Here is a 56,719-nt window from a genome sequence, read left to right on the forward strand (position 1 = left end):
CGCATTGGCTGGAAGTGCGACGCGCTGCTGGCCCGGATCCGCCATCATCCCGAGCTGAACCGACGCCTGTTCATGTTCAACGACTTGAGCGACACCAGCCTCGAACATGCCTACGCCCATGCCAGCGCGCTGGTGTTTCCCTCGTTCGTCGAAGGTTTCGGCCTGCCGCTGGTGGAAGCCATGCAGCGCGGGCTGCCGGCGATGGGCAGCGACATCCCGGTGTTTCGCGAGATCGGCGGTGAGTTCATGGCCTATTTCGACCTGCAGTCGCCGCAAAGCCTCGCCGATCTGGTGCAGAGCTTTGAGCGCAGCGGCCGATTCCCCGCCGCCCGCGATGTCAGCGACTGGCATTGGATCGGCTGGCGGGAAGCCAGCGCGCAACTGGCCGAGCGTACCGCGCGCCATGTGCTGGAGGCACCTCAGGTGTCAGCGAGGCAACATGCGCATAGCCCTTAACGCCCGCATCCTCCAGGCACCGCGCACCGGCATCGGCCATTACGTGGCCGAACTGGTGAATGCCTTGCACACTGAAACCGATATCGAGGTGGCGCTGTTCCATGGCTGGGGCTGGAGTGCGCAACTGCCGGAAGCGGCGATGCCCGGTTATTCGCGCCTGACGCCGCTGCTGCGGCAGATCCCCGGGGCCTATCAGGCGCGCCGCTGGCTTGAACAGAAACGCTTCGATCAGGGCCCGGCGCAACCGGTCGATCTGTACCACGAACCGAGTCTGTGGCCGCTGGCCTTCGATGGCCCGACCGTGATTACCCTGCACGATCTCACGCACCTGCATTTCCCCGAGACCCAGCCACCGGCGCGGCTGCGGGAAATCGAGCGCCGGCTCGCCGAAGGCGTACGCCAGGCGCGGATCATTCTGACCGACTCGCAAGCCATCGCTGACGAGGCCCGGGAGTATTTCGGACTGCCTGCCGAGCGCTTCGTGGTCGCGCCGCTGGGTGTCGCCGAGCGTTTCAGGCCGCGCGATCCACAAGCCATCGATGCGGTGCTCAAGGCCCATGCGGTCGAGTACCGGGAGTACTTCCTCTGCGTCGGCACCCTGGAGCCGCGCAAGAACCTGAATCTGGCCCTGCGTGCCCACGCGCTGCTGCCGGATCGGGTGCGCCAGCGCTTCCCGCTGTTAATCGTCGGCATGGCCGGCTGGCAGCGCGACCAGTTCAGTGATGAATTGCGACAGGCACTGGCTAGCGGGCACGTGTGCCTGCTCGGCTACCTGCCCGATGAGCAAGTCGCGCAATTGCTGGCCGGCGCCCGGGCGCTGATTTTTCCGTCGCTGTATGAAGGTTTCGGCCTGCCGGTGCTGGAAGCGATGGCCAGCGGCACGCCAGTGGTAATCACCCGCTCTTCGGCCATGCCGGAAGTGGCGGGCGACGCCGGCAACTATATTGAAGCTGACGATGCAGACGGCTTGCGTGATGCGATGAGCCGACTGATCGATGATCAAGCGCACTGGCAGGCATGCCGGGAAGCCGGATTGCAGCAGGCACGGCTTTTTTCCTGGAAGCGTTGCGCGCAGGCCACGGCCGGCGCCTACCACCAGGCCATGGGAGGTTGAATGCGAGTTCTTCATTTCTTCAAGACGTACCTGCCTGACTCGGTCGGCGGTATCGAGCAAGTGATCTTTCAACTCTGCGAGAGTGGCGCCCAGCACGGCATCGAAGGCCAGGTGCTGACCCTCAGCGCCAATCCAGAACCTGCGGTGGTGCGTCTCGGCCAGCATGAAGTGTATCGGGCCAAACTGGATATCCAGTTCGCCTCCACGGGTTTTTCCTGGAGCGTGTTCAAGCAGTTTCGCGAACTGGCCGCCGAAGCCGACGTAATCAACTACCACTTCCCGTGGCCGTTCATGGATCTGGTGCATTTCGCCAGCGGCGTGAACAAACCGACGGTGGTGACCTATCACTCGGACATCATTCGCCAGAAGCACCTGCTCAAACTCTATCGCCCGCTGATGAACCGCTTCCTCGCCAGCGCCGACCGGATTGTCGCGGCTTCGCCGAACTATCTGCACACCAGCGATGTGTTGCAGCAATTCCAGGACAAGACTCGCGTGATCCCCTACGGCTTGAACAAGGCCGGTTATCCACAGCCCGACATCGAGCGCATGAATCGCTGGCGCCAGCAGCTTGGGGACAAGTTTTTCCTGTTCGTCGGGGTGATGCGCTATTACAAAGGCCTGCACATCCTGCTCGACGCCTTGAAAGACGTGGACTACCCGGTGGTGATCGTCGGCGCCGGCCCGCTGGAGCAGGAACTGCACGCCCAGGCCGCCGCGCTGGGCCTGCGCAACATTCACTTCCTCGGGCGGCTGAGCGATGAAGATAAGGTCGCCCTGCTGCAACTGAGCTACGCCATCGTCTTCCCATCGCACCTGCGCTCGGAAGCGTTCGGCATTTCGCTGCTCGAAGGCGCGATGTACGGCAAACCGATGATCTCCAGCGAGATCGGCACCGGCACCAGTTACATCAACATCCACAACGAAACCGGACTGGTGGTGCCACCGAGTCACCCACAGGCGTTTCGCGAAGCGATGCGCACCCTGTGGGGAAACCCGGCTCTCGCTGCCGAAATGGGCCTCAAGGCTGAGGCCCGCTACCGGCAGTTATTCACAGCCGATGAAATGGGCCGCAAATGGACCGAGCTGTATCAGGAGCTGCTGGAGGAAAAGGCGTTGTCCTACGCCTGATCCGTTACAGATCCAGCACCAGCGGCTGGGCACTCTGCGCCGGCACCGCGCAGCAAATCAGCACCTGCCCCTCCTCCGGCACTTCTGCCGGAGGCTGTGGATAATTCACCGCGCCGCTGATCAGCCGCGTCCTGCAGGTGCCGCACGAACCACCGCGACAACTGAATTCCGGCCGCAGGCCGCGGCTTTCCGCCAGCTCCAGCAGACTGCCGCCGTCGGGCTGCCAGCGCGCTTCCTTGGCTGAACGGTTGAACACCACCGATACTGACGTGGTCGCGGCCGGCGGTTGTTCCATCACGATCGCATCCGGATCGGGTTGACGCTTGAGGGTCGAAGGACCAAAGGTTTCTGCGTGGATCTGCCCGTCCCGCACATCCAGTTCGCGCAAGATGTCATAAATACCTTGGGTAAAACCGCCGGGACCGCAGAGCACGAAGTCGACCTGATCGAAGTCCTCGTCGGTCAGCAGATTGCGCAACAGATCGCCATCGATACGGCCACGCAGGTCGAAGTCTTTTCCTTCGACCAGATCGTCTTCCGGCTGACTTAGCACTCGCAACACCTTCACGGCATCACCGGCATCCTCCAGCAACCGATCCACCTCCGCGCGAAACGGCTGGTCGGCGAGGCTGCGGGAACTCTGAACAAACAGGGTCGGACGAATCCGCCGGGTCCGCAGGCCCTGATACACCACCTCACGCAGCATCGACAGCAGCGGCGTGATGCCGACTCCGGCCGCCAACAACACCAGTGGACGGCGCTCCAGCGCCTCGACCGTGAAATGCCCTTGAGGCAAGCGCGCCTCCAGCACATCGCCTACGCGAATCTGCTCATGCAGGTGCGTCGACACCCGGCCTTCGCGTTTCACGCTGATCCGGAAGAAATCATCCGACGGCGCGCCGGACAGGCTGTAGGTACGGATGTGCACCTCGCCATCGAGGGTGAACCGCAGCGGCAGATGCTGCCCGGCGAGAAACACCGGCAGTCCTGCGCCATCGTCCGGCTCCAGATAAATCGAGCGGATGTGACGGCTTTCCATTTCGACTTTTGCCACGCGCAATGGCCGCCAGCTGTCCCCCAATGCCTTGGCCTGCAACCGTGCATCGGCCTGGGCCCAGTTACCGGTCAGCAGGCTGGTGGGTGACATGCCGTCGAAGCGCCAGCGAAGAGCCAGCGCTGCCGGACGCCGAACCAGTTTCTCCACCTCAAACGTCCACAGGCGTTCGGCGCCCTGGAAGGCCTCGATCTGCGGCGCCTCGAGAATGATCTCGGTGCGACCGCTGAGCTGCAACACATCACCTGTGGAAAAGTCGATGAACAGCAAGCCGGCCAAGGGATTGAGCAGCAGATTGCCCAGCGTGTTGAAGTGCAGGTTGCCGGCAAAATCAGGGATCGTCAGGCGATTACCCTCGATCCGCACAAAACCGGGCTGACCGCCGCGGTGGGAAACATCCACCGAACGCTCGCCGTCGACATCAACGTAACTGGCGACAAAGAAAGTGTCGGCGCTTTCGATCAGCGCAATGGCGGCGTCATCGAGGCTGTCACGGTGTTCGGCTTTGCGGGTCTGCGGATCGGTCAGCGGCACCCGCTGAAACTGACGCAATTGAATGTATTGCGGGCAGTTGCCGAACGATTGATCCACCGTCAGACCGAACCCGTTCGCGTCAAGATTATCGATGTGGCCATTGAGCCGATTGCGCCGGCGGGTGTGCAGTTCGATACCAAGCAGACCAATGGCGGCGCCGGCTTGTAACTGCGCCGGGTCATCGGCAGCCGGCAGACTGGCGAACTGCAGTTGCGTCGGCTCGGGAGAGTGAGCAAAGCCCGGCTCCCCCTCCAGCACACTGGCCCAGGGTCGACCTTCGGCATCCACCGCGCCGTACAGCATGAAAGGCAATTGCTCATAGAACTGGCGGTGTTGATCCGGCATCCAGGTGCGAATCACCTTACGCCCGAATTCCGCCATGCGCTCGGCAACGCCGACATGGGCCTGTAACTGTTGCTCGCCAGCGTGCCACGGTGAACGTTCCATCACGGTCTCTCCCCTGCGCCGTCGGCGCAGATTGAATGTCAGACGGTGGTTTGCAGGCCGGCAATGGTGCGCGGCATGCCGACAAAACCGGGCAGCGCCTCGATGCGCGAAAGCCAGGCGCGAACGTTAGCGTAGTCGTCCAGCGACACATTGCCTTCCGGTGCGTGGGCAATGTAGCTGTAGGCCGCCACGTCAGCGATGGTCGGCTCAGTACCCGCCAAATACGGGGTTTTGCCCAGTTCCAGGTCCATCACCTTGAGAAAGTTGTGCGCACGGGTGATGACTTCCTCGGCGTTGAACTTCGCCCCGAACACCGTGATCAGGCGGGCGGCCGCAGGGCCGAAAGCAATCGGCCCGGCGGCAGCGGACAACCAGCGCTGCACATGCGCGGCGCCGACCGGATCGCTCGGCAGCCAGCGGCCGTTGCCGTATTTCTGTGCCAGGTAGACGAGAATCGCGTTGGAGTCGGCCAGTACCACGCCATTGTCATCAATGGCCGGAACCTGACCAAAGCTGTTGATAGCCAGGTATGGCGCCTGTTTATGTTCGCCCTTGGCCAGATCGACGAAGATCAGTTCGGTCGGCAGTTGCAACAGTGACAACATCAGTTCGACGCGATGGGCGTGGCCGGAACGCGGGAAGTTGTAGAGTTTGATCGCTTGCATGGTCGACTCCGCTGGATGATGGCGCCGTTCAGGGTGGACGGCGGCCGTGGGAGCCATCTTCCACCTATCGTGAAAACAACAGAATCACCAGCAAACGCAATCCATTATTTCTCTGGATGAAATAACGCGGCGTTTTTCAGCGCCGGATGCTCACGCAATGCGTTCACCATGAAATCGACAAAACTGCGCACCCGCGCCGGCGCCTTGCGTCCGCCCTGATACACCACATGGATCGGCAACGCAGGCAGTTCGAACTCGGCGAGGACGATTTCCAGTTCGCCGGAGGCGACCTTGCTGGCCACCTGATAAGACAGCACCCGGGTCAGTCCCAGGCCCAGCGACGCCGCCGTGATTGCAGCCTGATTGGCCGTGACCACCAGACGCGGTTCCGGTTTTACCCCGATGAGTTCACCGTGTTCCATAAATGGCCAGCTACGCTGCTGGCCGATGGCCGAAGTCGCCACCACCGGCGCCCCGGCCAATGCCTGTGGATGGGCAGGCCGACCATGGACCGCGAAGTATTCCGGCGAGCCGCAAATCACCCGTCGTACCTCACCTACACGGATCGCATGCTGATTGCTGTCCGGCAACTCACCGATGCGCACCGCGACGTCGATGCCCTCCTCGACCATGCTTACTACCCGGTCGAGCAACAGGGCGTTGATGGAAACGTCCGGGTATTGCGTCAGATAACGCGCCATCACCGGCGTGACAAACAGCTCGCCGAATAAAACAGGCGCCGTCACCGTCAACTGCCCACGGGGCTGGGTATGACTGCCGGCAGCGGAGTCCTCCGCTTCCTGCATCTCGGCGAGAATCCTCCGACAGTCTTCCAGGAAACGCAGACCGGCTTCGCTCAAATGCACGCTGCGGGTGGTACGGATCAACAACTGCGTGCCGATCCGCTGCTCCAGCGCCGCCACCGCCCGGGTCACGCTCGCCGCCGACAGACCCAGACGCCGCGCCGCAGCGGAAAAACCCTGTTCCTGGGCGACGATGGCGAAAACCTGCATTTCCTGGAAGCGATCCACTTTTCAACTCCTAAACCGCGGCGTTCATCCGCTGATGCAAGTCAGGGAATAACAGTTGAGCAAACCAGATCGGCAAACCCGGATAGAGATCACGTGCCTTGGGTGTCGCACTCTGAACCAGACCCAGTTGTACGAGACTTCTCAATTGATCCGTTGCCACCCGATCGGACAATCCCGTGAAGATTTTGAAATCCGCGCGGCTCAACGTGCCCTGCGTCAGCAGAACATGCAAAGCACGGGCTGTTTCCAGCTTGATTCCCTCTCGCTTGATCCGCTCGTCCCAAGCAAAAATGGTATGCAACCTTTCGCGCATATTGGAGATGTTCAACGCCTGCTCTGTATAACGCATCTGGTCGAGACAGGTTTCCAGCATGAAACCGACAAATTCGAACAAACCGGCCTGCGTCAGTTGACCACGACCATCCAGATCCCCACGACGCGGCTTGTCGGCGTTGGCCAGCCGGGCGTAATAGGACGCCTGCTGTCGAGCAAGCCCGCGGGATAAGGACCAGAGCGGCGAAACCAGCCCAAGTTTCTGCAACTGGAGATGCGTCACCAGCCTGACTGTTCGTCCATTTCCGTCAACGAAAGGATGCACCCAGGCCAATCGATGGTGATAAGCCATGACGGCAAGCAGTCGACTCCGAGCGTCCGGCAAACGACCGTATACCTGCTGCATCCGGTTAAGCATGGGCGATACAGATTGGCAGGAGGGGGCCGCGTGATTGCCGACAAGCACTTCCTGACTCGCCACATCCCGCAGTTGACCAGGCACCAGTTGACTCCCGTCACTCAGGCTCAGTTGCTCGTCGCAAGCACCGAGAAAAAGACGCTTGTGCAGGCGCGTAACGAATGCCGGACTGAACAGGGTTTCCCATGACAGGTCCTTATGCATAGTCAGTGCTCGTTCAAATGCCTGCTGTGTGCCGATGTGCGTCATAGCCAGCTCTGTGAGCTCTTTGCGGTGACGTTTTGGAGCTGTCGGGGCAAGCGTCACTGGCTCCGTGAACTGGCCTTCTATCAGGTTGCTGTAAAAACTGCTGGTGACACGCAGTAGGCCGCCGACGCGTTGCAGCATGGGGGGAGAAACCATGGCGCTGAGTTTTCCCGCCTGAAAGGGCACTTGCTCGGCCAGTTGCAATATTTCGCTGGGAAATACAGGCATGAGCGGCTCGAGCCAATGGTTTCCCAAGACAGATTCAGCACTCATCAAACCTCCAGAATCGCGGATTTTTTTGCGAATTCAAGATTACGCTCAAAGCCTTTAATTACCTAGCCTTGAGTAATGTAGGAGATTTCATTAATGGGTGTAGTTAGCGGATTTTTTTTCCGGATTTTCTGTAGGAATTGCTGCGGTGTATCTGTGTTCTGCACAAGAGCGCGAATAATTCGCGCTCTTGTGCAGCCCATCACTCCACCGTCACCGATTTCGCCAGGTTGCGCGGCTGATCCACGTCCGTGCCCTTGAGCACCGCAACGTAGTACGACAGTAGTTGCAGCGGAATGGTGTAGAGGATCGGCGACAGGATGTCGTGGATGTGCGGCATCTGCACCACGTGTGTGCCTTCGCCATTGGTCATCCCGGCTTTTTCGTCGGCGAACACGATCAGTTCGCCACCGCGGGCGCGGACTTCCTGCAGGTTGGACTTCAGCTTCTCCAGCAGTTCGTTGTTCGGCGCGACGGTCACCACCGGCATGTCGTTATCCACAAGCGCCAGCGGGCCGTGTTTCAGCTCGCCAGCTGGATAGGCTTCGGCGTGGATGTATGAGATTTCCTTGAGCTTCAAGGCCCCTTCCATCGCCACCGGAAATTGCGCGCCACGGCCCAGGAACAGGGTGTGGTTCTTCTCGGCGAACAGCTCTGCGATTTTTTCCACCGTGCTGTCCATCGCCAGCGCTTCGCCCAGACGAGTTGGCAGACGACGCAGTTCTTCGACCAGCGTGGCTTCAACGCCTTTGCCCAATGTACCGCGCACCTGGCCCAGAGACAGGGTCAGCAGCAGCAGACCGACCAGTTGCGTAGTGAAGGCCTTGGTCGAGGCCACGCCGATTTCACGACCAGCCTGGGTCAGCAGGGTCAGGTCGGATTCGCGCACCAGCGAACTGATGCCGACGTTGCAGATCGCCAGACTGGCGAGGAAGCCCAGTTCCTTGGCGTTGCGCAGGGCGGCCAGGGTGTCGGCGGTTTCGCCGGACTGGGAGATGGTGACGAACAGGGTGTCCGGCTGCACCACCACCTTGCGGTAGCGGAATTCACTGGCGACCTCGACCTGGCACGGAATCCCGGCCAGCTCTTCGAGCCAGTAACGGGCAACCATGCCGGCGTGATAGCTGGTACCACACGCCACGATCTGTACGTTGCGCACTTTGGCGAACAGTTCAGCAGCTTGTGGACCGAAAGCCTGCACCAGCACCTGATTCGCACTCAATCGGCCTTCCAGAGTGCGCTGCACCACGGACGGCTGCTCGTGGATTTCCTTGAGCATGTAATGACGGAACTCGCCTTTGTCGGCGGCTTCCGCACCATCCGTGTATTGCACGGTCTGGCGCTCGACGGCTTTGCCGGTCACGTCCCAGATCTGCACCTTGTCCCGCTGGATTTCGGCGATATCGCCCTCTTCCAGGTACATGAAACGGTCGGTGACCTGACGCAGGGCCAGTTGATCGGAAGCGAGGAAGTTTTCGCCCAGGCCCAGACCGATCACCAGCGGGCTGCCGCTGCGAGCAGCAACCAGTCGATCCGGTTGCTTTGCGTGGATAACCGCCAGACCGTAAGCGCCATGCAGCTCCTTGACCGCAGCCTTCAGAGCGTCCGACAGGTCCGGTAAGGTCTTGAGTTTTTCAGTCAGCAGGTGAGCGATGACTTCGGTGTCGGTATCGGAACTGAACACGTAGCCCAGCGCCTTGAGTTGTTCACGCAGCGCCTCATGGTTTTCGATGATGCCGTTGTGCACGACAGCGACGTCACCGGAGAAATGCGGGTGAGCATTGCGCTCGCTCGGCGCACCATGGGTGGCCCAGCGGGTGTGGGCAATACCGAGACGGCCAACCAGCGGATGTTCGGCCAGCGCCGCGTCGAGTTCGCTGACTTTGCCGACACGACGAGTGCGTTCCAGAGCGCCGTCATTGGTGTACACCGCAACACCGGCACTGTCATAGCCCCTGTATTCGAGGCGTTTGAGGCCTTCGACCAGAATGGCGGTGATATTACGTTCAGCTACCGCGCCGACAATTCCACACATGCTTATTTCTCCTGACTGACAGTCGCGCAAATCAAGTTGATACCGCGAGCCTGAATCTGATCGCGCGCATCCAGGGGCAGGCGATCATCGGTAATTAGGGTATGGACGCTGCTCCATGGCAGCTCCAGGTTCGGAATCTTGCGGCCGATCTTGTCGGCCTCGACCATCACGATCACTTCCCGCGCCACTTCCGCCATCACCCGGCTGAGGCCGAGCAATTCATTGAAGGTGGTGGTGCCACGCACCAGGTCGATGCCATCGGCACCGATAAACAACTGGTCGAAGTCGTAAGAGCGTAGTACCTGCTCGGCGACCTGGCCCTGAAAGGATTCCGAGTGCGGATCCCAGGTGCCACCGGTCATCAGCAGCACAGGCTCGTGCTCGAGTTCACTCAGGGCGTTGGCCACGTGCAGGGAGTTGGTCATGACCACCAGGCCTGGCTGCTGGCCGAGTTCGGGAATCATCGCGGCGGTGGTGCTGCCGCTGTCGATGATGATGCGGGCGTGCTCGCGGATGCGTGTGACGGCGGCGCGGGCAATCGCCTGTTTGTATTTGGAAACGTTTTGACTGACGTCCGCCACCAGTTCCTGGGGCATGGTGATCGCGCCACCATAGCGACGCAGCAGCAAGCCATGACTTTCCAGGGCGGCGAGATCCTTGCGAATCGTAACTTCCGAAGTTTCGAAGCGCTTGGCCAGTTCATCCACACTCACTTCGCCCTGCTCATTGAGTAAAGACAGAATGTTGTGACGGCGCTGAGGTGTGTTGCGTTTCGACATGGCTAATTAAGTTTCGATTCGAAAGATAACGGAAGCAATCAAAACCTATCAGCTGCGAATCGTCAAGTCGGTGCCCAAAAAAAGACCGCTGGCAGCGGTCTTTTTTAATTTGAGCATTGTAGATAACTCAGCTCTTCTTGATCTTCTCAGGCCGCTTCCAGCCATCGATGTTCTTCTGCCGCGCCCGGCCAACAGCCAATTGCGCGTTATCCACATTCTGAGTGATGGTCGAGCCGGCTGCAGTAGTTGCACCGGCAGAGATATCCACAGGCGCCACCAGCGAGTTGTTGGAACCGATGAACACATCCTCGCCCAACACGGTTTTCCACTTGTTGGCGCCATCGTAGTTGCAAGTGATGGTGCCGGCGCCGATGTTGGTGCGTGCACCGATCTCGGCATCGCCCAGGTAAGTCAGGTGCCCGGCCTTGGCGCCCTCGCCCATGCGCGCGTTTTTCAGTTCGACGAAGTTACCCACATGGGCGCGGGCCTCCAGCACAGTGCCCGGACGCAGACGGGCAAACGGGCCGGCATCGCTGCCTTCGCCCAGCACCGCGCCTTCGATATGGCTGTTGGCCTTGACCACCACGCCTTTGCGCAGGGTGCTGTCCTTGATCACGCAGTTCGGGCCGATGATCACATCGTCCTCTATGACAACCTTGCCTTCGAGAATCACGTTGATGTCGATCAGCACATCGCGACCGACGGTCACTTCGCCTCGCACATCGAAACGGGCCGGATCGCGCAGGGTGACACCCTGAGCCATCAGGCGACGACCGGCGCGCAGCTGGTAATGACGCTCCAGCTCGGAGAGCTGTTTGCGATCATTGGCGCCCTGCACTTCCATCGGATCGTGAGGTTGTTCGGTGGCGACGGTCAGGCCATCGCTGACCGCCATCTCGATCACGTCGGTCAGGTAGTACTCGCCCTGAGCGTTGTTGTTCGACAGGCGACTCATCCAGTCCGCCAGACGATTGGCCGGCACTGCCAGGATGCCGGTGTTGCCTTCAGTGATCGCCCGTTGCGCTTCGCTGGCGTCCTTGTGTTCGACGATGGCGGCAACCTTGCCGTCGGCATCGCGCACGATGCGGCCATAACCGGTCGGATCGTCCAGCTCGACGGTGAGCAAGCCCATCTGCCCGGGTACAACGTGCTTGAGCAGACGTTGCAGGGTCTCGACTTCGATCAACGGCACATCGCCGTAGAGAATCAGTACGGTATCGGCGGTGATGAAAGGAACAGCCTGGGCCGTGGCGTGGCCGGTGCCCAGCTGCTTGTCCTGCAATACGAAATTCAGATCGTCAGCGGCCAGACGCTCGCGCACTACATCGGCGCCGTGGCCGATGACGACATGAATGCGCTGTGGATCAAGTTGACGGGCGCTGTGGATAACATGGCCAAGCATGGAATCGCCGGCAATCGGATGCAGCACTTTTGGCAGCGCGGAACGCATGCGGGTGCCTTGACCGGCCGCGAGGATAACGATTTCAAGAGACATGACTGGCTACCAATCCTGGGTGGTCAGCAACTGCGACCGGGTTTCGGGAATTCTGAAAAGAAAAAAGGGTAGCCGAGGCTACCCTTTTTTATCAATCGCACAACAAGTGGCTGACGGATTAACCGCCAAACTTCTTGCGGATCTGCTGGACGGTGCGCAGCTGAGCTGCAGCCTCGGCCAGACGTGCGGACGCAGCTCCGTAGTCGAAATCTGCGCTCTTCTCATGCAGAGCAGCTTCGGCAGCCTTGAGAGCTGCTTGAGCCTGAGCTTCATCCAGGTCGGCGGCACGTTGCACGGTATCGGCAAGCACCTTGACCATGTTCGGCTGAACCTCGAGGAAACCACCGGAGATGTAGAACACCTCGGCTTCCCCGCCTTGCTTGATCAGGCGGATCGGACCTGGCTTCAGATTAGTGATCAGCGGCGCGTGGCCCAGAGCGATACCAAGATCACCCAGAGCACCGTGCGCAATCACCATCTCGACCAGGCCGGAAAAGATTTCTCCTTCCGCGCTGACGATGTCGCAATGGACTGTCATAGCCATCTGATTGCCTCAACCTAAATTAGCGCCCGTTGCCGGGCGCCTGGATTACAGTTTCTTGGCTTTCTCGATCGCTTCTTCGATGCCGCCGACCATGTAGAACGCTTGTTCTGGCAGGTGGTCGTAGTCACCGTTGAGGATGCCTTTGAAGCCAGCAATGGTGTCTTTCAGGGAAACGTATTTACCCGAAGCACCGGTGAAGACTTCAGCCACGAAGAACGGCTGCGACAAGAAGCGCTGGATCTTACGAGCACGGTTTACCAACTGCTTGTCGGCTTCCGACAGCTCGTCCATACCCAGGATCGCGATGATGTCCTTCAGCTCTTTGTAACGCTGCAGCACGTACTGAACACCACGAGCGGTCTCGTAGTGATCGTTGCCGATCACGTTCGGGTCCAGCTGACGCGAAGTCGAGTCCAGTGGGTCTACCGCCGGGTAGATACCCAGGGAAGCGATGTCACGGGACAGAACGACGGTGGCGTCCAGGTGAGCAAACGTGGTCGCTGGCGACGGGTCAGTCAAGTCGTCCGCTGGTACGTATACGGCCTGGATCGAAGTAATCGAACCTTGCTTGGTCGAAGTGATGCGCTCTTGCAGCACGCCCATCTCTTCAGCCAGGGTCGGCTGGTAACCTACTGCAGAAGGCATACGGCCCAGCAGTGCGGATACTTCGGTACCGGCCAGGGTGTAACGATAGATGTTGTCGACGAACAGCAGAACGTCGTTACCTTCGTCACGGAACTTCTCGGCCATGGTCAGACCGGTCAGCGCTACGCGCAGACGGTTTCCCGGTGGCTCGTTCATCTGACCGTAGACCAGGGCTACCTTGTCGAGAACGTTGGAGTCCTTCATCTCGTGGTAGAAGTCGTTACCCTCACGAGTACGCTCACCCACACCGGCGAACACGGAATAACCGCTGTGCTCGATGGCGATGTTACGGATCAGTTCCATCATGTTTACGGTCTTGCCTACACCGGCACCACCGAACAGACCGACTTTACCGCCCTTGGCGAACGGGCAAACCAGGTCGATAACCTTGATGCCAGTTTCCAGCAGCTCGTTGCCACCGGCCTGTTCAGCGAAGGAAGGAGCGGCGCGGTGGATACCCCAGCGCTCTTCTTCGCCGATCGGGCCAGCTTCGTCGATCGGGTTGCCCAGTACGTCCATGATCCGGCCCAGAGTCGCTTTACCGACCGGTACGGAGATGGCTGCGCCAGTGTTGTTGACGTCCAGACCGCGCTTCAAGCCTTCGGTGGAGCCCATCGCAATGGTACGAACCACGCCGTCGCCCAGCTGCTGCTGAACTTCCAGAGTGGTTTCGGCGCCTTGAACCTTCAAGGCGTCGTAGATGCTCGGTACGCTGTCGCGTGGAAATTCCACGTCGATAACGGCGCCGATGATTTGAACGATACGTCCGCTACTCATAGCTGGATCCTCTGAATATTTGAACCGTTAAACCGCGGCAGCGCCGCCGACGATTTCCGAGATCTCTTGGGTGATCGCAGCCTGACGCGCCTTGTTGTAGATCAGCTGCAAATCGCTGATCAAATCACCGGCGTTGTCGGTAGCGTTCTTCATCGCGATCATCCGCGCAGCCTGTTCAGCCGCGTTGTTCTCGACCACCGCCTGGTACACCTGCGACTCCACGTAACGCACCATCAAGCCGTCAAGCAGCTCTTTGGCGTCTGGTTCGTAGAGGTAGTCCCAGTGGTGCTTGAGTTCTTGATCCGGGGTCGCCACCAATGGAATCAACTGCTCCACGGTAGGCTGTTGCGTCATGGTGTTGATGAACTTGTTGGATACCACGGACAGGCGGTCGATACGGCCGTCCAGGTAGGCATCCAGCATCACCTTGACGCTGCCGATCAGATCATTGATCGACGGCTCTTCACCCAGGTGGCTGATAGCTGCAACGACGTTACCGCCGAAGTTGCGGAAAAAGGCCGCACCCTTGCTACCAACGACACACAGATCGATCTCGACGCCGTTTTCGCGGTTTACCGCCATGTCCTTGACCAGGGCCTTGAACAGGTTGGTGTTCAAGCCGCCGCACAGACCACGGTCACTGCTCACCACGACATAACCGACGCGCTTTACTTCGCGATCGATCATGAACGGGTGGCGGTATTCCGGGTTGGCGTTGGCCAGATGCCCAATTACCTGGCGGATACGCTCCGCATAAGGACGGCTAGCAGCCATGCGCATTTGTGCCTTGCGCATTTTGCTGACCGCCACTTTTTCCATGGCGCTGGTAATTTTTTGCGTGCTTTTGATGCTCGCAATCTTACTGCGAATCTCTTTTGCGCCTGCCATGTAACACCTATCAGGTTAGCAAGCGGGAGCCTTGCGGCTCCCGCTGCGGCTTACCAGGTTTGGGTGGCCTTGAACTTCTCGATACCAGCCTTCAGGCCAGCGTCGATTTCGTCATTGAAGTCACCTTTAACGTTGATCTTCGCCATCAAATCGGCGTGATCGCGGTTGAAGAAAGCAATCAGCGCTTGTTCGAAGCTGCCAATCTTGGCGATTTCAATGTCAGTCAGGAACCCACGCTCAGCGGCATACAGCGACAGCGACATGTCGGCGATCGACATTGGCGCGTATTGCTTCTGCTTCATCAGCTCGGTAACGCGCTGACCATGCTCAAGTTGCTTGCGGGTCGCTTCGTCCAGGTCAGAAGCGAACTGGGCGAATGCCGCCAGTTCACGGTACTGAGCCAGAGCGGTACGGATACCACCGGACAGCTTCTTGATGATCTTGGTCTGAGCGGCACCACCCACACGGGATACCGAAACACCGGCGTTCACTGCAGGGCGGATGCCCGAGTTGAACATGGCCGATTCCAGGAAGATCTGACCGTCGGTGATGGAAATCACGTTGGTCGGAACGAACGCGGAAACGTCGCCAGCCTGGGTTTCGATGATCGGCAGTGCGGTCAGGGAACCGGTTTTGCCGGTCACTGCGCCGTTGGTGAACTTCTCTACGTACTCTTCCGAAACGCGGGATGCACGCTCCAGCAGACGGGAGTGGAGATAGAACACGTCGCCTGGGTAAGCTTCACGGCCTGGTGGACGGCGCAGCAGCAGGGAAATCTGGCGGTAAGCCACTGCTTGCTTGGACAGATCGTCATAGACGATCAGCGCGTCTTCACCGCGGTCGCGGAAGAATTCACCCATGGTGCAACCGGAGTACGGAGCCAGGAATTGCAGTGCTGCAGATTCCGAGGCGCTCGCTGCAACGATGATGGTGTTAGCCAGTGCACCGTTTTCTTCCAGCTTGCGAACCACGTTGGCGATGGTCGATTGCTTCTGACCGATTGCCACGTAGACGCAGAAAATGCCGCTGTCTTTCTGGTTGATGATCGCGTCGATCGCCAGAGCGGTTTTACCGATCTGACGGTCACCGATGATCAGCTCACGCTGGCCACGGCCGACAGGGATCATGGCATCGACAGCCTTGTAGCCAGTCTGTACAGGCTGGTCTACCGACTTACGCCAGATCACGCCCGGAGCAACTTTCTCGACCGCGTCGGTCTCGGTGTTGCCCAGTGGACCTTTGCCGTCAACAGGGTTACCCAGTGCGTCGACAACGCGACCCAGCAGTTCCTTACCAACCGGAACTTCGAGGATGCGGCCGGTGCACTTGGCGCTCATGCCTTCAGCCAGACTGGTGTACGCGCCCAGTACAACGGCACCTACGGAGTCTTGCTCCAGGTTGAGGGCCATACCGTAGACGCCGCCCGGAAACTCGATCATCTCGCCGTACATGACGTCGGCCAGACCGTGAATCCGCACGATACCGTCAGATACGCTGACGACAGTGCCTTCGTTACGGGCTTGGGAGGTCACATCGAGCTTTTCGATGCGGCCCTTGATAATTTCACTTATTTCGGAAGGATTGAGTTGCTGCATTGCTCTGCTGCCCCTTCAAACTCAAGATTTCAATGCTTCGGCAAGTTTCGCGATTTTGCCGCGAATCGAGCCATCGATAACCAGGTCGCCGGCGCGGATGACCACACCCCCGATAAGGGAGCTGTCTTCCTCGACTTGCAGGCGCACTTCCCGGTTGAGTCGTGCACTGAGAACCTTGGCGAGTTTGTCTTGCTGTTCTTGGTTCAATGCAAAAGCACTGGTCACTTCAACGTCTACCGATTTCTCTTGCTCGGCCTTGTACAGGTCGAAAAGAGCGGCGATCTCCGGCAGAAGCGGGAGACGGTCGTTTTCGGCAACGACATTGATGAAGTTCTGTGCCTTGGCATCAAACTTGTCGCCGCACACGTCAATGAACGTGGCGGCCTTTTCTGCGCTCGTCAGTCGCGGGGCCTTGAGCACGCGCTGCATGGTGTCGTCTTGCGACACCGCTGCTGCCAGGCCGAGCATGGCTGACCAATTGGCCAGTTGCTGGTGGGCCTGAGCGTGCTCGAAGGCCGCCTTAGCGTAAGGTCGGGCCAACGTGGTCAGTTCTGCCATGATCGCCCTCGCTTAGATTTCAGCAGCCAGTTGGTTAACCAGCTCTGCGTGCGCGTTTTGATCGATTGTGGCACCCAGGATCTTCTCGGCGCCGCCGACAGCCAGCAAGCCCACTTGGGCGCGCAGCTTGTCTTTGACACTGTTCAGTTCCTGTTCGATCTCGGCTTGAGCCTGAACCTTCACACGGTCAGCGTCGACGCGGGCCTTTTCAACGGCCTCTTCGACAATCTGGTTACCGCGTTTCTTGGCTTGCTCGATGATTTCAGCTGCCTGAGCTTTCGCTTCGCGCAGTTGCTGACCCGCTTTCTCTTGGGCCAACTCCAGGTCGCGAGCTGCACGGCTGGCAGCGTCCAGACCATCAGCGATCTTCTTTTGACGTTCGTGCAGAGCTGCGATGACCGGAGGCCATACGAACTTCATGCAGAACAGTACAAAAATCAGGAACGCAACGGACTGGCCAATCAGGGTCGCATTAATGTTCACGCCAACACCTCGCAGTTACGTTGTCCATCACACCAAATCACTCGGAGATCCGAATGATTAGCCAGCGATCTGACCAACGAACGGGTTCGCAAAGGTGAAGAACAGAGCGATACCAACACCGATCATGGTTACGGCGTCGAGCAGACCGGCAACGATGAACATTTTAACTTGCAGCATTGGAACCATTTCTGGCTGACGCGCTGCGCCTTCCAGGAACTTGCCGCCCAGCAGGCCGAAACCAATTGCGGTACCCAGTGCGCCCAGGCCGATCAACAGTGCAACAGCGATAGCGGTTAGACCAACTACAGTTTCCATCTTTCCTCCCGACTTTTACGTCGTATGGTTTAGGTTTTTTAGATTAAAGCGGTAAAACAAATCGTTTCATGGTGCCCCGTGAGGAGCCCCTTCCCGTTTGACCGGGAAGGACATCAGACTAGTCGAGACTGGTCTTAATGGTTTTCTTCGTGCGCCATCGACAGGTAGACGATGGTCAGCATCATGAAGATGAACGCCTGCAGGGTGATGATCAGGATGTGGAACACAGCCCACGCCCACTGCAGGACAACGCCCAGGCCGCTGAGCCAGAGCAGGCCGCTGCCGAACATCACAGCGATCAGGATGAACACCAGCTCGCCGGCATACATGTTGCCGAACAGACGCAGAGCCAGAGAGATCGGTTTGGCGATCAGGGTCACGAATTCCAGCAGGAAGTTCACCGGGATCAGCAGGGCCTGAACGAAGATGTTCTTGCTGCCGAACGGGTGCAGGGTCAGTTCGCCGATGAAACCGCCGATGCCCTTGACCTTGATGCTATAGAAAATGATCAGTGCGAAAACCGAGAACGCCATGCCCAGGGTCGCGTTCGGGTCGGTAGTCGACACGGCGCGGAACGGGATGTGGTGGTCGCCGGAGATCAGGATGGCCAGCTGAGGAATCCAGTCGACCGGTACCAGGTCGACGGCGTTCATCAGGAACACCCAGACGAAGATGGTCAGTGCCAGCGGTGCGATCACCGGGCTACGGCCATGGAAGCTGTCTTTCACGCTGCCATCGACGAATTCGACCAGGACTTCAACGAAGTTCTGCAGTGCACCCGGCTGACCGGAAGTCGCCTTCTTGGCCGCCATGCGGAAAAGAATGACGAAGATCAGACCCAGCGCGACCGACCAGCCGAGGGTATCGACGTGGAAAGCCCAGAAGCCCATTTCCTTGGCTTCTGCTGCGGTGTGGGCAAAGCCCCAGCCGCCGTTGGGTAGCTGACCGAAGGTCAGGTTCTGCAAGTGGTGCTGGATATAGCCCGAAGCGGTTGTTTCTGCCATGGTTGCCTCAAACGCCCTAAGGTCTCGAAAGTCTTGTTCTCATCAGCAGGGGAGCGAACCAGCTGACCGACTGAGTCAGCACGAAGGCGCCGAATACAGCGATCGGCGCCAGTGGCTTCACACCTGCAAACACCAGTGCAAACAGCACTGCCGTCAAAATCAGTTTGCCTGCCTCGCCGGCATAGAAAGACCGGACGATGGACTGGGCTGCTCGGGCGCCGGAAAACCGAAATGCCTTGTGAGCGAAATAAACATTGGGCAGCAAGGCTATCAGGCCTCCGCAAAGTCCCGAGTATCCGGCAACGACTCCGTGCCATTGCCAGAGCGCCAAAGCGGCAATGAGCAAAATGACAAATTGAGCCATTAACACCGGAAAAACCGCCAGGCGATGGAACGGCAGGCGGTTTGGCTTGCGGGTTTCCATCACTATTGCTCTCCAATGGTCGGCTGCCGAAATTCAATAACTTGGCATAATTTGTGCCGACAAAATGCGCGCAGAGTATAGGGGCGGTTCTGCCCCTATTCAACTGTCAGGTAGTGATTTCCGACTGCGCGCTACAAGAGGAATTGTTTCAGCGGATGTGTGCGAGCACACCTTGAAGCTCATCGAGGGAGTTGTATCCGATCACCAGCTGACCCTTGCCCTTCTTCCCGTGGCGGATCTGCACCGCAGAGCCCAGGCGCTCGGCCAGACGCTGTTCGAGGCGGGCGATATCCGGGTCAGGTTTGGCAGGCTCTACCGGCTCCGGTTTGCCACTCAACCATTGGCGAACCAGTGCCTCAGTTTGGCGCACGGTAAGACCGCGTGCGACAACATGTCGCGCCCCTTCCACCTGCTGATTGTCCGGCAGACCGAGCAATGCACGGGCATGACCCATCTCCAGGTCGCCATGGGACAACATGGTCTTGATGACTTCCGGCAGCGCAATCAGGCGCAACAGGTTGGCCACGGTGACGCGGGACTTACCCACAGCCTCGGCAACCTGTTGCTGAGTGAGCTGGAATTCCTGCTGCAAGCGCTGCAGGGCTACCGCCTCTTCGATCGGGTTCAGGTCTTCGCGCTGGATGTTCTCGATCAGCGCAATGGCGATTGCCGTTTCATCCGGCACATCGCGCACCATCGCCGGGATGGTTTCCTGCCCGGCTTGTTGACTCGCGCGCCAGCGACGCTCGCCGGCAATGATTTCAAAACGACCACCACCAATCGGGCGAACCACGATCGGCTGCATCACGCCCTGGGCCTTGATCGACTGCGCCAGCTCTTCCAGCGCCTGCGGATCCATGTCCCGGCGTGGCTGATACTTGCCGCGCTGCAGCAGGTCCAGCGGCAGGTGCTGCAACTCGCGGCTGTCAGCCTGCGCCGCTTGTTCTTCCAGCGAGCTGACAGTCGGACCGCTCAACAGCGCATCCAGTCCTCGTCCGAGACCTCGTTTCTTGACGGCCATGGGGATTCCTTAAGTTGGCTGGGCAGCGGCGGTGCGTGAATTTTTGCGCTGACGGCGAACCATCTCGCCCGCCAGGGCCAGATAGGCCAGCGCGCCACGCGATTGCTTGTCGTAGGCCAGCGCCGGCATGCCGTAGCTCGGTGCTTCGGCCAGACGAATGTTGCGCGGGATCACCGTGTCGTACAGTTGATCGCCGAAGTGTTCCTTGAGCTGGGCTGAAACGTCGTTCATCAGGCTCAGACGCGGGTCGTACATGGTCCGCAACAGGCCTTCGACTTTCAGGTTCGGGTTCAGCAGTTCAGCGATGCGCTTGATGTTATCCACAAGGTCGCTCAGACCTTCGAGCGCAAAGTACTCGCACTGCATGGGGATAATGACCCCGTCAGCGGCGACCAGTGCGTTCAGCGTGAGCATCGACAGTGACGGCGGGCAGTCGATCAGAATGTAATCGTAGTTCTCGCGGATCGGCGCCAGCGCGCTGCGCAGACGGCTTTCTTTCATCTGCATTTCCAGCAAGACCACTTCGGCCGCCGTCAGGTCACGGTTGGCCGGCAGCAGTTGATAGCCGCCATGTTCGGAGTAGTGCATTGCCTGGGCCAGATCGCATTCGCCGATCAGCAGGTCATAGACCGAGTTTTCCAGGCCATGCTTATCCACACCGCTACCCATGGTGGCGTTGCCCTGTGGATCGAGATCGATCAACAGCACCCGGCGCTTGGTCGCGACCAGGGATGCTGCGAGGTTGATGCAGGTGGTGGTCTTGCCCACACCACCCTTCTGGTTCGCTATCGCGAATACCTTAGCCATTCTTGCTTGTGTTCCCAATCATGCCGTGCGGCGCAGTATCAGCAGATGGCGTTGGCCTTGGCAACCGGGTACGGCCAGGGCGTGTTCGCTATCGAGTTTGAAGTCTGCCGGCAATGCTACCAGCTCATCCGCCGGATGGACGCCCTTCATTGCCAGCCAGCGCGTATCGGCGTCGCCGAGGTGGCGAGTCCAGTTGGTGAAGTTCTCCATGCTGCTGAACGCCCGGGAAATGATCCCGTTGAACGGCTGTGCAGGCTGGAAGGCTTCGACGCGACTGTGGATAACTTGCAGGTTATCCAGTTTGAGTTCGAGTTTGACCTGGGTCAGGAAGCGGGTTTTCTTGCCGTTGCTGTCCAGACAGGTCACCTGCGAGTCCGGATACAGGATCGCCAGAGGGATCCCCGGCATTCCGCCGCCGCTGCCGACATCCAGCCAGCGCCCATTTTCGATGAACGACATCACGCTCAGGCTATCGAGCAAATGACGGGAAACCATTTCGTCCGGATCGCGAACGGCAGTCAGGTTGTAGGCCTGGTTCCATTTGATCAACAGGGCCAGATAACCAAGCAGCAGTTCGTGCTGGGTTTCAGTGAGATTGACACCGAGCTCGCGGGCTCCTGTGGATAACTCTTCGGCGTGTTGCGAAGTGACCTTAGAACTCAAGCGCTTTGCTCCAACTGACGGCCCGCGCCGCGTTTTTTCAAATGAATCATCAACAGCGAGATCGCTGCCGGGGTCACACCGGGGATCCGCGAAGCCTGGCCCAGCGTCTCGGGACGCGTGGCACCCAGCTTGCTCTGGATCTCCTTGGAGAGACCGGAAATGTTGGTGTAATCGATATCCACAGGCAGTTTCGTGTCTTCACTGGCACGCAGACGGGCGATTTCGTCCTGTTGGCGATCGATGTAACCGGCGTACTTGGTCTTGATCTCGACCTGTTCGGCGACCTGTGGATCTTCGGCGCCCTGCCCGGTCACTTCGACCAGACCAGCGTAGTCGATTTCCGGACGGCTCAAGAGATTGAGCAAGTTGTATTCGTGAGTCAGCGGCGTGCCGAATTTGTCGGCAATCGCATCGCCCTGCGGGGTGCCCGGGCGAACCCAGGTGCTTTTCAGGCGTTGCTCTTCGATTTCGATGCTTTCGCGTTTCTTGCAGAACGCTGCCCAGCGCGCGTCATCGACCAGGCCCAGTTCGCGACCTTTTTCGGTCAGACGCAGGTCGGCGTTGTCCTCACGCAGGATCAGGCGGTACTCGGCACGGGAAGTGAACATGCGGTACGGCTCTTGGGTACCGAGGGTGATCAGGTCGTCGACCAATACCCCAATGTAGGCTTCGTCGCGACGCGGGCACCAGGCTTCTTTGCCTTTCGCACGCAATGCGGCGTTGGCACCGGCGAGCAAACCCTGCGCACCGGCTTCTTCGTAACCGGTGGTGCCGTTGATCTGGCCAGCGAAGAACAGACCGCCGATCACCTTGGTTTCCAGGCTGTACTTCAGGTCGCGCGGATCGAAGTAGTCGTACTCGATCGCATAACCCGGACGCACGATGTGCGCGTTTTCCATGCCGCGGATCGATTGCACGATCTGCAATTGCACGTCGAACGGCAAGCTTGTGGATATCCCGTTCGGATAAAGCTCATGGGTGGTCAGGCCTTCCGGCTCGATGAACACCTGATGGCTTTCCTTGTCGGCAAATCGGTGAATCTTGTCTTCGATCGACGGGCAATAACGCGGACCAATGCCTTCGATTTCGCCTGCAGCGGAATACATCGGCGAGCGATCGAGGTTCGCGGCAATGATTTCGTGAGTGCGGGCGTTGGTGTGGGTAATCCAGCAACTGACTTGCCGTGGATGTTGTTCCTTGTTGCCCATGAACGACATCACCGGGATCGGCGTATCGCCTGGCTGCTCGGTCATCACCGAGAAATCCACAGACTTGCCGTCGATACGTGGTGGCGTACCGGTTTTCAGGCGACCGACACGCAGCGGCAATTCACGCAGACGATGCGCCAGGGCGATCGATGGTGGATCACCGGCGCGACCACCGGAAAAATTCTGCAAGCCGATGTGGATAAGTCCGCCCAAGAACGTACCGGTGGTCAAAACCACGGAATCGGCGAAGAAACGCAGACCCATTTGGGTGACGACACCGCGTACTTGTTCCTGCTCGACGATCAGGTCGTCAGCAGCTTGTTGAAATATCCACAGGTTCGGCTGGTTTTCCAGAATTTCGCGGACAGCGGCCTTGTACAAAATCCGGTCGGCTTGCGCACGGGTCGCCCGTACGGCCGGGCCTTTGCGGCTGTTCAACACGCGAAACTGGATACCGCCCAGATCGGTGGCCATGGCCATCGCGCCGCCGAGGGCGTCGATTTCCTTGACCAGATGGCTTTTGCCGATGCCACCGATAGCCGGGTTGCAACTCATGGCACCGAGGGTTTCCACGTTGTGCGTCAGCAGAAGGGTTTTTGCACCCATGCGTGCTGAGGCCAGTGCTGCCTCGGTACCGGCATGACCGCCGCCGATGACGATCACTTCAAAACGGGAAGGGAAATCCACCACGCACCTCGTGCCTGCTTAAGTAGGTAATTCAGGAATAGTTTGAGATCAGGTTTCTGGACCTGGTCGGCAAGTATAGGGACTTCGCCCTTCCTAAAGAACCCTTTGCACAAAATTTAACCAGCTGTGGAGAACTCGCGGTTAAAAGAATAAAAAAGAGAGAAATTTATAAAACCTTTGTTTTAAAGCTTATTCTTACTGCCCATGATTTCTGTGGATAGATTTACACAGGCCTTTATTTTCAATGTGTACAGAGATTCAAAACCCTGTGGCCATGTCGCCATGAGGCCGTTGGATAACCGGTGTAAGCCTGTGGATGAAAGGGTAGGTTATCCACAGAGGTAGTTATGTTCAGCTTTCAGGTCCTGTTATCAACTGCCCTCAGTGGCAGTTATTCACAGGGCTTAATCCACAGAAATCGGGTGAATGAAGGAATCGCGGACACAGAAAATCCGCTCAGGAACAGGAATCTGTCCGGCACTGGAGGAAGGAAATACGAGGGAGGGAGAACAGACAGGTCGCAAACGGACCTGTCTGTGGACAACGGAAGGCTTATTTACCGATGCAGAAGCTGGAAAAGATCCGTCCCAGCAGATCATCCGAGCTGAACGCTCCGGTGATTTCCCCAAGGGACTGCTGGGCCTGACGCAGGTCTTCGGCCAGCAGTTCACCAGCACCCGCCAACGTCAGCTGGGCACGTCCATGTTCCAGGGCATCACTGGCATGACGCAGGGCTTCCAGGTGCCGGCGTCGTGCGCTGAAGCTGCTTTCCGAGGTTTGCTCGTAACCCATGCAGGCTTTGAGGTGATCACGCAGCAGATCCAGACCTTCTCCCGCAGATTTGGCGCTCAGGCTGATCGTCACGTGGCCATCGTCACTGACTTCCAGGGCAATGGCTTCGCCAGTCAGATCGGCTTTGTTGCGGATTAATGTGACCTTCGCCGGATCCGGCCGGGTTTCGAGGAACTCCGGCCACAAGGCGAACGGATCGGCGGCCTCTGGCGCAGTGGCGTCGACTACCAGCAGCACTCGGTCAGCCTCGCCAATGGCTTTCAATGCTCGTTCAACGCCGATTTTTTCCACATGGTCATCGGTATCACGCAGACCGGCGGTGTCCACAACGTGCAGCGGCATGCCGTCGATGTGGATATGTTCGCGCAAGATATCCCGAGTGGTGCCGGCGATTTCGGTCACGATCGCGGCTTCACGACCGGCCAGCGCATTCAGCAGGCTGGATTTACCGGCATTCGGACGACCGGCGATCACCACGGTCATACCGTCCCGCAGCAACGCGCCCTGCCCGGCTTCGCGCAATACGGTGGATAACTCGTTACGAACCTTGTCGAGCATGCTCAGCACGTGGCCATCGGCGAGAAAGTCGATTTCTTCTTCCGGGAAGTCGATAGCCGCTTCTACATAGATCCGCAGGCCGATCAGCTGTTCGGTGAGGTTATGCACACGTTGGGAAAATGCACCTTGCAAGGAGCGCAAGGCGTTGCGCGCGGCCTGTGCAGAACTGGCTTCGATCAGGTCGGCGATCGCCTCGGCCTGAGCAAGGTCGAGTTTGTCATTGAGGAAGGCGCGTTCGCTGAATTCTCCGGGACGGGCCAGACGGCAGCCCAGTTCCAGACAACGCTTGAGCAACATGTCGAGGACGATCGGGCCACCGTGGCCCTGCAGTTCCAGTACATCTTCGCCGGTGAACGAGTTCGGCCCGGGGAAATACAGCGCCAGACCTTCATCCAGCACCTGTTGGTCGTCACTGAAGAACGGGCCGTAGTGGGCAAACCGTGGTTTCAGTTCACGGCCGCTGATGGCTTTGGCCGCAACACTGGCCAGCGGCCCGGAAATTCGAACGATGCCCACGCCGCCACGGCCCTGGGCGGTGGCGACAGCTGCGATGGTTTCACGAGGTGCGCTCATAAACCGGTATCCAGACAAAAATGGCAGATAGCAAAACGCCCCACTAGGGGGCGTTTTGAGTGGTGTTATCCACAGAGTAAGTTACGCCTCGGCTTTTTTCGTCGCCGCTTCGATCTTACGCGTGATGTACCACTGTTGGGCAATCGACAGGCAGTTGTTCACAACCCAGTACAGCACCAGACCTGCCGGGAACCACAGGAAGAAGAAGGTGAAGATGATTGGCATCATTTTCATCACCTTGGCCTGCATCGGATCCGGAGGTGTTGGGTTCAGACGCTGCTGGATGAACATGGTCGCGCCCATGATGATCGGCAGGATGAAGAACGGATCCTTGATCGACAGGTCGGTAATCCACAGCATGAACGGCGCCTGGCGCATTTCCACGCTTTCCAGCAGAACCCAGTACAGCGAAAGGAAAACCGGCATCTGCACCAGGATCGGCAAGCAGCCACCCAGCGGATTGATCTTCTCTTTCTTGTACAGCTCCATCATGGCTTGCGACATTTTCTGCCGGTCATCGCCATGTTGCTCTTTCAGTGCAGCCAGTTTCGGAGCCACGGCGCGCATGCGGGCCATCGACTTGTAGCTGGCGGCCGACAGAGGGAAGAAGATCCCTTTGATCAGCATGGTCAGGAAGATGATCGACCAGCCCCAGTTGCCGACGATGCTGTGGATATGTTGCAGCAGCCAGAAGATTGGCTGGGCAATGAACCACAGAATGCCGTAGTCGACAGTCAGTTCCAGACCTGGGGACAACTCTTTCAGCACCGCCTGGCTTTTCGGACCGGCGTAAAGAACAGCGCTGGTCTCGACTTTCGCACCCGGTGCAGCGGTCAACGAAGGACCGGTGTAACCGATGATGTAGTTGCCTTTGCTGTCTTTACGGGTCTGGACGATGTTGTTTTCGCCCTTCGGAGCAACCCATGCAGTCACGAAGTAGTGTTGCAGCCAGGCTACCCAACCACCGGTGACGGTTTCCTTGAGCTGACCTTTGTCCATGTCCTTCATGGACACTTTCTTGTACGGCTCGGAACTTGTCCACAGGGCTGCGCCCAGGTACGTCGCGGTACCGGTTGCAGTTGTGGACGAAGGATCGGCGCTGGCATCGCGTTTCAGCTGGGCGAACATCGAACCGGACCAGAGCTGAGCGCTCTGGTTGTCGATCAGATAAGTCACGGTCACGTCATACAGGCCACGTTTCAGAGTGAAACGCTTGATGTAATTGACGCCGTCCTTGCTGAATTTCAGGTCGACGACCAGTTGGTCTTGACCGTCAGCCAGTTGATAAGTCTTCTTCTCCGAGGAGTAGATCGGGCGACCGGCCGGGTTTGCATCCGGACCGTTGGTGCCAATCAGACCGCTCTGGGCCAGATAAGTACGTTCGCCACCGTTGTCGAACAGCTGGAACGGAACGTCCGGACGATCCTGACGACGTGGATACAGCGGCAAGGTCAGCTGGGCAACATCACCGCCTTGTGGATCGATCGCGAGATCGAGCACGTCGGTCTTGATCTGGATCAGATCCTTGCTGACGGCGACCGGCGTTTCGGCAGGTGCGCTGGTATCACTTGCGGCGCGCGGAATATCGTCACTGGCAGCAGCATTATTGCCAGTGGCGGTGTCCGGCAAACCGGATGTAGTCGTACTGGAAGCAACATTCTGAGTCGGCAGGGCAGCCTGGCCATAGTCCTGGTTCCATTTAAGGACCATGACATAGGACACGATTGCCAGGGCGACGATCAGGATCGTGCGTTTGATATCCATGATTACTCGGCCATCGAAGAAGAACGGGAGGTAGGGATAGGTGGAACCGGGTCATAACCACCGGGATTCCACGGATGACAGCGACCTAAACGACGAAAGGTCAGCCAGCCACCGCGCAGAAGGCCATGATTTTCGATGGCTTCATACGCGTAGCAAGAACAACTGGGGTAGAAACGACAGTGACTGGCCATCAGGGGACTAATGGCGTAGCGATAAAACTGGATCGGAACGAGTGCCAGTTTACGCATCTGGACTGTCTACCCCTACAGTTTCGGTTTTGACTGCTGGTGCCGGCTTGTTGCGTGCCAGACGTTTCCAGAGTTTGCCGAAATGCTGAATCAATTCGGGGTTTTCTACGTCACCCAAACCTTTGCGCGCGACGATAACGATGTCCCAGCCGACCAGTGAATCCTGGTGCAGGCGAAACGATTCGCGCATCAGACGTTTGAGGCGATTGCGCTCGACGGAGAGTTTTACACTCTTTTTCCCGATAACCAGTCCGAGACGGGGGTGATCGAGATCGTTGTTGCGCGCAAGGAGCAGGAGATTTTTCCCCGGAACCTTGCCGGTAGGGGAGTCAAAGACTGCCTTGAAATGCCGGGGAGTAAGCAGACGCTTTTCCCGACTGAAGTCCTGACTCACCTCCAGTGCCGGATTATCAAACTGCCAGACGTGCGCGGCCTTTGGCGCGACGACGCGACAGTACGGCACGACCGTTCTTGGTAGCCATGCGAGCACGGAAACCGTGGGTACGAGCGCGTTTGATAGTGCTTGGTTGGAAAGTACGTTTCATGTCGTGTTACCTGGTTCGTCCACAACGGGCCGGAATGGCCCCCGTTTTAAGAGACCGGGGATTCTAGAGAAAGCAAGTCCATAGGTCAATTTCCAACCAGCGTTTCCTTATAAATAGATCTTCAGAGCGTCCAGGACCTGATTACCCGTTTGCCAGAGATAAAAATAAAGAAGGGAATTATTTAAAGCTTTTCTGTAAAGCTTGTAAAAGCTAGGAACCCCACTGTCTGTGGATAACTGGCTCAAGGCCTTGTTTCAAGGGATGTACAGAGAATGACAACTACAGTGGAAAACCGTGTTCAGCCTGTGCTGCGCTGTCGGATAACCTGTGTGTGGAATGGGTGGTTATCCACAGGCTGCTTATCCACTGACTTTCGCCCCCAGTTGTCCAGTGTCCTCAGATAGGGTTATCCACAGAGCTTATGCACACACCGTCGGTCGCCTTTTTCGCGTTTAACGCATTGATAAATCATGTCCATCGGGCAACCTGCATGTGGATAAGTGGACGGCTGGCCGCTACAATGGCCGCTTGTTTTTGCCTCACCGGCTTTCAACTTAGGGGATATCCGTGTCAGTGGAACTTTGGCAGCAGTGCGTGGAGCTTTTGCGCGAAGAGCTGCCTGCCCAACAATTCAACACCTGGATCCGTCCACTACAGGTCGAAGCCGAAGGCGACGAGTTGCGCGTCTACGCACCGAACCGTTTTGTTCTGGACTGGGTCAACGAAAAGTACCTGGGGCGCGTCCTTGAACTGCTGGATGAGCATGGCAACGGTCTGGCACCGTCGCTTTCCTTATTAATAGGCAGCAAACGCAGTTCGGCACCGCGTGCCGCACCGAATGCGCCATTGGCCGCTGCGCAAGTGTCCCAGGCTCAGACCAATGCCGCGCCGGCAAGCGCGCCAGCGCCAGCTCCCACGCCTGCACCGACCAAGCGTTCGACGCAGAAAACCGAAGAAATCAGTGAAGAGCCGTCCCGCGACAGCTTCGATCCGATGGCCGGTGCCGCTTCGCAACAGGCCCCGGTTCGCGCCGAACAGCGCACCGTGCAGGTCGAAGGCGCGCTCAAGCACACCAGCTACCTCAACCGCACCTTCACCTTCGAAAACTTCGTCGAAGGTAAATCCAACCAGCTCGCCCGTGCGGCGGCCTGGCAAGTGGCAGACAATCCCAAGCACGGCTACAACCCGCTCTTCCTTTATGGTGGCGTGGGTCTGGGTAAGACGCACTTGATGCACGCGGTGGGTAACCATCTATTAAAGAAGAACCCGAATGCCAAGGTCGTGTACCTGCATTCCGAGCGTTTCGTGGCCGACATGGTCAAGGCACTGCAACTGAACGCGATCAACGAGTTCAAGCGTTTCTACCGTTCGGTGGACGCCCTGCTGATCGACGACATTCAGTTCTTCGCCCGCAAGGAACGTTCCCAGGAAGAGTTTTTCCACACCTTCAACGCCCTGCTTGAAGGTGGCCAGCAGGTCATTCTCACCAGTGACCGCTACCCGAAAGAAATCGAAGGCCTTGAAGAGCGCCTCAAATCCCGCTTCGGCTGGGGCCTGACGGTTGCCGTCGAGCCGCCGGAGCTGGAAACCCGCGTCGCCATCTTGATGAAGAAGGCCGACCAGGCCAAAGTCGAGTTGCCACACGATGCGGCGTTCTTCATTGCCCAGCGCATTCGCTCCAACGTCCGTGAGCTGGAAGGCGCGCTGAAACGCGTGATCGCCCACTCGCACTTCATGGGCCGCGACATCACCATCGAGTTGATTCGCGAATCCCTGAAAGACCTGTTGGCGCTGCAGGACAAACTGGTCTCTGTGGATAACATTCAGCGCACCGTCGCCGAGTACTACAAGATCAAGATCTCCGACTTGCTGTCCAAGCGCCGTTCGCGTTCGGTCGCTCGTCCGCGTCAGGTGGCCATGGCATTGTCCAAGGAACTGACCAACCACAGCCTGCCGGAAATCGGCGATGTGTTTGGCGGTCGCGACCACACGACCGTGTTGCACGCCTGCCGCAAGATCAATGAACTTAAGGAATCCGACGCGGACATCCGCGAGGACTACAAGAACCTGCTGCGTACACTGACCACTTGATGAACACCAGCGCAGCTTATTAAGGCAAGGGACTAGACCATGCATTTCACCATTCAACGCGAAGCCCTGTTGAAACCCCTGCAACTGGTCGCAGGCGTCGTCGAGCGCCGACAGACCTTGCCGGTACTGTCCAACGTGCTGCTGGTTGTCGATGGCCAGCAACTGTCGCTGACCGGTACCGATCTGGAAGTCGAGCTGGTCGGTCGCGTGCAACTCGAGGAGCCGGCTGAAACGGGTTCCATCACCGTGCCTGCGCGCAAGCTGATGGACATCTGCAAGAGCCTGCCGAACGACGCGCTGATCGACATCAAGGTTGACGAGCAGAAGCTGGTGGTGAAAGCCGGCCGTAGCCGTTTCACCCTGTCGACCCTGCCGGCCAATGACTTCCCGACTGTGGAAGAAGGCCCGGGTTCGCTGACCACCAGCCTGGAACAGAGCAAGCTGCGTCGCCTGATCGAACGTACCAGTTTCGCCATGGCCCAGCAGGACGTGCGTTACTACCTCAACGGCATGTTGCTGGAAGTCTCGACCGGTGTGATCCGCGCCGTGGCTACTGACGGTCACCGTCTGGCCATGTGCTCGATGCAGGCCGACATCGGCCAGCAGGATCGCCATCAGGTGATTGTGCCGCGTAAAGGTATTCTCGAACTGGCACGTCTGCTCACCGAGCCTGATGGCAATGTCAGCATCGTGCTGGGCCAGCACCACATCCGCGCGACCACCGGCGAATTCACCTTCACCTCCAAGCTGGTCGACGGCAAGTTCCCGGACTACGAGCGTGTTCTGCCGAAAGGCGGCGACAAGTTGGTACTGGGCGATCGTCAGGCGCTGCGTGAAGCGTTCAGCCGTACCGCGATTCTGTCCAACGAGAAGTACCGCGGTATCCGTCTGCAACTGGCCAGCGGTCAGTTGAAGATCCAGGCCAACAACCCGGAGCAGGAAGAAGCGGAAGAAGAAGTAGGCGTGGAATACAACGGCGGCTCTCTGGAAATCGGCTTCAACGTCAGCTATCTGCTCGACGTGCTGGGCGTGATGACCACCGAGCAGGTTCGTCTGATCCTGTCCGACTCCAACAGCAGTGCGCTGGTGCAAGAGTCCGACAACGACGATTCGGCTTACGTTGTCATGCCGATGCGTCTGTAATCAGCTGACTCTGGATGTCGTTAAGTCGCGTTTCGGTCACCGCGGTGCGCAATCTGCACCCGGTGACCTTCTCCCCCTCCCCCCGAATCAACATTCTTTACGGCGCCAACGGCAGCGGCAAAACCAGTGTTCTGGAAGCCATTCACCTGCTTGGGCTTGCCCGTTCGTTTCGTAGCACGCGGCTGTTGCCGGTCATCCAGTACGAGCAACTCGCCTGCACCGTATTCGGTCAGGTTGAACTTGCCGAGGGTGGCCATAGTGCATTGGGGATATCTCGCGATCGTCAGGGCGAGTTCCAGATTCGCATTGACGGTCAGAATGCACGCAGTGCGGCTCAACTGGCGGAGATCCTGCCGCTGCAGTTGATCAACCCCGACAGCTTTCGCCTGCTGGAGGGTGCGCCGAAGATTCGTCGGCAGTTCCTCGACTGGGGCGTGTTCCACGTTGAACCGCGGTTCATGGCCACCTGGCAGCGTTTGCAGAAGGCCTTGCGCCAGAGAAACTCCTGGCTGCGGCATGGTACACTTGACGCCGTTTCGCAAGCGGTTTGGGACAGGGAACTGTGCCAGGCCAGCGCTGAAATCGATGAATACCGCCGCGCTTACATCAAAGCCTTGAAACCAGTCTTTGAACAAACCTTGAGCGAACTGGTTGAGCTCGAAGGTTTGACGCTCAGCTATTACCGGGGCTGGGACAAAGACCGGGAATTGAGCGCCGTACTTGCCGGATCCGTGCAACGGGACCAGCAAATGGGTCATACCCAGGCCGGGCCACAACGGGCTGACTTGCGTCTTAGATTGGGCGCACACAACGCCGCGGACATCTTGTCCCGGGGTCAGCAGAAGTTGGTGGTCTGTGCGTTGCGGATTGCCCAGGGGCATCTGGTGAGCCAGGCCCGACGCGGCCAGTGTATTTATCTGGTGGATGACTTGCCGTCCGAACTGGACGAGAGCCACCGTCGCGCGCTGTGCCGCTTGCTGGAAGACTTACGCTGCCAGGTTTTTATCACCTGTGTAGATCACGAATTATTGAGGGAAGGCTGGCAGACGGAAACGCCAGTCGCTCTGTTCCACGTGGAACAGGGCCGTATCACCCAGACCCACGACCATCGGGAGTGAAGGCATTGAGCGAAGAAAATACGTACGACTCATCGAGTATTAAAGTGCTGAAAGGCCTGGATGCCGTGCGCAAACGTCCCGGTATGTACATTGGTGACACCGACGATGGCAGCGGTCTGCACCACATGGTGTTCGAGGTGGTCGACAACTCGATCGACGAAGCCCTCGCCGGCCATTGCGACGACATCAGCATCATCATCCACCCGGATGAGTCCATCACCGTTAAAGACAACGGCCGTGGCATCCCGGTAGACGTGCACAAAGAGGAAGGCGTTTCCGCCGCCGAGGTCATCATGACTGTCCTCCACGCCGGCGGTAAGTTCGACGACAACTCCTACAAGGTATCCGGCGGTCTGCACGGTGTAGGTGTTTCGGTTGTGAACGCGCTGTCCGAAGAACTGGTCCTGACCGTTCGCCGCAGCGGCAAGATCTGGGAACAGACCTACGTCCACGGCGTACCTCAGGCACCGATGGCGATCGTTGGCGACAGCGAAACCACCGGCACCCAGATTCACTTCAAGGCTTCCAGCGAAACCTTCAAGAATATTCATTTCAGCTGGGACATCCTGGCCAAGCGCATTCGTGAACTGTCCTTCCTCAACTCTGGTGTCGGTATCGTCCTCAAGGACGAACGCAGCGGCAAGGAAGAGCTGTTCAAATACGAAGGCGGCCTGCGTGCGTTCGTTGAATACCTGAACACCAACAAGACTGCGGTCAACCAGGTGTTCCATTTCAACATCCAGCGTGAAGACGGCATCGGCGTGGAAATCGCCCTGCAGTGGAACGACAGCTTCAACGAGAACCTGTTGTGCTTCACCAACAACATTCCGCAGCGCGACGGCGGCACCCACCTGGTGGGCTTCCGCTCCGCACTGACGCGTAACCTGAACAACTACATCGAGCAGGAAGGCCTGGCGAAGAAGCACAAAGTCGCCACCACCGGTGACGATGCCCGTGAAGGCCTGACCGCGATCATCTCGGTAAAGGTGCCGGATCCTAAGTTCAGCTCCCAGACCAAAGACAAGCTGGTGTCTTCCGAAGTGAAGACCGCGGTCGAACAGGAAATGGGCAAGTACTTCTCCGACTTCCTGCTGGAAAACCCGAACGAAGCCAAACTGGTTGTCGGCAAGATGATCGACGCCGCCCGTGCCCGTGAAGCCGCGCGCAAGGCTCGTGAGATGACCCGCCGCAAAGGCGCGCTGGACATCGCCGGCCTGCCGGGCAAGCTCGCTGACTGCCAGGAAAAAGACCCGGCGCTGTCCGAACTGTACCTTGTGGAAGGTGACTCCGCGGGCGGCTCTGCCAAGCAGGGACGCAACCGGAAGACCCAGGCCATCCTGCCGCTGAAGGGCAAGATCCTCAACGTCGAGAAAGCTCGTTTCGACAAGATGATCTCGTCCCAGGAAGTGGGCACCCTGATTACCGCGCTGGGCTGCGGTATCGGTCGCGAAGAGTACAACATCGACAAGCTGCGCTATCACAACATCATCATCATGACCGATGCTGACGTCGATGGTTCGCACATCCGTACCCTGCTGCTGACCTTCTTCTTCCGCCAGTTGCCTGAGCTGATCGAGCGCGGCTACATCTATATCGCCCAGCCGCCGCTGTACAAGGTCAAGAAAGGCAAGCAAGAGCAATACATCAAAGACGACGACGCCATGGAAGAGTACATGACGCAGTCGGCCCTGGAAGATGCGAGCCTGCACCTGAACGAAGACGCCCCGGGTATTTCCGGTGAAGCGCTGGAACGTCTGGTGAACGACTTCCGCATGGTGATGAAGACCCTCAAGCGTCTGTCGCGCCTGTACCCGCAGGAGCTGACCGAGCACTTCATCTACCTGCCGGCCGTCAGCCTGGAAATGCTCGGCGACCACGCCAAGATGCAAGACTGGCTGGCCCAGTACGAAGTCCGTCTGCGCACCGTCGAGAAGTCGGGCCTGGTCTACAAGGCCAGCCTGCGTGAAGATCGTGAACGTGGCGTCTGGCTGCCAGAGGTCGAACTGATCTCCCACGGCCTGTCGAACTACGTCACCTTCAACCGCGATTTCTTCGGCAGCAACGACTACAAGACCGTCGTCACCCTCGGCGCTCAACTGAGCACCCTGCTCGACGAAGGCGCGTACATCCAGCGTGGCGAGCGCAAGAAAGCGGTCACCGAGTTCAAGGAGGCCCTAGACTGGCTGATGGCCGAAAGCACCAAGCGCCACACCATCCAGCGATACAAAGGTCTGGGTGAAATGAACCCGGATCAGCTTTGGGAAACCACCATGGACCCAAGCGTGCGCCGCATGCTGAAAGTCACCATCGAAGACGCCATTGGCGCAGACCAGATCTTCAACACCCTGATGGGTGATGCGGTCGAACCTCGCCGTGACTTCATCGAGAGCAATGCTCTGGCGGTGTCCAACCTGGATTTCTGATCCCGGTCAGCACCAACGAAAAGGCCAACGCACCAGCGTTGGCCTTTTTTATTGCCTGCGATTCACTCCCCCGCTGCCACACTCTCCAACCGATACCCATACCCATAAATCGTCAGCAACTGCCAACCCCGATCCGCCGTCAGCCCGAGCTTGTTGCGCAGGCGATAGATATGGGTGTCCAGCGGTCGCGATGTCGACATCTCTTCGTGGGGCCAGAATCGTTCGTACAGATAATCCCGTGACAGTGGTCGGCCGAGGTTGCTGAACAGGCAATGGGCGAGACGATACTCGCGCTCGGTCATGACGATCGGTTTCCCGTCGCGGGTGACGGTCAGTTCGGCGTCATCGAACACCAGGTCATTGAAACGCAGAACCTCGGCCGGGGTGCTACGTTGCAGGCTGTGCCGGCGCAGCACCGCTGCAACTCGGGCTTTCAGTTCATTGGGCCGAAACGGCTTGCTGACGTAATCGTCGGCCCCCGCATTCAGGGCCTGAACGATATCGCTCTCGCCATCGCGGCTGGTGAGCATGATGGCGGCCGGCGGGGCTTCCATGTGTTCGCGGGTCCAGCGCAGCAGCGCCAGGCCGGTGAGGTCGGGCAATTGCCAGTCGAGGATCAGCAGGTCGAAGGTTTCCCGGCGCAACTGTCGCAGCAGGTCTTCACCGCTTTCGAAGCTGTGCAGTGACCAGGGCTGTCCTCCGGCCTCGGCCATTTGTTGCAGGGTCTGCTCGACCCGGCGCAGTTCGGCGGGTTCATCGTCCAGTATCGCAACGCGCATACGCGGTGGTTCCTTGTCGCTCGGGCAATGGGTGCCGACCGGATCGGCTCACTCCATGCAGTGAAAGTAAGCGGCACGCCGTGGGGTGAGCCGCTATGATTCTTCGGGTCTACGTCCTCAGACCGGCCGCCTATGAAACCATTCAACCCGCCCTGCCCTGTTGCCCATGAATAACCACCGCCGACATGAAAGCCGTGTACCCAGCCAGGTTCAGCGTTTGTTCCGGCAACTGGTGCGCGAGTGGGTGTGGATAAGTCTAGTGCTGTTGCCGCTGACTGCACTGCTTTCCTGGCGTGCGCAGATCAATTTGCATGATCCGGCGCCGTTGATGGGCGCGGGACTTTCAGTTGCCTTGGTCGCTTGCGTACTTGGGTTGCTGCTGTGGCGCCCGCGTCTGGCACTCTGGCTGACATTGGGCGGGATGGCCTGTGTGCTGCTGACCAGTGCAGGCCTGGCTGAAATGCGGCGTTGGTGGTCACCCACGCCTGCGGTGCTGGGCATGCTGTTCGGCTATCTGATCTGGAACTGGCGACGCCTGAGTGTGGTGCTGACCTACTTCGGCTGGGAGCTGGCGCGGCTGGACAGTGAACCGAAAGTCTTCCCTGAACGACGTCGGGCGCAGTTTCCCAGCGCCGATCGCTTGCAGGGGCAGATCATGGCGCTTGAGCAAGCCATGAGCCGCACCCGCGATACCCGCCGATTCATCGCCGACGGGCTGGAGTATCTGCCGGTCGCGACCCTGATCAGCGATCCACGGGGGCAAGTCTTGTTGGGCAATCGCAAGGCCCGGAGCCTGTTCGATCACAATCTGGTGGGCGAGGATGTGCTCGATCAACTGGCGGGCCTGGGCTACCCGGAGTTATCCACAGAGCCGCACCCGCCGCTGTCCGAGCTGCCTCTACTGGAGTTTCGTGACCATAAGGAACGTAGCCTGCGCCTGGAGCGGGCCGCATTGTTACCGGTTGATGGCGACCTGCCGATCGGTTGGCTCCTGAGTCTCACTGACCTCAGCGCCGAACGCGCCGCCGAGGAACAGCGCGGTGTGTTGCTGCGCTTCCTGTCCCATGACCTGCGCGCGCCCCATTCGGCGATTCTTGCCCTGCTCGATGTGCACCGACATCAGGCGGGAACGGATTCGCCGCTGTTCGAACAGATTGAGCGCCAGGTACGCAGGGCGCTGGAACTCACCGACGGCTTCGTTCTGCTGGCCCGTGCGGAATCCGAGGCGTACCAGTTTCAACCGAGCCTGTTCGGGATGCTGGTCATGGACGTTCTGGATCAGGCGTTGCCCATCGCTCAGCAAAAACGCATCGAGCTCCTGAGCGACATGGACGAGCAATCACAGGAGCGTCTGATTCTGGCCGATCAAGGCTTGTTGACCCGCGCCCTGTTCAACCTGCTGGAAAATGCAATCAAGTACAGCCCGGCTGGATCCACAGTGAATCTGCGTGTCAGTTGCGACAACGACTGGCTGCGTTGTGAACTGTCCGATCAAGGCAAAGGAATCGCTGCAGAAGAACTGCCTGACCTGTTCAGCCAGTACCGGCGGTTTTCCTCTGCGCAGGGTATCGATGGCGTGGGGCTTGGGCTCTCGATGGTCAAAGCGGTGATCGATCACCACGGCGGTCGGATCGAATGCCTGAGTGTGGTTGACCAAGGCACGACGTTCCTTCTGGAACTGCCACTGATCGCTGAAGAGCAGGCATAAAAAAACCGGCTATATCAGCCGGTTTCCTTACTTCCGAAAAAAACTTATGCACCTTTTACGGTGTTTTATCAGCTTCGGAAATATATAAGTAAATCAGTAAGTTAATTCGATAATTCGGGATTTTGCGAACAAACCGTACACAGGTTATCCACAAATCTCAGACAGCGATCTGATCGTTCGCAGCCGGTGCCTGAGGGGCCGGAGGCAGCGAGCCCATTTCCCGTTGCGTTTTCTCGTTCCACGCCTGCACCCGGTCATTCAGATCGGCGATGGCGCGCGGGCCACTACCCTCGGCGTACATCGGCTCACCGATGACCACGGTAATCACACCCTGCTTTTTACCCCAACCGATTTTCGGCCAGAACTTGCCGGCATTGTGTGCAATCGGCAGTACCGGAAGCCCCGCATTCACCGCCAATGCGCTGCCACTGCGGGAGAACTTGCCGATGGTGCCGTGGGGAACGCGAGTGCCTTCAGGGAAGATCAGCACCCAGACATTGTCCTTGAGCAGCTCGTCACCTTTCGCCGCCACCTGCTTGAGGGCGGCTTTCGGGTTGTCGCGGTCAATCGCGATCGGTCGCAGCATGGCCATGGCCCAGCCGAAGAACGGCACGTACAGCAATTCACGCTTGAGCACCTGGCTCAAGGGCGAGAAATAAGCGGAGAGAAAAAACGTCTCCCAGGTGCTCTGGTGGTTCGATTGAATCACACAGGGCCGGTCAGGCACGTTTTCCGCGCCTTTGACTTCGTAACGGATACCGAGAAATACCTTGGTCAACCACAAGGCGCAGCGGCACCAGTACACGTTGATGAAACGATAGCGCGCCTTGAACGGCAGAAAGGGCGCGATAAAAAAGCTCAGGCTGCACCACAGCAGAGCGGTGGTACCCAGCAGCAGGTAAAAGAGGAAGATTCTGATGGCCTGCAGTATCGACATGGCGACGTTTACCGTTACGGGCAATGCCCGACTGTTCAAGCGCACTCCCGATCAATCCCTGGTCAGGAACTTCAGAAGCACTCTAGTTGTGGATAAGTTCTGCGGCAATTGCCGCGAGATCGTCAAAAATCAGGGTGCCAACCGGCAAGGTCTTGGCCTGAGTCTTTTCGCCTTTCCCGGTCTTTACCAAAACGGGCTGTGAATCGACGGCTTTGGCGGCCTCCAGGTCACCAAGGCTGTCGCCGACGAACCAGACATTCGTCAGCGCGACGTTGTAATGCTGTGCGATGGTTTTCAACATCCCCGGTTTCGGCTTGCGGCAGTCGCAACCCTCATCCGGTCCATGCGGGCAATACACGATCAGCCCGACTTCACCGCCCTGCTCCGCTACCAGCGTGCGCAGGCGCGCGTGCATGGCATCGAGGGTGGCGAGGTCGTAGTAGCCGCGAGCAATGCCCGACTGGTTGGTGGCGACCGCCACCGTCCAGCCGGCCTTGCTCAACTGCGCAATCGCTTCGATCGAGCCGGGCAGCGGAATCCACTCCTCCACCGACTTGATGTAAGCGTCGGAGTCGTAATTGATCACTCCGTCCCGATCGAGAATCAGCAGTTTCAACAGCAATCCCTCAACCCAGCAGCGAAATGTCGGCAACGCCCAGGAACAGGCCCCGCAGACGCGCCAGCAGCGCGTAACGGTTGGCCCGCACATTGGCGTCGTCGGCATTGACCATCACCGCGTCGAAGAACGCATCCACCGGCTCGCGCAGTGCAGCCAGACGTGCCAGCGATTCGTTGTACTGACGCGCCGCAGCCATTGGCTGTACAGCCTGGTCCGCTTGCTGGATCGCCGAGTACAGCGAGAACTCGTTGGCGTTGTCGAAGTATTTGGCCTGGACTTCGGTCGGCACCGAGCCTTCCACCTTGCTCAACAGGTTCGATACGCGCTTGTTCACCGCCGCCAGCGCTGCCGCTTCCGGCAGTTTGCGGAAGGCCTGAACCGCTTGCACACGCTGGTCGAAGTCCAGCGCCGAACCCGGCTTCAGGGCACGCACCGACAGGTAGGTGGCGACATCCACGCCTTCGTCTTCGTAACGCGCACGCAGACGGTCGAAGATGAACTCCAGCACCGCGTCGTTCAGGCCGGCAGCCTTGACCTTGGCACCGAACGCATTCACGGCGAACGCCACGGCGTCGTTCAGGTCCAGATCCAGTTGTTTCTCGATCAGGATCCGCAGCACGCCCAATGCCGCACGGCGCAGGGCATACGGGTCTTTGCTCCCGGTCGGCAGCATGCCGATGCCGAAGATGCCGACCAGGGTGTCGAGCTTGTCGGCGATGGCCACGGCCGCACCGGTCAGGGTGGCAGGCAGTTCAGCGCCGGCACCGCGCGGCATGTACTGCTCGTTCAGCGCCAGGGCGACGTCTTCCGGCTCGCCGTCATTGAGGGCGTAGTAGTAACCGGCGACACCTTGCATCTCCGGGAACTCGCCGACCATTTCGGTGGCCAGGTCGCACTTCGACAGCAGGCCTGCACGGGCAGCCCACGAAGCGTTGCCGCCGATGCGTGCGGCGATGTACGCGGCCAGTTTCGACACGCGCTCGGCCTTGTCGTAGACGCTGCCGAGTTTCTCCTGGAACACCACGTTCTGCAGGCGATCGTTGAACGCTTCGAGCTTCTGCTTCTTGTCCTGCTTGAAGAAGAACTCGGCGTCGGTCAGGCGTGGGCGAACCACCTTCTCGTTACCGGCGATGATCTGCTGCGGGTCTTTGGATTCGATGTTGGCCACAGTGATGAAACGTGGCAGCAACTTGCCGTCGGCATCCAGCAGGCAGAAGTACTTCTGGTTGTCCTGCATGGTGGTGATCAGCGCTTCCTGCGGCACGTCGAGGAAGCGTTCCTCGAACGAGCACACCAGCGGCACCGGCCACTCGACCAGCGCGGTCACTTCGTCGAGCAACGCAGGAGGCACGATCGCGGTGCCTTCCTGACGGGTCGCCAGTTCTTCGGTGCGCTTGCCGATGATTTCGCGACGCTCGTTGGCATCGGCCAGCACGTAGGCGGCACGCAGGTCGGCCAGGTAGCTCGACGGCGAACCGATGCGCACGCTTTGCGGGTGATGGAAACGGTGGCCACGGGATTCACGGCCAGCCTTCTGCGCGAGGATCGTGCAGTCGATGACCTGATCGCCGAGCAGCATCACCAGCCACTGGGTAGGACGCACGAACTCTTCCTTGCGCGCACCCCAACGCATGCGTTTCGGGATCGGCAGATCGTTCAGCGAGTCTTCGACGATGGTCGGCAGCAGGCTGGCGGTCGGCTTGCCGGCGATGTTCTGGCTGTAGCGCAGTTTCGGACCGCTCTGGTCGATTTCGCTCAACTCGACGCCGCACTTCTTGGCAAAACCCAGTGCCGCTTGAGTCGGATTGCCTTCTGCATCGAACGCAGCCTGACGTGGCGGGCCGTCGAGGTTGATGCTGCGGTCCGGCTGCTGGGTGGCCAGCGCAGTGATCAGCACAGCCAGACGACGCGGCGCGGCGTAAACGGTTTTGCTCTCGTAATTCAGGCCGGCAGCCTGCAGGCCCTTGTCGATACCGGCAAGGAACGCTTCGGCCAGGGTGTTCAGGGCTTTGGGTGGCAGTTCTTCGGTGCCCAGTTCAACCAGAAAATCTTGAGCACTCATTGTGCAGCCTCCAGCTTGGCCAGTACTTCGTCACGCAGGTCCGGGGTTGCCATCGGGAAGCCCAGCTTGGCGCGGGCCAGCAGGTAGGCTTGGGCGACGGAACGCGCCAGGGTGCGAACGCGCAGAATGTATTGCTGACGCGCAGTCACCGAGATCGCCCGGCGCGCATCCAGCAGGTTGAAGGTGTGCGAGGCCTTCAGGACCATTTCGTAGCTTGGCAACGGTAGCGGCTGGTCGAGTTCGATCAGGCGCTTGGCTTCGCTTTCATAGAAGTCGAACAGCTCGAACAGCTTGTCGACGTTGGCGTGTTCGAAGTTGTAGGTGGACTGCTCCACTTCGTTCTGGTGGAACACGTCGCCGTAGGTCACTTTGCCGAACGGACCGTCAGCCCAGACCAGGTCGTAGACCGAGTCCACGCCCTGCAGGTACATGGCCAGACGCTCCAGACCGTAGGTGATCTCGCCGGTCACCGGGTAGCACTCGATGCCGCCCGCTTGCTGGAAGTAGGTGAACTGAGTCACTTCCATGCCGTTCAGCCAGACTTCCCAGCCCAGACCCCAGGCGCCGAGGGTCGGCGATTCCCAGTTGTCTTCGACGAAGCGGATGTCGTGGACCAGCGGGTCCAGGCCGACATGCTTGAGGGAGCCCAGGTACAGTTCCTGGAAGTTGTCCGGGTTCGGCTTCAGGACTACCTGGAACTGGTAGTAGTGCTGCAGACGATTCGGGTTTTCGCCGTAACGGCCGTCAGTCGGACGGCGGCTTGGCTGCACGTAGGCGGCGTTCCAGGTTTCCGGGCCGATGGCGCGCAGGAATGTCGCGGTGTGGAAAGTGCCGGCGCCTACTTCCATATCGTAGGGCTGAAGTACCACACAACCTTGCTCGGCCCAGTACTGCTGGAGCGCGAGGATCAAGTCTTGGAAGGTACGCACGGCTGGCGTAGGCTGGCTCACGAAATTCACCTGTTTCTTGGGCTGCGATTTAAAGAGCGGGAGTATACCCGATTCAGTCGCACCTCCACCCCCTGGAGCCTTATGCCACGCTGCTTTTGGTGCAACGAAGATCCGCTGTACATGGCTTACCACGATCAGGAGTGGGGTACGCCGCTACGCGATGCGCAGGGTTTGTTCGAGTTGCTTTTGCTCGAAGGGTTCCAGGCCGGGCTGTCGTGGATCACCGTGCTGCGCAAGCGCGAGCGATATCGCGAGGTGTTGTTCGGCTTCGACGTACAGCGCGTGGCGCAAATGAGCGACGCGGAAATCGATGAATTGATGCTCGATCCGGGAATCATCCGCAACCGCCTCAAGCTCAACGCGGCCCGGCGCAACGCCCAGGCCTGGCTGGCGCTGGAAGATCCGGTGGCGTTTCTCTGGTCGTTTGTGGATAACCGCCCGGTGATCAATCATTTCAAGGATCGCAGCGAAGTCCCGGCCATCACCCCGCAGGCCGTGGCCATGAGCAAAGGTCTGAAAAAAGCCGGTTTCACCTTCGTCGGCCCGACCATCTGCTACGCGCTGATGCAGGCCTCGGGCATGGTCATGGATCACACTCAGGACTGCGACCGCTACGCGCAGCTCGTCAACGGCGGTTAGAATGGCCGCCTCGCGCACAGCACAAGATCAGGAGTGACCTGTGGAAAAGTTTAAAGGCGCCATGCTGGTTGGCGCTCTGCGGCTGTTTGCCCTGCTTCCTTGGCGGGCCGTACAGGCCGTGGGTTCGGCGATCGGCTGGATCATGTGGAAAACCCCCAACCGCTCCCGCGATGTGGTGCGGATCAATCTGGCCAAATGTTTTCCACAGATGGACCCGGCCGAACGCGAGCGTCTGGTCGGCCAGAGCCTCAAGGACATCGGCAAGTCCCTGACCGAAAGCGCCTGCGCCTGGATCTGGCCGGCCCAGCGCTCCATCGACCTGGTACGCGAAGTCGAAGGCCTTGAAGTGCTGAAAGACGCGCTGGCCTCGGGCAAGGGCGTGGTTGGCATCACCAGTCACCTGGGCAACTGGGAAGTGCTCAACCACTTCTATTGCAGCCAGTGCAAACCGATCATTTTCTACCGGCCACCAAAGCTCAAGGCTGTGGATGAATTGCTGCGCAAGCAGCGGGTGCAATTGGGCAACCGCGTGGCGGCGTCGACCAAGGAAGGCATCCTCAGTGTCATCAAGGAAGTGCGCAAGGGCGGCCAGGTGGGGATTCCCGCGGATCCGGAACCGGCGGAATCCGCCGGGATCTTCGTGCCGTTCTTCGCCACTCAGGCCCTGACCAGCAAGTTCGTACCGAACATGCTCGCCGGTGGCAAGGCCGTCGGCGTATTCCTGCACGCCCTGCGTCTGCCGGACGGTTCCGGCTACAAGGTGATCCTCGAAGCGGCGCCGGAAGCCATGTACAGCACCGACACCGAAACGTCCTGCGCGGCAATGAGTCAGGTAGTCGAGCGTTATGTGGCCGCTTATCCGAGCCAGTACATGTGGAGCATGAAACGCTTCAAGAAGCGTCCGCCGGGCGAGGCGCGTTGGTACTGATCGGCGATGTGCAATTGTGGATAACCTGACAAAGCGGGTTATCCACAGCCGTTACGGCTTCTGCCGTTCGAGCTTCTTCAGAAACACCGTCATTTCCTTTTCGGCCTGCTTGTCGCCATGGGCCCGGGCCGCTTCCAGCCCCTGCTCCCACGCCTGGCGAGCAGCCGCCAGATCACCCAGCGCCAGTTGCGCCTTGCCCAGCAGTTTCCACGCCGCCGAATACTTCGGATCGAAGCCGACACAACGCTGGAAATGTTCGGCCGCTTTGGCGTTGTCCCCCAGATCCAGATAACCCTTGCCCAAGCCGAAGCGCAGCAGCGAGTTATCCACACCCTTGGCGAGCATTTTTTCCAGGGATTCGATCATCGGTTTCGCCTCTAGGTCGATCAGAAGAAACTCAGGCCCACGTGGAACAGCTTCTCCACATCGCGAATATGCTTTTTATCCACAAGGAACAGAATCACATGGTCGCCGGCGGCAATCACCGTGTCGCCATGGGCGATGATCACTTCTTCATCGCGGATGATCGCGCCAATGGTAGTTCCCGGCGGCAGCGCAATGTTTTCGATGGCCTTGCCGATGACCTTGCTCGACTTCGAATCTCCGTGGGCCACCGCTTCGATGGCTTCCGCCGCGCCACGGCGCAATGAGTGCACGCTGACGATATCGCCGCGCCGCACATGCGCCAGCAAGGTGCCGATGGTTGCCAGTTGCGGGCTGATGGCGATGTCGATGTCACCGCCCTGGATCAGGTCGACGTAGGCCGGGTTGTTGATGATCGTCATCACCTTCTTCGCGCCCAGGCGCTTGGCCAGCAGCGACGACATGATGTTGGCTTCGTCATCGTTGGTCAGGGCGAGGAAGATGTCGGCGTCGGCGATGTTCTCTTCCAGCAGCAGGTCGCGATCCGACGCGCTGCCCTGCAACACCACGGTGCTGTCGAGGGTGTCGGAGAGATAACGACAGCGCGCCGGATTCATCTCGATGATCTTCACCTGATAGCGGCTTTCGATGGCCTCGGCCAGCCGTTCGCCGATCTGCCCGCCACCGGCGATGACGATGCGCTTGTAGCTTTCGTCTAGCCGGCGCATTTCGCTCATCACCGCGCGAATGTTCGCACGGGCGGCAATGAAGAAGACTTCGTCGTCGGCCTCGATCACCGTGTCGCCCTGGGGAAGAATCGGTCGATCGCGGCGGAAAATCGCGGCCACCCGTGTTTCCACATTCGGCATGTGTTCGCGTAACTGGCGCAGCTGCTGGCCTACGAGCGGCCCGCCGTAGTAGGCGCGCACCGCGACCAGTTGTGCCTGGCCTTCGGCGAAATCGATCACCTGCAAGGCGCCGGGATGCTGGATCAGACGCTTGATGTAGTTGGTGACGACCTGCTCGGGACTGATCAGCACGTCGACCGGAATCGCCTCGTTCTGGAACAGCTGCTCCTCGCGGGTCAGATAAGACGCTTCGCGCACCCGGGCAATCTTGGTCGGGGTGTGGAACAGGGTGTGAGCGACCTGGCAGGCAACCATGTTGGTTTCGTCGCTGTTGGTCACCGCGACCAGCATGTCGGCGTCGTCGGCACCGGCCTGACGCAGAATGTTCGGCAGCGAGCCTCGGCCCTGCACGGTGCGGATGTCGAGGCGATCGCCAAGATCGCGCAGACGGTCGCCGTCAGTGTCGACCACCGTGATGTCATTGGCCTCGCTGGCCAGATGTTCAGCCAGCGAACCGCCGACCTGTCCCGCACCGAGGATGATGATTTTCATCCAGTCACTCCATTGAATCCGTTTAGCCGCGCGCGGCAGCGATCTTGATCAGCTTGGCGTAGTAGAACCCGTCATGCCCGCCCTGCTGGGCCAGCAATTGGCGACCATGGGGCTGCTTGATCCCGGCGGCGGTGGCCAGATCCAGCTCCCGCGCGCCCGGCGTGCGCTCAAGGAACGCGGCGATCACTTCGGTGTTCTCGGTCGGCAAGGTCGAGCAGGTGGCGTAGAGCAGAATGCCGCCCACTTCGAGGGTTTTCCACATCGCGTCGAGCAACTCGCCTTGCAGTTGCGCGAGGGCGGCGATGTCGTCGGCCTGACGGGTCAGCTTGATGTCCGGGTGACGGCGGATCACGCCGGTGGCCGAGCACGGCGCGTCGAGCAGAATGCGCTGGAACGGCTTGCCGTCCCACCACGCTGCCGTGTCGCGACCGTCGGCGGCGATCAGTTCGGCATTCAGACCGAGGCGTTCGAGGTTTTCCTTCACCCGCACCAGACGCTTGGCTTCCAGGTCCACCGCCACCACGCCGGCCAGTGCCGGTTCGGCTTCGAGGATGTGGCACGTCTTGCCGCCCGGCGCGCAGCAGGCGTCCAGCACTCGCTGGCCCGGCGCGAGGTCGAGCAGGTCGGCGGCCAGTTGCGCGGCTTCGTCTTGCACGCTGATCCAGCCTTCGGCGAAGCCAGGCAGGCTGCGCACGTCGGCAGCAGCATCCAGCACGATGCCGTCGCGGCTGAAAGTGCACGGCTGCGCAGCGATTCCCGCTTCTATCAGCAGACCCAGGTATGCGTCACGGCTGTGATGACGACGGTTGACCCGCAGGATCATCGGCGGATGCGCGTTGTTGGCTTCGCAGATGGCTTCCCATTGCTCAGGCCAGAAGGCCTTCAGGGATTTTTGCAGCCAGCGCGGGTGGGCGGTGCGCACCACCGGATCGCGTTCCAGTTCGGCGAAGATCGCCTCATGTTCGCGCTGGGCATTGCGCAGTACGGCGTTGAGCAAGCCCTTGGCCCACGGCTTTTTCAGCTTGTCGGCGCAACCGACGGTTTCGCCAATGGCGGCGTGCGGCGGAACGCGGGTGTAGAGCAGTTGATAGAGGCCGACCAGCAGCAATGCCTCGACATCGGCGTCAGCTGCCTTGAACGGCTTCTGCAGCAGTTTTTCCGCCAGCGCCGACAAGCGTGGCTGCCAGCGCGCGGTGCCGAACGCCAGGTCCTGAGTGAAGCCGCGATCGCGATCCTCGACCTTGTCCAGTTGCGTCGGCAGGGAGCTATTGAGCGAAGCCTTGCCGCTCAGAACGGCGGCGAGTGCCTTGGCGGCGGCCAGACGTGGGTTCATTGTGCGTCCACCGCTGCACCCAGCACGGTGCCGGTGGCGAATTTCTCACGACGGCTGTTGAACAGATCGCTGAAGTTCAGCGCCTTGCCGCCGGGCAATTGCAGACGGGTCAGGCACAGAGCCTGTTCGCCACAGGCGACGAGCAGGCCGTCCTTGCTGGCGCCGAGAATCGTGCCCGGTGCGCCTTTGCCTTCGGCCGGTGTCGCCGCCAGCACTTTCAGCGCTTCGCCGTTGAGCGTGCTGTGGGTGATCGGCCATGGATTGAAGGCGCGAACCAGACGTTCCAGCTCGACGGCCGGACGGCTCCAGTCGAGGCGTGCTTCGTCCTTGTTCAGTTTGTGCGCGTAGGTGGCGAGCTCGTCGTTCTGCACTTCGCCTTCCAGGGTGCCAGCGGCCAGACCGGCAATCGCCTGCACCACGGCGGGCGGGCCCATTTCGGCAAGGCGATCATGGAGGCTGCCGCCGGTGTCTTCGGCGCTGATCGGGGTCACGACTTTAAGCAGCATCGGCCCGGTATCGAGGCCCGCTTCCATACGCATGACGGTGACGCCGCTCTCGGCATCGCCCGCTTCCACGGCGCGCTGGATCGGCGCCGCACCGCGCCAGCGTGGCAGCAGCGAGGCGTGGCTGTTGATGCAGCCCAGGCGCGGAATATCCAACACCGCTTGCGGCAGGATCAGGCCGTAGGCAACCACCACCATCAAATCCGGCTTGAGCGCAGCGAGCTCGGCTTGAGCGTCAGCGTTGCGCAGGGTCGGCGGCTGCAACACCTGGATATTGTTTTCCAGGGCGAGCTGTTTGACCGGGCTCGGCATCAGTTTTTGCCCACGCCCGGCCGGGCGATCCGGTTGGGTGTAGACCGCAACGATCTCGTAAGGGCTGTCCAGCAGGGCCTTGAGGTGTTCGGCGGCGAATTCCGGGGTGCCGGCAAAAACGATGCGCAGTGGCTCAGTCATGGGGGAGTCTCATAAAAAGAAAAAGGCTTGCCGCAGCAAGCCTTTGGAGAGGGGCATCAAGCGTTCTGGCGGTGCTGCTTTTCCAGTTTCTTCTTGATCCGGTCGCGTTTGAGCGTGGACAGGTAATCGACGAACAACTTGCCGTTGAGGTGGTCGCATTCGTGCTGGATGCACACGGCGAGCAGGCCTTCGGCGATCAGTTCGTAAGGCTTGCCATCACGGTCCAGAGCCTTGATTTTGACCTTCTGCGGGCGGTCGACGTTTTCGTAGAAACCCGGCACCGAGAGGCAGCCTTCCTGGTATTGCTCCATTTCGTCGGTCAGCGGTTCGAACTCGGGGTTGATGAACACCCGCGGTTCGGTGCGGTCTTCGGAAAGGTCCATCACGACGATACGTTTGTGCACGTTGACCTGGGTCGCGGCAAGGCCGATGCCCGGCGCTTCATACATTGTTTCAAACATGTCATCGACCAGCTGACGCACTTCGTCGTCCACTACAGCCACAGGTTTGGCGATAGTGCGCAGACGCGGGTCCGGAAATTCGAGGATGTTCAAAATGGCCATAAGCTTGATTGCTGCACGTGTGAGGTAAAGTCGGGCGATGGCCTGGCGGGTCCGAAGATGCAGGCTACCGTTGTGAAACGTAGCTCCTTGATTTTCAGCATAGAGCAGGGAGCGAGCCACGGGGGCTCTGGCGTTTCACGCGAACGCACATAATAAAGGGATTCACCGCATGAGGAAATCACTACTCGCCCTGCTGTTTCTGGCCTCGGCCGGTACCGCGTACGGGCAAGTGCAACTCAAGGAAGGTTTTCCACAGCAATACACGGTGGTTTCGGGGGATACGCTCTGGGACATCTCCGGTAAATATTTGCGCGAACCCTGGCAGTGGCCGCAGTTGTGGCGGGCCAATCCGCAGATCGAAAACCCCAACCTGATCTATCCGGGCGACACGCTGACGCTCAGTTACGTCAACGGCCAGCCGCGCCTGACCGTCAATCGCGGCGAGTCACGCGGCACCATCAAGCTGTCGCCGCGCATCCGCACCAGTCCGGTGGCCGATGCGATTCCGAGCATTCCGCTCAAATCGATCAACAGCTTTCTGCTGAGCAACCGCATCGTCGACAAGGTCGAGGACTTCGACAAGGCGCCGTACATCGTCGCCGGCGATGCCGAACGGGTGCTCAGCGGCACCGGTGACCGGATCTTCGCCCGTGGCCATTTCGATCCGAACCAGCCGGTCTACGGCATCTTCCGCCAGGGCAAGGTCTACACCGATCCGCAGAGCAAGGAGTTTCTGGGGATCAACGCCGACGACATCGGCGGTGGTGAGATCGTCGCCACCGAAGGCGACGTCGCCACCCTCGCCCTGCAACGCACGACCCAGGAAGTGCGCCTCGGCGACCGCTTGTTCAGCGGCGAAGAGCGTTCGATCAACTCGACCTTCATGCCCAGCGCGCCCTCCACCGACATCAACGGCCTGATCATCGATGTGCCGCGCGGCGTCACGCAGATCGGCGCGATGGACGTGGTGACCCTGAACAAAGGCAAACGCGACGGTCTGGCCGAAGGCAACGTGCTGGTGGTGATGAAAACCGGGGAAACCGTGCGCGACCGGATCACCGGCCAGCCGCTGAAAATCCCGGATGAACGTGCCGGATTGCTGATGGTGTTCCGCACCTACGACAAACTCAGTTACGGCCTCGTGCTGAACGCATCGCGCTCGCTGGCGGTGCTGGACAAGGTGCGAAATCCTTAGCTGGCTTCACAAGTTACCAACAGAGTTATCCACAGCTTGTTCCGAAAGGTTCGGGCCTTATAACGATCAAGGATGATCCATGATGATGCCTGTCTCCCCGTCGGTTTCGCCGGCAGAACTGGAAGCGCGCCTGCGCCTGCACCGCTTGCCGGAAATCGGTCCCAAGCGATTCACCAAACTGCTCGAAGCCTTCGGCTGCGCCTCGAAGGCGATCAGCGCACCGGCCACCGCCTGGCGTTCGCTGGGTTTGCCGGCGGCCTGCGCCGAGGCCCGACGCTGCCCTGAAGTTCGCGACGGCGCCAGCCATGCATTGCGCTGGCTAGAGCGTCCGGATCAACATTTGTTGATGTGGGATCACCCGGATTACCCGGCCTTGCTGTCGCAGATTCCCGACCCGCCGCCCTTGCTGTTCGTCGCTGGCAACCCACGGATTCTGGAAAAACCGCAGCTGGCGATGGTCGGCAGTCGCCGCGCTTCTCGCCCGGGCATGGACACTGCCGCTGCGTTTTCCCGCAGTCTCGCGGGGGCCGGATTTGTCATCACCAGTGGCCTGGCGCTGGGCATCGATGCGGCGGCGCATCAAGCCGCTGTGGATGTCGGTGGGCAAACGGTCGGCGTGCTCGGTACCGGCCTGGAAAACTTTTATCCACAGCGCAACCGTCGGCTGGCGGACGCGATGATTGCGTCCGGCAGTGCGGTGCTTTCGGAATTTCCTCTGGACACCGGGCCGACGGCGAGCAACTTCCCGAGACGCAACCGCATCATCAGCGGCTTGTCCCTCGGCGTGCTGGTGGTCGAGGCCAGTGTCGCCAGCGGTTCCTTGATCACCGCACGGCTGGCGGCGGAACAGGGGCGTGAGGTGTACGCCATTCCGGGTTCGATCCATCACCCCGGCGCTCGGGGCTGTCATCAACTGATACGCGACGGAGCCGTGTTGGTGGAAACCATCGAGCATATTCTCGAAGCCCTGCGCGGCTGGCAGCATCTGCCGGTATCCACAGCCGCAGCGAATCCGGAGAACCCGTTGTTGAGCTTGCTGCACGCGGCGCCGCACACCAGCGAGGGGCTGGCCGACAGCAGTGGCTGGGCGCTCCCCAAAGTGCTGGCGGCACTCACCGAACTGGAGATGGATGGCCGCGCGGTGTGCGAAAACGGCCGCTGGTTTGCGCGCGTGAGCTAGGTTTTACATTGAAGATCGGTAAACTGCGCGAAACCTGTTTGCGGAGAGTTTTTCATGGTCAACAGTTGGCGTGTGCAACAAGCCGCACGAGAGGTTCGCGCCGGGGCGGTGATTGCCTATCCAACCGAAGCCGTCTGGGGGCTGGGGTGCGATCCTTGGAATGAAGAAGCGGTGGATCGCCTGCTGGCGATCAAGAACCGTTCGGTGGACAAGGGCTTGATCCTCGTCGCCGACAACATTCGTCAGTTCGATTTTCTGTTCGAGGATTTCCCGCAGGACTGGATCGACCGCATGGCCAGCACCTGGCCGGGCCCGAACACCTGGCTGGTGCCGCACCAGAACCTGTTGCCAGAGTGGGTGACCGGGGTGCATGACACCGTGGCGCTGCGGGTCAGCGATCATCCGCAGGTGCGGGATCTGTGCTCGCTGGTAGGGCCGTTGATTTCGACGTCGGCCAATCCGCAGGGGCGGCCGGCAGCGCGCACGCGCTTGCGGGTCGAGCAGTATTTCCGTGGTCAGGTCGATCTGGTGCTTGGCGGAGCGCTTGGCGGTCGCAAGAATCCGAGTCTGATTCGGGATCTGGCCACCGGCAATATCGTGCGTCCGGCCTGATACCACCCTTGGTTAATTTTTGAGTGCTCCTCGGCTTTCATGGCGAGGAGTACTACGCGTGCCTGCGATTTTTCCTTCATGTATCTGAAGTAATAACTCGGGTTTTGGTTTTAAATTTTCCTTTCTACGTCAGATGAATCTTTAAGTATTCAATTGTTGTAATTTTTCCGACGTTATTCTCAGAAGCCACACAGTGGCGATTTTTCTAAAACCATTCATTATTTCAATGCGCTCAGAAAACTTCGAAAAGTTAACGGCTGCGGAGAAGAAATGGATATCAGGGATTCGCAATTAACGGATTATCTGCAGGAGATTCAGACGACCTTTAAAAGGCGTCATGAAAACTATCGCATCGTTATTCTTGAAGCAGGATCAGACACACGAGAGTTTGAACGGTTTGTTTCCCGTCATTTTCGATTGCGATTGCAACACTACATGTTGACACCCAGAGCCAGGTCACTTGAAACACGCCTGGCGATTATTTCGCGCAGTACCCACTTTTTGTTGTATCAGCACGACAGGCCCACGGCCGTATTGAGAGTGACCCCTGCGCCGTTCGAATGGGCCTCACTGGCGCAGCAGCAACTGTCTCCCGCCACGACGCTGTCGCGCCATGTCGAGTTCAGTCGCTTGATCAGTCACTCGCAAACTCAGTTCCCCATGTCGATCAACGGCCTGCTGGCGGCTGCCACGGAATGGGCGGTCACGCGGGGTTATGAAGGGGTTACCGCGCTCTGCCGATCACCGCAGCGGCGATTGTTCCAGCGCTTCGGCTTGACGCCCATTACCACCGACGCGCTGCGCATCGAACAACGCCAACGCGGCGATTACTGGCTGCTCTCGGCTCAATGGCAGCAAATCCTCACGGCACTTCAACAGTCTGCCCACCTGCTCGCCAACCCATTGGAGACCTCCGTTGATGAATACGCCTCTCAGTTTTGAACAACAATTAAGCCTGCTCGATGAGCGAATCGAAAAGTCATGGGCCGATATTCTGGAAAGTTCGCGGCTGGTGAAAGCCATCCGTGAGGGCAGCGTTTCCAAAGCCTTGTATGCGATCTACATGATTCAGACTTTTCACTACACGGCGCACAATGCGCGAAATCAAGGATTGGTCGGTGTCCGACATGCGGATAATCCTGTGTATGCAAAGTTCTGTTTTGAACATGCGGCACAGGAAGTCGGCCATGAAAAGATGGCACTACACGATGTCATGAGTCTTGGTTTGAAGAATGAAGTGTTTGATATTCCGCCTGCACTTCCGGCTACAGATGTATTGATCGCGTACTTATACTGGATTTCCTTTACCGGTAATCCGCTACAACGACTTGGTTATAGTTATTGGGCAGAAAATGCCTACCAGTTCATTACTCCGCTCATAGATAGTCTGAGTGAAACACTGTCGCTAAAACCCGCTCAACTTACATTCTTCATTGCACATTCCGACATTGATATCGAGCACTTCAACGAAATCAAACTCATGCTGCAGCGCACCTGCAAGCGTCAGGAAGACTGGGATGCGATTGCCACCGTGATGGAAACCAGCCTGCGCCTGACCGGCAACATGCTTGAGGCGGTCTATGAGCAGTTCGAGGCCTGGCAAAACGGGCTGGCGCCCGGTTATGACTTCCTCCACGCCCTGGCCAACCAATGAAGGCCGCCCGCCGATGTTCAGATCAGATGGCTGGAGGCAGACATGGCTGATTATTTCGACCGGCTCAACTACACGCTCGGGGATGAGGACACCGCGCTTGAGTACGCGATCCTGCCCAGACGTGCCGGGCACGTGCTGGGTATCGCCGGATGCGGCGGCCGGCTGTTGCCGTTATTGGCCGCCTCCCCGACACGCATGACCTGTACCGATATCAGCGCGCCGCAACTGGCGTTTACCCGATTGCGGTTTGCCCTGCTGGAACAGACCGATCACGAGTCGTTCATGGCGTTCATGGGCTATCGAATGGAAAGTATGCGGGCGCGGCGCCGCTCTCTTTTCCAGCAACTGGTTTTACCGCCGGCGGATCGTCGCTGGTTGTCCGCTTTCTTCCAGTCCCGACGTTGGGAAGCGCCGATCTACATGGGCGCATTCGAGCAAACCCTGAAGCGGTTGGCGAAGATCACCGGACTGTTTACCGGCAAGGCCGGCCGGGGCATTTTTCAGTTCAGCCAGCTTGACGAACAAACGGAATATTACCGAGCCCGCTTTCCGCTCAGGCGCTGGAAAGCCGTGATCGCTTTGCTGGGAAACGCGGCGGTCCTCAATTCGTTGTTGTACAAGGGCGCGTTTCCACCCAACAACCTCGGGATCAGTTCCCGCGCGGCGTATCTGGGAATTTTCCATACGTTGTTCACCACTCAAGTGGTCCGCGAGAGCTTTTTCCTGCAAATGCTGTTTTTCGGTGAGCTGCGTTATCCACAAGGCTTTCCGCTGGAGTGCGATCCGCAGATCTTCCAGCGGGCCCGTGAGGGACTTCGGCAGTGCGAGTTACGTGTGATGCAGGCTGACATCCTTGACTGTGCTGCCGGGGAAGCCGACATCGATTTCGTATCGCTGTCGGACGTGCCTTCTTTCATGCCCGAAGCGGCCGGCAAGAACGTTTTGCAGCGCCTGGCCCCGGCGCTGTCGGAAAACGCACAGGTGGTCATGCGGGGGCATTTGCATGTGGTGCGACCCGATTGCGCTGGCTTCTGCGATATCACCCACCAGTACCAGGCAGACATTGCACGAGAAAGAACCCAGCTCTGGCATGTCCAGGTCTATCGCCGCTCTCCCTCTTTGCAGGTATCCCGATGAACACCTTTCAACCGACCGTCAATTGGATCAAAAACCGTGTCCGGCAAGCGCGTGACGATCAGCAACAGCTGTTCGATGCAGGGCTGAACGGCCTGAAGCTGGATAAGCGTGAAGGCAAGGAGATCGAACTCGACAACGGCGAACGGCTGACCGAGTTTCTTTCCTGCTCTTATCTGGGCCTGGAATGTGATCCTCGTTTGATTCGAGGAGCCACGAGCGCTGCGGAGTCTTTCGGTGTGCAGTTCGCCGCCGCACGAACTCGGGCGCTGTTGCCGCCCATGCGTGAGCTGGATGAACTGCTGAACCGGATATTTCAGGGGCATTCAGTCACCTTTAACTCGGTGGGCAGTGCACATCTTGGCTGTCTGCCGCTGCTGGGCTCCGGTGAGATGCCCTCCTATCCCATGCGTCGTGGCCCGTGCTGGATTGTCGACCGTGCCGCTCATGCTTCGATGCAAGTGCTGCAAGGCATTCTCTGGCAATTCGGCCCGATACAGCGCCGCGATTGCAGCGACGTAGAGCAGGTCGAAGAAGCGTGTTCAACGGCAGTCGCGGCGGGTAATACCCCGATCATCCTGACCGACAGCATTGGCTCAATGCGCGGTGTGTACCCTATCAATCGGCTGCTGCAACTGGCGGAGCGTTTCGACGGTTATCTCTATGCGGATGACGCCCACGGTACCTCGATCCATGGCTTGGCCGGAGGTGGTTACGCTCTGGACGCGGCGGATGAACGCCAGCGCGGCCGGCTGATCCTCCTGTCGTCGCTGTCCAAGGCGTTCGGTGCAACCGGTGGGGCAATCACTGTGCGCACCGAAGCCGATGCCGAGATGATTCGGCGCCATGCGTCGACTTACACGTTTGGCGGACCATTGTCCGTTGGCGGGGTAGGTGCGGCAGTCGCTTCCGGCAAAATCCATTTGTCCCCGGAACTGGAGCAGTTGCAGGCGGCGTTATGGCGAAACATCGCCACGGTCGACAGGTTGCTGGGGCCGGTGCTGGGCAATCATCACGTCGCGTCTCCCATTCGTTTTATCCGTGTCGGGGCCGAGAGAGATGCGATAAGCCTGGCGCAGCATTTGCGTCGGCAGGGCATGGCGGTCACCACCGCGGTGTTTCCGGTGGTGGCCAAGGGCGAGGCCATTTTGCGTCTGGCCATCAGCGCGAGCCACAGTCAGCTCCAGTTGGAGTCTCTGGCGAACGCCGTCCGTAGCGGATTTGATGAGTTGGGCATTCGTCAGGGAGGGCGCGGCAATGAGCAATGAACCGGTCACCGACGTTTGGACCGAGGCGCTTGTGCATAAATTGGCTCACGCGCGTTCACTGCCGTGGTTTCGTGCGCTGTATCCGCGAATCCTGGAAGTGCGGGGATTGGCCGATCTGCATCGATTGCCGGTTCTGGCGGTGGAAGACGAGTCCGGCGGCGTGCTGTTTTCCGCGCTCGGTGAAGCTTCCCATCGAGCACCGGGCGGCGGACTGACCCTGACCTCGGGAGGCAGCACCGGCAATCGCAAACAGATCACCCATTCCTGGGCGTTCAACGCTGCAATCGTGCCCTTGGGGGCACGGATGTTCGGTGCGACGGACGAACGCCCTGAGGTGGTCGTCAACTGCCTGACAGCCGGGGAAATGCAGGGTGCCTTTCAATACGCGGCAGCCATCGTCGAGCACATTGGCGCACGCCTGCTGCCTGCCGGTTCACAGATGGGTGTGCAGCGCGTTGCCGAGCTGATTGAGGCACACAAGGTTGATGCGTTGATATGCACTCCCTCCTTCGCCGCTGCGTTGTTCAATCATGAAACAGTCGGCGCTGTGCAATTGTGCAGTCTGAAGTGGCTTTACTACATTGGAGAACCCTGCAGTAAAAAGCTGCGCGACCAGTTGGCCCGGGACTGGCCGATGCTCAACATTCGCTCGTTGGGCTACAGCTCGACGGAGACCGGCCCCATCGGTTTTCAGTGCGCCCATCTGGAGCATGGCTTTTATCACCTGCATGCCGATGCCATGCTGCTCGAAGTGGTTGATCCGTTGACCCTTCAAGCTGTGGCTGAAGAAGAAACCGGTGAGTTCTTACTGACACCGCTGCTGCCTGATCATGTGCCGTTGTTGCGTTACCGGATCGGCGATCGTGGGCGAATCCTGCGCACAGTGACGAAGTGCGACTGTGGCAGTTCCATGCCGGTACTGGCGCTTGAGGGGCGGGTGGAAACATCGATCAAACTGGGGGGCGCGATCATCACTCAGTCACAGGTGTTGCACGTACTCCGACAGCTTTTGCCGCAGCTGCAGAACACCGATGTCCAGGTGCAGATTGATCGACAGCCCGAGGGGACACGCATGCGTCTGGTCATAGCCGAGGACGCACTGACAGCCAACGCACAGAGCGTCATTGAAGATGCGTTGCAAGTCGAAGGACAGGCCAGTGCATTGCTCAGGCTGCCGGGTGTTTTGGGGGTGGAGGTGAAGCGTCTTGCCCGTCAGGAATTCGAAACCACCCTGGCCGGCAAGACGCCGTTTTTCGTGACGACGGAAAAGACCCCGGTACAGTCATGAAGATGAGCCGAGGTCATCGGTGGTCAGGGCAGCAGAACAGTGGAGCCCGTGGTGCGCCGTGCAGACAGCTCGGTCTGCGCTTTCGCCGCATCAGCCAGTGGATAACGCTGGCTGATATCCACTTTCAGCTTGCCGCTGGTGATCATCCCGAACAGCTCGTCGGCCATGCGCTGCAGGTTTTCGGCGTTATTGGCGTAGGTCGCCAGGGTCGGACGGGTGACGTACAGCGAACCTTTCGCCGCCAGAATCCCCAGGTTCACCCCGTCCACCGCGCCCGACGCATTGCCGAAGCTCACCAGCAGGCCACGGGGCGCCACACTGTCCAGCGA

At 59.3% G+C, this 56,719-nt stretch carries 54 protein-coding genes (2 of these 54 only partly in view); 18 read left to right on the forward strand and 36 right to left on the reverse strand.

What is annotated here, in order from left to right:
- The 3 genes in view from ACM6JM_RS21455 to ACM6JM_RS21465 are tightly spaced (each overlapping or abutting the next) and all read left to right on the forward strand, a layout consistent with a single transcriptional unit that may run on beyond the window.
- A protein-coding gene (locus tag ACM6JM_RS21455) for a glycosyltransferase family 4 protein (protein WP_414882461.1) crosses the window boundary here: on the forward strand, positions 1-456 show its 3' portion. Its footprint begins 912 nt before the window's first position; 456 of the gene's 1,368 nt are visible here — the last part of the coding sequence; its start codon lies off the left edge, out of view; the stop codon is at positions 454-456.
- Positions 440-1,570: a glycosyltransferase family 4 protein gene (locus tag ACM6JM_RS21460; protein WP_039764999.1), complete on the forward strand. Its 1,131-nt coding sequence runs from the start codon at positions 440-442 to the stop codon at positions 1,568-1,570. Before ACM6JM_RS21455 ends, ACM6JM_RS21460 begins: the two co-directional genes overlap by 17 nt.
- The gene (locus tag ACM6JM_RS21465) at positions 1,571-2,701 is read left to right on the forward strand and encodes a glycosyltransferase family 4 protein (protein ID WP_414882462.1); all 1,131 of its coding nucleotides are present in this window, start codon (positions 1,571-1,573) and stop codon (positions 2,699-2,701) included. It begins immediately after the preceding gene.
- Positions 2,702-2,705: 4 nt separating this feature from the next.
- Here the strand turns inward: ACM6JM_RS21465 and ACM6JM_RS21470 are convergent, their stop codons facing one another.
- The 25 genes from ACM6JM_RS21470 to rpmH form a co-directional block, all read right to left on the reverse strand.
- On the reverse strand, positions 2,706-4,736 hold the full coding sequence (locus ACM6JM_RS21470) for a pyridoxamine 5'-phosphate oxidase family protein (RefSeq protein ID WP_103385808.1): 2,031 nt from the start codon (positions 4,734-4,736) through the stop codon (positions 2,706-2,708).
- Between the two features lie 38 nt (positions 4,737-4,774).
- Positions 4,775-5,401: a glutathione S-transferase family protein gene (locus ACM6JM_RS21475; protein ID WP_039764994.1), complete on the reverse strand. Its 627-nt coding sequence runs from the start codon at positions 5,399-5,401 to the stop codon at positions 4,775-4,777.
- A 104-nt stretch (positions 5,402-5,505) separates the two neighbouring features.
- Positions 5,506-6,432: a LysR family transcriptional regulator gene (locus ACM6JM_RS21480; protein WP_085667306.1), complete on the reverse strand. Its 927-nt coding sequence runs from the start codon at positions 6,430-6,432 to the stop codon at positions 5,506-5,508.
- A gap of 10 nt (positions 6,433-6,442) precedes the next feature.
- Positions 6,443-7,642, reverse strand: coding sequence for a Fic family protein (locus tag ACM6JM_RS21485; protein ID WP_239065528.1), 1,200 nt, complete (start codon positions 7,640-7,642; stop codon positions 6,443-6,445).
- Between the two features lie 199 nt (positions 7,643-7,841).
- Positions 7,842-9,674: a glutamine--fructose-6-phosphate transaminase (isomerizing) gene (gene glmS / locus ACM6JM_RS21490; RefSeq protein WP_103385809.1), complete on the reverse strand. Its 1,833-nt coding sequence runs from the start codon at positions 9,672-9,674 to the stop codon at positions 7,842-7,844.
- A gap of 2 nt (positions 9,675-9,676) precedes the next feature.
- Entirely contained in the window at positions 9,677-10,453 is a 777-nt protein-coding gene (locus ACM6JM_RS21495; RefSeq protein WP_039764989.1) for a DeoR/GlpR family DNA-binding transcription regulator, read from the reverse strand.
- A gap of 127 nt (positions 10,454-10,580) precedes the next feature.
- On the reverse strand, positions 10,581-11,948 hold the full coding sequence (gene glmU, locus ACM6JM_RS21500) for a bifunctional UDP-N-acetylglucosamine diphosphorylase/glucosamine-1-phosphate N-acetyltransferase GlmU (RefSeq protein ID WP_085667305.1): 1,368 nt from the start codon (positions 11,946-11,948) through the stop codon (positions 10,581-10,583).
- A 118-nt stretch (positions 11,949-12,066) separates the two neighbouring features.
- A complete protein-coding gene (locus tag ACM6JM_RS21505; protein ID WP_007954164.1) occupies positions 12,067-12,492 on the reverse strand; it encodes a F0F1 ATP synthase subunit epsilon in 426 nt (141 codons plus the stop codon).
- Positions 12,493-12,537: 45 nt separating this feature from the next.
- A complete protein-coding gene (gene atpD / locus ACM6JM_RS21510; RefSeq protein ID WP_007954162.1) occupies positions 12,538-13,914 on the reverse strand; it encodes a F0F1 ATP synthase subunit beta in 1,377 nt (458 codons plus the stop codon).
- 27 nt (positions 13,915-13,941) lie between these two features.
- Positions 13,942-14,802 carry a F0F1 ATP synthase subunit gamma gene (gene atpG, locus ACM6JM_RS21515; RefSeq protein ID WP_007954161.1) on the reverse strand — a complete coding sequence of 287 codons (861 nt, stop codon included), beginning with the start codon at positions 14,800-14,802 and terminating at the stop codon, positions 13,942-13,944.
- Between the two features lie 50 nt (positions 14,803-14,852).
- Positions 14,853-16,397 (reverse strand): F0F1 ATP synthase subunit alpha, encoded by a 1,545-nt coding sequence (gene atpA, locus ACM6JM_RS21520; RefSeq protein WP_039764983.1) that lies wholly within the window; start codon positions 16,395-16,397, stop codon positions 14,853-14,855.
- A gap of 21 nt (positions 16,398-16,418) precedes the next feature.
- Positions 16,419-16,955: a F0F1 ATP synthase subunit delta gene (locus ACM6JM_RS21525; protein ID WP_011336717.1), complete on the reverse strand. Its 537-nt coding sequence runs from the start codon at positions 16,953-16,955 to the stop codon at positions 16,419-16,421.
- Positions 16,956-16,967: 12 nt separating this feature from the next.
- The gene (locus ACM6JM_RS21530; RefSeq protein ID WP_007954149.1) at positions 16,968-17,438 is read right to left on the reverse strand and encodes a F0F1 ATP synthase subunit B; all 471 of its coding nucleotides are present in this window, start codon (positions 17,436-17,438) and stop codon (positions 16,968-16,970) included.
- A gap of 57 nt (positions 17,439-17,495) precedes the next feature.
- Positions 17,496-17,753 carry a F0F1 ATP synthase subunit C gene (atpE, locus tag ACM6JM_RS21535; RefSeq protein WP_003097235.1) on the reverse strand — a complete coding sequence of 86 codons (258 nt, stop codon included), beginning with the start codon at positions 17,751-17,753 and terminating at the stop codon, positions 17,496-17,498.
- Positions 17,754-17,887: 134 nt separating this feature from the next.
- Entirely contained in the window at positions 17,888-18,757 is an 870-nt protein-coding gene (gene atpB / locus ACM6JM_RS21540; RefSeq protein WP_039764981.1) for a F0F1 ATP synthase subunit A, read from the reverse strand.
- A gap of 16 nt (positions 18,758-18,773) precedes the next feature.
- Entirely contained in the window at positions 18,774-19,181 is a 408-nt protein-coding gene (locus ACM6JM_RS21545; RefSeq protein ID WP_003229783.1) for a F0F1 ATP synthase subunit I, read from the reverse strand.
- 148 nt (positions 19,182-19,329) lie between these two features.
- Positions 19,330-20,202: a ParB/RepB/Spo0J family partition protein gene (locus ACM6JM_RS21550; protein ID WP_011336720.1), complete on the reverse strand. Its 873-nt coding sequence runs from the start codon at positions 20,200-20,202 to the stop codon at positions 19,330-19,332.
- Positions 20,203-20,211: 9 nt separating this feature from the next.
- The gene (locus ACM6JM_RS21555; RefSeq protein WP_039764974.1) at positions 20,212-21,009 is read right to left on the reverse strand and encodes a ParA family protein; all 798 of its coding nucleotides are present in this window, start codon (positions 21,007-21,009) and stop codon (positions 20,212-20,214) included.
- 18 nt (positions 21,010-21,027) lie between these two features.
- The gene (rsmG, locus tag ACM6JM_RS21560) at positions 21,028-21,672 is read right to left on the reverse strand and encodes a 16S rRNA (guanine(527)-N(7))-methyltransferase RsmG (protein ID WP_007911906.1); all 645 of its coding nucleotides are present in this window, start codon (positions 21,670-21,672) and stop codon (positions 21,028-21,030) included.
- Positions 21,669-23,567, reverse strand: coding sequence for a tRNA uridine-5-carboxymethylaminomethyl(34) synthesis enzyme MnmG (mnmG, locus tag ACM6JM_RS21565; protein ID WP_103385810.1), 1,899 nt, complete (start codon positions 23,565-23,567; stop codon positions 21,669-21,671). The genes rsmG and mnmG overlap by 4 nt, the downstream gene beginning before the upstream one ends.
- A 552-nt stretch (positions 23,568-24,119) precedes the next feature.
- Positions 24,120-25,490: a tRNA uridine-5-carboxymethylaminomethyl(34) synthesis GTPase MnmE gene (mnmE, locus tag ACM6JM_RS21570; RefSeq protein ID WP_039764968.1), complete on the reverse strand. Its 1,371-nt coding sequence runs from the start codon at positions 25,488-25,490 to the stop codon at positions 24,120-24,122.
- Between the two features lie 81 nt (positions 25,491-25,571).
- Positions 25,572-27,254, reverse strand: coding sequence for a membrane protein insertase YidC (yidC, locus tag ACM6JM_RS21575; protein WP_414882463.1), 1,683 nt, complete (start codon positions 27,252-27,254; stop codon positions 25,572-25,574).
- A gap of 2 nt (positions 27,255-27,256) precedes the next feature.
- Positions 27,257-27,502 (reverse strand): membrane protein insertion efficiency factor YidD, encoded by a 246-nt coding sequence (gene yidD, locus ACM6JM_RS21580; RefSeq protein ID WP_010465488.1) that lies wholly within the window; start codon positions 27,500-27,502, stop codon positions 27,257-27,259.
- A complete protein-coding gene (gene rnpA, locus ACM6JM_RS21585) occupies positions 27,495-27,896 on the reverse strand; it encodes a ribonuclease P protein component (RefSeq protein WP_039765426.1) in 402 nt (133 codons plus the stop codon). Before rnpA ends, yidD begins: the two co-directional genes overlap by 8 nt.
- Before the next feature lie 16 nt (positions 27,897-27,912).
- Positions 27,913-28,047, reverse strand: coding sequence for a 50S ribosomal protein L34 (gene rpmH / locus ACM6JM_RS21590; RefSeq protein WP_003213577.1), 135 nt, complete (start codon positions 28,045-28,047; stop codon positions 27,913-27,915).
- A gap of 567 nt (positions 28,048-28,614) precedes the next feature.
- Between rpmH and dnaA the strand changes: the two genes are divergently transcribed.
- The 4 genes from dnaA to gyrB are packed head-to-tail and all read left to right on the forward strand — an operon-like array spanning position 28,615 to position 34,822.
- Complete coding sequence (gene dnaA / locus ACM6JM_RS21595) at positions 28,615-30,138, forward strand: chromosomal replication initiator protein DnaA (RefSeq protein ID WP_039764962.1); 1,524 nt, start codon at positions 28,615-28,617, stop codon at positions 30,136-30,138.
- A gap of 39 nt (positions 30,139-30,177) precedes the next feature.
- Positions 30,178-31,281 carry a DNA polymerase III subunit beta gene (gene dnaN / locus ACM6JM_RS21600; RefSeq protein WP_011331733.1) on the forward strand — a complete coding sequence of 368 codons (1,104 nt, stop codon included), beginning with the start codon at positions 30,178-30,180 and terminating at the stop codon, positions 31,279-31,281.
- A gap of 14 nt (positions 31,282-31,295) precedes the next feature.
- Positions 31,296-32,399, forward strand: a complete 1,104-nt coding sequence (gene recF / locus ACM6JM_RS21605; RefSeq protein WP_003220208.1) for a DNA replication/repair protein RecF — start codon at positions 31,296-31,298, stop codon at positions 32,397-32,399.
- Positions 32,400-32,404: 5 nt separating this feature from the next.
- On the forward strand, positions 32,405-34,822 hold the full coding sequence (gene gyrB, locus ACM6JM_RS21610; protein WP_011331734.1) for a DNA topoisomerase (ATP-hydrolyzing) subunit B: 2,418 nt from the start codon (positions 32,405-32,407) through the stop codon (positions 34,820-34,822).
- A 62-nt stretch (positions 34,823-34,884) separates the two neighbouring features.
- Here the strand turns inward: gyrB and ACM6JM_RS21615 are convergent, their stop codons facing one another.
- On the reverse strand, positions 34,885-35,601 hold the full coding sequence (locus ACM6JM_RS21615; RefSeq protein WP_039764956.1) for a response regulator transcription factor: 717 nt from the start codon (positions 35,599-35,601) through the stop codon (positions 34,885-34,887).
- A gap of 166 nt (positions 35,602-35,767) precedes the next feature.
- On the opposite strand from ACM6JM_RS21615, the gene ACM6JM_RS21620 reads away from it, so the two are divergent.
- On the forward strand, positions 35,768-37,309 hold the full coding sequence (locus tag ACM6JM_RS21620) for a sensor histidine kinase (RefSeq protein ID WP_103385811.1): 1,542 nt from the start codon (positions 35,768-35,770) through the stop codon (positions 37,307-37,309).
- Between the two features lie 157 nt (positions 37,310-37,466).
- Here the strand turns inward: ACM6JM_RS21620 and ACM6JM_RS21625 are convergent, their stop codons facing one another.
- The 4 genes from ACM6JM_RS21625 to glyQ form a co-directional block, all read right to left on the reverse strand.
- A complete protein-coding gene (locus ACM6JM_RS21625) occupies positions 37,467-38,246 on the reverse strand; it encodes a lysophospholipid acyltransferase family protein (protein WP_103385812.1) in 780 nt (259 codons plus the stop codon).
- Between the two features lie 82 nt (positions 38,247-38,328).
- Complete coding sequence (gene gmhB / locus ACM6JM_RS21630) at positions 38,329-38,868, reverse strand: D-glycero-beta-D-manno-heptose 1,7-bisphosphate 7-phosphatase (RefSeq protein ID WP_166742338.1); 540 nt, start codon at positions 38,866-38,868, stop codon at positions 38,329-38,331.
- A 4-nt stretch (positions 38,869-38,872) separates the two neighbouring features.
- The gene (gene glyS, locus ACM6JM_RS21635) at positions 38,873-40,927 is read right to left on the reverse strand and encodes a glycine--tRNA ligase subunit beta (protein WP_039764947.1); all 2,055 of its coding nucleotides are present in this window, start codon (positions 40,925-40,927) and stop codon (positions 38,873-38,875) included.
- The gene (gene glyQ, locus ACM6JM_RS21640; protein ID WP_003187265.1) at positions 40,924-41,877 is read right to left on the reverse strand and encodes a glycine--tRNA ligase subunit alpha; all 954 of its coding nucleotides are present in this window, start codon (positions 41,875-41,877) and stop codon (positions 40,924-40,926) included. Before glyQ ends, glyS begins: the two co-directional genes overlap by 4 nt.
- An 81-nt stretch (positions 41,878-41,958) precedes the next feature.
- On the opposite strand from glyQ, the gene tag reads away from it, so the two are divergent.
- Together tag and ACM6JM_RS21650 are read left to right on the forward strand one after the other, a co-directional pair.
- Complete coding sequence (tag, locus tag ACM6JM_RS21645; RefSeq protein ID WP_064592405.1) at positions 41,959-42,516, forward strand: DNA-3-methyladenine glycosylase I; 558 nt, start codon at positions 41,959-41,961, stop codon at positions 42,514-42,516.
- A 40-nt stretch (positions 42,517-42,556) separates the two neighbouring features.
- Positions 42,557-43,444 (forward strand): lysophospholipid acyltransferase, encoded by an 888-nt coding sequence (locus ACM6JM_RS21650; RefSeq protein ID WP_064592406.1) that lies wholly within the window; start codon positions 42,557-42,559, stop codon positions 43,442-43,444.
- Between the two features lie 51 nt (positions 43,445-43,495).
- Here the strand turns inward: ACM6JM_RS21650 and ACM6JM_RS21655 are convergent, their stop codons facing one another.
- From ACM6JM_RS21655 to def, 5 genes are read right to left on the reverse strand one after another with little or no spacing between them, the layout of a single operon-like run.
- Positions 43,496-43,810 (reverse strand): tetratricopeptide repeat protein, encoded by a 315-nt coding sequence (locus tag ACM6JM_RS21655; protein ID WP_039764940.1) that lies wholly within the window; start codon positions 43,808-43,810, stop codon positions 43,496-43,498.
- Between the two features lie 20 nt (positions 43,811-43,830).
- On the reverse strand, positions 43,831-45,207 hold the full coding sequence (gene trkA / locus ACM6JM_RS21660; RefSeq protein ID WP_085667299.1) for a Trk system potassium transporter TrkA: 1,377 nt from the start codon (positions 45,205-45,207) through the stop codon (positions 43,831-43,833).
- A gap of 22 nt (positions 45,208-45,229) precedes the next feature.
- Entirely contained in the window at positions 45,230-46,540 is a 1,311-nt protein-coding gene (gene rsmB, locus ACM6JM_RS21665) for a 16S rRNA (cytosine(967)-C(5))-methyltransferase RsmB (protein ID WP_414882464.1), read from the reverse strand.
- Positions 46,537-47,496 carry a methionyl-tRNA formyltransferase gene (gene fmt, locus ACM6JM_RS21670; RefSeq protein WP_414882465.1) on the reverse strand — a complete coding sequence of 320 codons (960 nt, stop codon included), beginning with the start codon at positions 47,494-47,496 and terminating at the stop codon, positions 46,537-46,539. The genes rsmB and fmt overlap by 4 nt, the downstream gene beginning before the upstream one ends.
- Before the next feature lie 56 nt (positions 47,497-47,552).
- On the reverse strand, positions 47,553-48,059 hold the full coding sequence (gene def / locus ACM6JM_RS21675) for a peptide deformylase (protein WP_039764933.1): 507 nt from the start codon (positions 48,057-48,059) through the stop codon (positions 47,553-47,555).
- Positions 48,060-48,228: 169 nt separating this feature from the next.
- Here def and ACM6JM_RS21680 point away from each other — a divergent pair, with 169 nt between their 5' ends.
- From ACM6JM_RS21680 to ACM6JM_RS21715, 8 genes are all read left to right on the forward strand, one after another.
- Positions 48,229-49,254, forward strand: coding sequence for a LysM peptidoglycan-binding domain-containing protein (locus ACM6JM_RS21680; protein WP_085667296.1), 1,026 nt, complete (start codon positions 48,229-48,231; stop codon positions 49,252-49,254).
- 79 nt (positions 49,255-49,333) lie between these two features.
- Positions 49,334-50,434 (forward strand): DNA-processing protein DprA, encoded by a 1,101-nt coding sequence (gene dprA, locus ACM6JM_RS21685; protein ID WP_085667295.1) that lies wholly within the window; start codon positions 49,334-49,336, stop codon positions 50,432-50,434.
- A 54-nt stretch (positions 50,435-50,488) separates the two neighbouring features.
- Positions 50,489-51,046 carry an L-threonylcarbamoyladenylate synthase gene (locus ACM6JM_RS21690; RefSeq protein WP_039764929.1) on the forward strand — a complete coding sequence of 186 codons (558 nt, stop codon included), beginning with the start codon at positions 50,489-50,491 and terminating at the stop codon, positions 51,044-51,046.
- A gap of 270 nt (positions 51,047-51,316) precedes the next feature.
- Positions 51,317-51,988 carry a hypothetical protein gene (locus tag ACM6JM_RS21695; protein ID WP_039764926.1) on the forward strand — a complete coding sequence of 224 codons (672 nt, stop codon included), beginning with the start codon at positions 51,317-51,319 and terminating at the stop codon, positions 51,986-51,988.
- On the forward strand, positions 51,966-52,700 hold the full coding sequence (locus ACM6JM_RS21700) for an iron-containing redox enzyme family protein (protein ID WP_039764924.1): 735 nt from the start codon (positions 51,966-51,968) through the stop codon (positions 52,698-52,700). The genes ACM6JM_RS21695 and ACM6JM_RS21700 overlap by 23 nt, the downstream gene beginning before the upstream one ends.
- Before the next feature lie 42 nt (positions 52,701-52,742).
- A complete protein-coding gene (locus ACM6JM_RS21705; protein ID WP_085667293.1) occupies positions 52,743-53,837 on the forward strand; it encodes a DUF3419 family protein in 1,095 nt (364 codons plus the stop codon).
- A complete protein-coding gene (locus ACM6JM_RS21710; RefSeq protein ID WP_414882466.1) occupies positions 53,834-55,102 on the forward strand; it encodes an aminotransferase class I/II-fold pyridoxal phosphate-dependent enzyme in 1,269 nt (422 codons plus the stop codon). The genes ACM6JM_RS21705 and ACM6JM_RS21710 overlap by 4 nt, the downstream gene beginning before the upstream one ends.
- Positions 55,092-56,390 carry a phenylacetate--CoA ligase family protein gene (locus ACM6JM_RS21715; RefSeq protein WP_414882467.1) on the forward strand — a complete coding sequence of 433 codons (1,299 nt, stop codon included), beginning with the start codon at positions 55,092-55,094 and terminating at the stop codon, positions 56,388-56,390. Before ACM6JM_RS21710 ends, ACM6JM_RS21715 begins: the two co-directional genes overlap by 11 nt.
- A gap of 23 nt (positions 56,391-56,413) precedes the next feature.
- Here the strand turns inward: ACM6JM_RS21715 and ACM6JM_RS21720 are convergent, their stop codons facing one another.
- A protein-coding gene (locus ACM6JM_RS21720; RefSeq protein ID WP_414882468.1) for an NADPH:quinone reductase crosses the window boundary here: on the reverse strand, positions 56,414-56,719 show its final stretch. It continues 672 nt past the right edge of the window; 306 of the gene's 978 nt are visible here — the last part of the coding sequence; its start codon lies beyond the right edge, outside the window; its stop codon occupies positions 56,414-56,416.

It is taken from the genome of Pseudomonas sp. IT-P2 (assembly GCF_949767575.1).
In the GTDB taxonomy this organism is placed as follows: domain Bacteria; phylum Pseudomonadota; class Gammaproteobacteria; order Pseudomonadales; family Pseudomonadaceae; genus Aquipseudomonas; species Aquipseudomonas pharyngis.

What these genes read in the sequence shown, in the direction of transcription:
- atpG (WP_007954161.1), bottom strand. Translation starts at nt 14,802, where the DNA reads ATGGCAGGCGCAAAAGAGATTCGCAGTAAGATTGCGAGCATCAAAAGC.
- ACM6JM_RS21620 (WP_103385811.1), top strand. Translation starts at nt 35,768, where the DNA reads ATGAATAACCACCGCCGACATGAAAGCCGTGTACCCAGCCAGGTTCAG.
- atpE (WP_003097235.1), bottom strand. Translation starts at nt 17,753, where the DNA reads ATGGAAACTGTAGTTGGTCTAACCGCTATCGCTGTTGCACTGTTGATC.
- fmt (WP_414882465.1), bottom strand. Translation starts at nt 47,496, where the DNA reads ATGACTGAGCCACTGCGCATCGTTTTTGCCGGCACCCCGGAATTCGCC.
- atpD (WP_007954162.1), bottom strand. Translation starts at nt 13,914, where the DNA reads ATGAGTAGCGGACGTATCGTTCAAATCATCGGCGCCGTTATCGACGTG.
- ACM6JM_RS21465 (WP_414882462.1), top strand. Translation starts at nt 1,571, where the DNA reads ATGCGAGTTCTTCATTTCTTCAAGACGTACCTGCCTGACTCGGTCGGC.
- ACM6JM_RS21470 (WP_103385808.1), bottom strand. Translation starts at nt 4,736, where the DNA reads ATGGAACGTTCACCGTGGCACGCTGGCGAGCAACAGTTACAGGCCCAT.
- tag (WP_064592405.1), top strand. Translation starts at nt 41,959, where the DNA reads ATGCCACGCTGCTTTTGGTGCAACGAAGATCCGCTGTACATGGCTTAC.
- glmS (WP_103385809.1), bottom strand. Translation starts at nt 9,674, where the DNA reads ATGTGTGGAATTGTCGGCGCGGTAGCTGAACGTAATATCACCGCCATT.
- ACM6JM_RS21545 (WP_003229783.1), bottom strand. Translation starts at nt 19,181, where the DNA reads ATGGAAACCCGCAAGCCAAACCGCCTGCCGTTCCATCGCCTGGCGGTT.
- ACM6JM_RS21625 (WP_103385812.1), bottom strand. Translation starts at nt 38,246, where the DNA reads ATGTCGATACTGCAGGCCATCAGAATCTTCCTCTTTTACCTGCTGCTG.
- recF (WP_003220208.1), top strand. Translation starts at nt 31,296, where the DNA reads ATGTCGTTAAGTCGCGTTTCGGTCACCGCGGTGCGCAATCTGCACCCG.
- def (WP_039764933.1), bottom strand. Translation starts at nt 48,059, where the DNA reads ATGGCCATTTTGAACATCCTCGAATTTCCGGACCCGCGTCTGCGCACT.
- ACM6JM_RS21710 (WP_414882466.1), top strand. Translation starts at nt 53,834, where the DNA reads ATGAACACCTTTCAACCGACCGTCAATTGGATCAAAAACCGTGTCCGG.
- rpmH (WP_003213577.1), bottom strand. Translation starts at nt 28,047, where the DNA reads ATGAAACGTACTTTCCAACCAAGCACTATCAAACGCGCTCGTACCCAC.
- ACM6JM_RS21705 (WP_085667293.1), top strand. Translation starts at nt 52,743, where the DNA reads ATGGCTGATTATTTCGACCGGCTCAACTACACGCTCGGGGATGAGGAC.
- ACM6JM_RS21655 (WP_039764940.1), bottom strand. Translation starts at nt 43,810, where the DNA reads ATGATCGAATCCCTGGAAAAAATGCTCGCCAAGGGTGTGGATAACTCG.
- ACM6JM_RS21525 (WP_011336717.1), bottom strand. Translation starts at nt 16,955, where the DNA reads ATGGCAGAACTGACCACGTTGGCCCGACCTTACGCTAAGGCGGCCTTC.
- ACM6JM_RS21680 (WP_085667296.1), top strand. Translation starts at nt 48,229, where the DNA reads ATGAGGAAATCACTACTCGCCCTGCTGTTTCTGGCCTCGGCCGGTACC.
- ACM6JM_RS21475 (WP_039764994.1), bottom strand. Translation starts at nt 5,401, where the DNA reads ATGCAAGCGATCAAACTCTACAACTTCCCGCGTTCCGGCCACGCCCAT.
- ACM6JM_RS21460 (WP_039764999.1), top strand. Translation starts at nt 440, where the DNA reads ATGCGCATAGCCCTTAACGCCCGCATCCTCCAGGCACCGCGCACCGGC.
- ACM6JM_RS21615 (WP_039764956.1), bottom strand. Translation starts at nt 35,601, where the DNA reads ATGCGCGTTGCGATACTGGACGATGAACCCGCCGAACTGCGCCGGGTC.
- dprA (WP_085667295.1), top strand. Translation starts at nt 49,334, where the DNA reads ATGATGATGCCTGTCTCCCCGTCGGTTTCGCCGGCAGAACTGGAAGCG.
- ACM6JM_RS21715 (WP_414882467.1), top strand. Translation starts at nt 55,092, where the DNA reads ATGAGCAATGAACCGGTCACCGACGTTTGGACCGAGGCGCTTGTGCAT.
- atpA (WP_039764983.1), bottom strand. Translation starts at nt 16,397, where the DNA reads ATGCAGCAACTCAATCCTTCCGAAATAAGTGAAATTATCAAGGGCCGC.
- ACM6JM_RS21485 (WP_239065528.1), bottom strand. Translation starts at nt 7,642, where the DNA reads ATGAGTGCTGAATCTGTCTTGGGAAACCATTGGCTCGAGCCGCTCATG.
- yidC (WP_414882463.1), bottom strand. Translation starts at nt 27,254, where the DNA reads ATGGATATCAAACGCACGATCCTGATCGTCGCCCTGGCAATCGTGTCC.
- ACM6JM_RS21495 (WP_039764989.1), bottom strand. Translation starts at nt 10,453, where the DNA reads ATGTCGAAACGCAACACACCTCAGCGCCGTCACAACATTCTGTCTTTA.
- ACM6JM_RS21505 (WP_007954164.1), bottom strand. Translation starts at nt 12,492, where the DNA reads ATGGCTATGACAGTCCATTGCGACATCGTCAGCGCGGAAGGAGAAATC.
- glmU (WP_085667305.1), bottom strand. Translation starts at nt 11,948, where the DNA reads ATGTCTCTTGAAATCGTTATCCTCGCGGCCGGTCAAGGCACCCGCATG.
- ACM6JM_RS21690 (WP_039764929.1), top strand. Translation starts at nt 50,489, where the DNA reads ATGGTCAACAGTTGGCGTGTGCAACAAGCCGCACGAGAGGTTCGCGCC.
- trkA (WP_085667299.1), bottom strand. Translation starts at nt 45,207, where the DNA reads ATGAAAATCATCATCCTCGGTGCGGGACAGGTCGGCGGTTCGCTGGCT.
- ACM6JM_RS21695 (WP_039764926.1), top strand. Translation starts at nt 51,317, where the DNA reads ATGGATATCAGGGATTCGCAATTAACGGATTATCTGCAGGAGATTCAG.
- atpB (WP_039764981.1), bottom strand. Translation starts at nt 18,757, where the DNA reads ATGGCAGAAACAACCGCTTCGGGCTATATCCAGCACCACTTGCAGAAC.
- ACM6JM_RS21555 (WP_039764974.1), bottom strand. Translation starts at nt 21,009, where the DNA reads ATGGCTAAGGTATTCGCGATAGCGAACCAGAAGGGTGGTGTGGGCAAG.
- rsmB (WP_414882464.1), bottom strand. Translation starts at nt 46,540, where the DNA reads ATGAACCCACGTCTGGCCGCCGCCAAGGCACTCGCCGCCGTTCTGAGC.
- glyS (WP_039764947.1), bottom strand. Translation starts at nt 40,927, where the DNA reads ATGAGTGCTCAAGATTTTCTGGTTGAACTGGGCACCGAAGAACTGCCA.
- yidD (WP_010465488.1), bottom strand. Translation starts at nt 27,502, where the DNA reads ATGCGTAAACTGGCACTCGTTCCGATCCAGTTTTATCGCTACGCCATT.
- ACM6JM_RS21550 (WP_011336720.1), bottom strand. Translation starts at nt 20,202, where the DNA reads ATGGCCGTCAAGAAACGAGGTCTCGGACGAGGACTGGATGCGCTGTTG.
- dnaN (WP_011331733.1), top strand. Translation starts at nt 30,178, where the DNA reads ATGCATTTCACCATTCAACGCGAAGCCCTGTTGAAACCCCTGCAACTG.
- ACM6JM_RS21700 (WP_039764924.1), top strand. Translation starts at nt 51,966, where the DNA reads ATGAATACGCCTCTCAGTTTTGAACAACAATTAAGCCTGCTCGATGAG.
- mnmE (WP_039764968.1), bottom strand. Translation starts at nt 25,490, where the DNA reads ATGAGCGCACCTCGTGAAACCATCGCAGCTGTCGCCACCGCCCAGGGC.